Consider the following 53,651-nt stretch of genomic DNA (forward strand, 5'->3'; position numbering starts at 1 on the left):
GTGACGGTCACGCTCGCGTCGGGACGCACGCTCTCGGGCGCCTTGCTCGTGGGCTGCGACGGAATGGCGAGCGGGACCGCGACCCGGGCGGGGATCCGGCGCACCGGCTGGCGCTACGGCCAGACCGCGCTCGTCTGCGCAATCGCCCATGAACGCGACCACGGCGGCTGCGCGCACCAGTTCTTCATGCCCCCCGGGCCGCTCGCGATCCTTCCGCTGAAGGGGCGGCGTTCCTCGATCGTCTGGACGGAGGAGGACGCCACGGCGCGCGAGATCCAGTCGATGGACGACGAGGGATATCTTTCGGTCCTTCGCCCCCGCTTCGGGGATTTCCTGGGAGAGATCGCGCTGGCTGGGGATCGCTATACCTATCCCCTGACACTCAGCCTCGCGCAGAGTTTCGTGGCGGCGCGTGTGGCGCTTGCCGGCGACGCGGCGCACCGGGTGCATCCCATCGCGGGCCAGGGCCTCAACGCCGGGCTGCGCGACGTGGGCGCACTGGCCCATGTGCTGGCCGAGGCGCGGCGGCGCGGAGAGGACATCGGCAGCACCCAGGTTCTGCTGCGCTACCAGCGCTGGCGGCGCTGGGACACCGCGACCCTCGCACTGGCCACGGACGGCTTCAACCGGCTCTTCTCGAACGACAACCCGATCCTGCGGCTGGGCCGCGACCTCGGGCTGGGCGCGGTGAACGCGGTGCCGGGCCTGCGTCGGGCCTTCATCCGGGAGGCGGCCGGCCTGACCGGAGAGCTACCGGATCTCATGCGCTGAAAGGGGAAGGAGGGCCCGCGCTTCCGGCAGCACTGCCCCGGCCCGCTCAGTCGAGTTTGCGGGCCTCGTCCACCAGCATCACCGGGATGCCGTCGCGGATCGGGAAAGCCAGCCCGGCGGCCTCCGATACCAGCTCCTGTCGCGAGGCGTCGTAGGACAGGCGGCCATGGCTCACCGGGCAGATCAGCGCCTCCAGCATGTGGCGATCGAAATCCCGGCTGCGCTCGGTGGCGGGCGTCGGTTCGGTCATTGCATCAGCTCTCCGCCACCCTCGCCGCCACGCAGCGTGTACTCGATCAGCGTCACGAGCGTCTCGCGCCGGGTGCTGAGACTCGGCGCCTCCAGGAGCGCCTGCTTGTCCTCTGGCTCGAAGTCGAGAAGCATCGAAAGCGAGTTCACGAGCAACTCGTCCTCGGCTTCCTTGAGCGAGTCCCAATCGGTCGACAGGTTCCGCGCCGCGAAGTAGCGCCCCAGAAGGTCGAGAAAGCGACTGCGGTCGAAGTTCGGATCATGCTCCGTCTTGCCGAGATCGTTGTCGAACCCCGTCCAGCTGACGCGCGCGCGGCGGTAGGGGGTGAAGCCCTCCACCTCTTCCAGCACGCGGTAGCGGGACATTCCCGACAGCGTGATCATGTAGCGCCCGTCCTCGGTTTCGGAGAACTGGGTGAGGCGCCCGGCGCACCCGATCCTCTGCAGCGGCGCGGGGTCCTGCTTTCCCGGGCCCGGGCATGGTTGCACCATGCCGATCAGCCGCTCCGGCGTCTTGAGGCAGTCCTCCACCATCGCGAGGTAGCGCGGCTCGAATATGTGCAGCGGCAGGCGCGCGCGCGGCAAAAGCAGCGCGCCCGGCAATGGAAAGACCGGAATCGTATCCGGAAGATCGGCTGGCTTTGTCATGCGCATCGAGCTAGCCCGCCCCATGCCTCAGGCAAATATCATGGAGCTCAACCTGCGGCGGCCGTTCAGCACCACCGGATCGTTGGGCTTCAGGGCCTCGAAGATGGTGAAAAGCTGCGCCTTGGCGGCGCCGTCGTTCCACTCGCGATCGCGGCGGAAAAGCTCGAGCAGCTGGTCCACGGCGCCGGCCGCGTCGCCCTTGGCGTAGAGCGCCTGGGCCAGATCGAAGCGCGCCTGAAGATCGTCGGGATCGGCCTCGACCCTGGCATGTAGCTCCGCGACAGGGCCCGCCCCCTCGGCCTGGCGCGCCAGCTCGAGCTGCGCGGCGGCCGACTCGAGTTCGTGCGCCTTGGAGATGCTGGCGGGCGCGCCGTTCAGGATTGCCTCCGCCTGGTCGAGCTCGCCCAGGGCGATGTGCGCCCGCACCAGCCCGCCATAGGCGGCCGCGTTCTCCTCTTCCTCGCCGAGGATCGCCGCGAAGGTCTGGGCGGCGTCGGCGGCCGCGCCATCCGCGAGCATCTGCTCCGCCGCTTCCAGCGCCTCGCCGAGGCCACCCGAGGCGTCGCCGCCCGCCGCCTCGACCACGCGGTCGATGAATTGCTTGATCTCGGAGGCGGGCAAGGCGCCCTGGAACCCGTCGATCGGCTGGCCCTTCCAGAAGGCGTAGACCGTGGGGATCGACTGGATGCGCAGCTGGCCCGCGATCATCTGGTTCTCGTCCACGTTCACCTTGGCCATGCGCACCGCGCCGCGCGCCGCCGTGACCGCCGCCTCCAGCGCGGGGCCGAGCGTCTTGCAGGGGCCGCACCACGGCGCCCAGAAATCGACGATGACGGGCACCTCCTGGGAGGCGTCCACCACCTCCGCCATGAAGGTCTGCTCGTCCACGTCCTTGATAAGGTCCGTTGCCGGCGCCGCCGCGGCGCCTCCGCCCAGTTCGATCATTCTGTCACCCTCGAATTCGCTTTCGCCTGAATATGGACCCGCCGGGCCCGTCTTCCAAGATGTCGCGCCCGCCCGTCAGAAATCGAAGGAGGCGAACACCGGGGCGTGATCCGACGGCTTCTCCCAGCCACGGACATGGCGCAGGACCCGGCTGGAATGCGCGGCGCCCGCGATGTCGGACGTCGCCCAGACGTGATCGAGCCGCCGGCCCCTGTCGGACGCCTCCCAGTCGCGTGCCCGGTAGGACCACCAGGAATAGAGCCGGCCCTCGGGGATGTCGCGGCGGGTGACGTCGGTGAAGCGGCCCGCCTCCAGCACGCCGGCCAGATGCTCCACCTCCACGGGCGTGTGGCTGACGACCTTCAGAAGCTCCTTGTGCGACCAGACGTCGTCCTCGCGCGGGGCGATGTTGAGATCGCCGACGAGGATCGTCTTTCCCGGCTTCTCGGCATGCAGCCAGTCGCGCATGTCGGTGAGGTAGTCGAGCTTCTGGCCGAATTTCACGTTCACCTCGCGGTCGGGCACGTCCCCGCCGGCGGGAACGTAGAAATTATGGATCACCACACCGTTCTCCAGCCGGCCGGCGACATGCCGGGCGTGGCCGAGCCCCGCCATGTCGAGATCGCCCGCGTCCTCGATCGGCAGCTTCGACAGGATCGCCACGCCGTTGTAGCCCTTCTCGCCCCGCGCGACCATGTGCCGGTAGCCCAGCTCGGCGAAGGCGTCGCGCGGGATCTTGTCGACCGGGCTCTTGCATTCCTGAAGGCACAGGATGTCTGGCGCCTCCTCCGCCATCAGCCGCGCCACGAGGCCCGCCCGCAGGCGGACGGAGTTGATGTTCCATGTGGCAAGCGTGACAGACATGCGCAGCTCCTTCTTCACGGCGCGCGGACCCTAATCAGCCGGGCGGGGGAGGTCCAGCGTGGCGACGGGCCGGGCCGCGCGTGGCGCCGCCCATCCGCAGACCCGTCCTCCGGTGGGTAGAAAAAAGGCCGGGCGCGAGGCCCGGCCGAGTCCAACAGGGAGGTGCATGTCATGACCCGGACATGCGCGGGAGTCCTTGTTTGCCACCATAAAAGATGCACTCGTCGTGCCACATTGATCTGGCTCAAAAAAGCCGGCCGTCACGCCACCAGGCGGTAACCGCCGCTTTCGGTCACCAGCAGCCGCGCGTTGGAGGGGTCCGGTTCGATCTTCTGGCGCAGGCGATAGATATGCGTCTCCAGCGTGTGCGTGGTCACGCCCGCGTTGTAGCCCCAGACCTCGTGCAGCAGCACGTCGCGCGGCACCACGGCTTCCGGCGAGCGGTAGAGGAACTTGAGGATGTTCGTCTCCTTCTCGGTGAGACGGATCTTGCGGTCGTCCTCTGTGATCAGCATCTTCATCGCCGGCTTGAAGGTGTAGGGCCCGAGCGAGAAGATCGCGTCCTCGGACTGCTCGTGCTGGCGAAGCTGGGCGCGGATCCGTGCAAGGAGCACCGGGAACTTGAAGGGTTTCGAGACGTAATCGTTCGCCCCCGCGTCGAGGCCCAGGATGGTGTCGGCGTCGCTGTCGTGCCCTGTGAGCATGATGATCGGGCTTTTCACGCCCTGCTTGCGCATCCGCTTGCAAAGCTCGCGGCCATCGGTGTCGGGAAGACCGACATCGAGTATGACCAGATCGAAGATCTGTGCCTTCACACGCTCCATGGATTGCGTGCCGCTGTCCGCCTCGAAGACCTCGAAGTCCTCGGTCATGACCAGCTGTTCCGAAAGCGCCTCGCGAAGATCGTCGTCGTCGTCGACAAGAAGAATGTTCTTGAGCTGGGGCATCGGGATACGTCCTCCTCCTCTGCCTGACCGAGATGCGCAAGCCGGCAGGGGGTGACAAGATTTGCTGCAAACGTCTCACGCTGTCGTGTAACCGCATGAGGAATTGTTTCATGTCGCGGCAGACGTATCTAGAACGGGTGCCTCTGGACCGCGCGCCTCTGCGGGGGCACGTCACGAACCGAAGGATGCCATGAGCCTCGCGCCAGACCTTGTCGAACAGATCGCGCGTGCCCGCGCAGACCTGCGCATGGGCGTGGGCGTGGTGCTGACGGGCGCGGGGCGGGGGGCGCTGGTGCTGGCCGCCGAGACGCTGCGCCGTGAACGGCTGGAGGCCGTGACGGCGCTTGGCGCGGCCCCGAGCCTTGCGATCACGCGGCGCCGGGCCGAGACGCTCAAGGCGCGGGTCTATGACGAGGATCTCGCCCGCGTGCGCCTGCCCGCGGACGCCGATCTGGGCTGGATCCACGCCGTGGCGGATCCGGCCGACGATCTCGCCCGCCCGATGAAGGGCCCCCTCGTGTCCGAGCGGGGCGGCGACGCGGCGATGCACCGCACAGCGCTGCGGCTGGTGAAATCGGCCCATCTGCTTCCCGCCGCACTGGTGGCGGATCTCGCCGATCCGCAGGCGTTCGCCGCCGCGCACGGGCTGACGCTGCTGCCCGCCGGGCTCGCCGATCCGGTGCTCGCCGCGGTCAGCCCGCTTCACACGGTGGCGCAGGCGCGCCTGCCGGTGGAGGCCGCGGGTGCCGGGCGGCTCCACGTCTTCCGGCCCGAGGACGGCAGCGAGGAGCACTACGCCTTCGAGATCGGCAAGCCCCACCGCGATCGCCCCGTGCTCGCCCGGCTTCACTCGGCCTGTTTCACCGGCGACGTGCTGGGCAGCCTCAAATGCGATTGCGGCGCGCAGTTGCGCGGCGCGCTCGCCCAGATGGGCGCGGAGGGCGCGGGCGTGCTTCTCTACCTCAACCAGGAGGGGCGCGGCATCGGCCTGGCCAACAAGATGCGCGCCTATTCCCTGCAGGACCAGGGTTTCGACACGGTGGAGGCCAACCACCGGCTGGGCTTCGAGGACGACGAGCGCGACTTTCGCATCGGCTCGGACATCCTGCGGCGCATGGGTTTCACGGAGGTGCGGCTGATGACGAACAACCCCGCGAAACTGCACATGATGGAGGCCTGCGGCCTTACCGTTGCCGAGCGCGTGCCGCTCAGCGTCGGCCGCCGGGCCGAGAACGAGGGCTACCTCGCCACGAAGGCCGCGAAATCGGGGCACCTGCTGTGACGGGCAGCGCCGGGGACATGGTGCTGACACCGCGCGGGCTGCGCTTCCGCGGGCGGCTCTACCCCTGCGCGATCGGCCGGACCGGCGTCACGGGGGCCAAGCGCGAGGGGGACGGCGCCACCCCGCGCGGCACCCACCGGATCGTGGGGATGCTCTACCGCCCGGACCGGATGGCGCCGCCCGCCGACTGGGCGGTGCCGATCAGGCCGGGCGATCTGTGGTCCGACGACCCGCGCCACGAGGATTACAACCTCATGGTCCGCGCGCCCTATCCCTGGAGCCACGAGGCGCTCCGCCGGCCCGATCCGCTTTACGATCTGGTGCTGGTCACCGACTGGAACTGGCCGCGGGCCGAACGCGGCCGCGGATCATGCATCTTCATCCACCAGTGGCGGCGACCGGGCTATCCCACGGCGGGCTGCGTCGCGCTGCGGCGCGATCACCTGCGCGAGGTCGCGGCGCGGATCGGCCACGACACGCGGCTGATCGTGCCCTGACGCTCACGCCCCTTCGTCGCGCGCCCCGAAGATCGCGCTGCCCACGCGCACATGGGTCGCGCCGAAGGAAATCGCCTTCTCGAAATCGTCGCTCATCCCCATGGAGAGGCCCGCGAGGCCGTTGCGCTCCGCGATCTTGGCCAGAAGCGCGAAGTGCAGGCTCGGCTCCTCCTCGACCGGCGGGATGCACATCAGCCCCTCGACCGGCAGGTCGAGCCCGCGGCATTCGGCGATGAAACCGTCCGCCTCGGCGGGCGGGATGCCGGCCTTCTGCGGCTCTTCGCCGGTGTTGACCTGCACGAAAAGCTTCGGGCAGTGGCCGATCTCCTGCGCGAGGCGCGCGAGTGTCCGCGCGAGCTTCGGCCGGTCCACCGAGTGGATCGCCTGCACAAGCTCCATCGCCTGGCGCGCCTTGTTGGTCTGCAAGGGCCCGACCAGGTGCACCTCCACCCCGTCGTAGCGCTCGCGGAAGGCGGGCCACTTCTCCGCGGCCTCCTGCACGCGGTTCTCGCCGAAGACGCGGTGCCCGGCCTCCAGAACCGCCTCCACACGCTCCAGCGGCTGCTTCTTCGACACGGCGACCAGCGTGACGGAGCCGTCTTCGCGGCCCGCGGCGAATTCCGCGGCGGCGATTCGCTCCCGGATGTCCTGCAATCCGCTCATGCCGTCCTTTCCCATTCCTCGAGGAAGGGCGCGAGCTCCGCCTCGTAGCGCCGCCACGCCTCGGCGGAGCTCTTGTAGATCGGCTGGCGCACCTGATGAAGCGACAGCGTCTTCACCGAGCCGGCCGCCTTGTGGAAATCGAGACAGCCCGGCTCCCAGTCGAGGCCGGCCGCGGCGACGAGGGCGCGCGCCTGCGGCTCGGGATCGGAGACCAGATCCTCGTAGCCGACCTCGTGGATCACGCCGGGCAGGCGCGCCTTCCACGCCTCGAGGATGCGCCCGTAAAGACGCATGTAGCGGGCGATGTCGCGCAGATCGTTGGAATAGCGGTGGGTGCCGCCCTGGAAGTGATTCTTGTAGATCGAGAGCGCCACGTCGCGCGGATCGCGCCGCACTGCCACGAAGCGCGCGCCCGGAAGCACGCGCGCGAGATAGCCGACAAGCTGGAAGGTCTGGATCGACTTGTCGGTCACGCGCGCGTCGAATCGCACCTCCGCGCGCACCCGCGCCTCGTAGGCGGCGGCGAAATCGAGATGCGTGCGGGGATGGGCCTTCGACACGGGCGTGAAGGCGCGGCCGGCCTGGAAGCGGCGGTAGAATTCGTCGAGCGCGAGGCCCAGCTCGCCGCCGGCCTCCACGGTGGAATGGGCCGCCACGATCTGCTCGACCAGCGTGGTGCCCGAGCGCGGCAGCCCGATCACGAAGACGGGCCGGAAATCCTCTGCGGCGGCGGGCACCTTCGACAGATCGTCCATCGCGGCATGAAGCAGGTCGATCTCGACCGCGCGCTCGTCGAAATCGAAGGGAAACGCCCTGCGCTGCAACGCGTTGGCCGTGTCGAGATAGCCGAACACCCGGTCGTGGCGCTTGGTGTCCTCCATCGCCTTGGCCAGCGCGAAGGCCAGCTGGCAGCGCGCGCCCTCGGTCAGGTCGTCGCGGGCATAGACCTGCTCCATCTCGGCGATCAGCGGGTCGCCGGGCGCGAGTTTCCGTGTCGCGCCGACCATGCGGTAAAGCTCCCCCTGCGCGGGGTTGTGGCGGATGGCGGTCATGAACTCGGTCTCCGCCGCGTCGAAATCGCCCATCTGCTGAAGAAGAAGCGCCTTGTCGGCGCGCGGCTTGGGCGCCTTGGGGCGGGCGGCGATCAGCCGGTCATAGGTCTTCAGCGCGGCCTCGGGGCGGCCGGCCGCCTCCTCGATCTGCGCCTGAAGGGCGAGAAGCGCGGGCTCCCCGGGTTTCAGCCGCGCTGCGGTCTTCAGGTGTTTCGCGGCGGCGTCGAGGTCGCGCTCGGCCAGGGCGATGCGGGCAAGGTGGTAATGCGGCTCCGGCGCGCGGGGCGCGGCGCGGGTCAGGTCGGCGTAAAGGCGCCGCGCCTCGGCCAGCCGGCCCTTGGCGTGAAGCGCGCCGGCCTTCGCGAAAGCGGCCTTGATCTGCTGGGGCGTGGGCGGGGGCATGGCGGGCTCCGTGGGTCGCCGCCAAGTAACACCCCGAGCGCGCAAAAGAAAAGAGCGGGCCGCGAGGGCCCGCTCTTCGGTAGTCGGGGATCGTGACGCTTAGAAGCTCATCGAGAGGCCGAGCGACCAGGTCTCCACGTCGTCACCAACCGCGCTGGGCACGTTGGTGTTGCCGTAGCCGGCCTGGGCCTGAAGGCCGCCACCGAGGTCGTACTGGGCGGCGAGGCCGAAGCCGTCGATGTTATCAGCACTGTCAAAGTTGGTCTGGCCGTAGTTGGCCTCGACCGACAGGTTGTTGAAGTCGTAACCCGCACCGATGGTCCAGCGCTCAGCATCACCGGTGACCGTGGCCTGCTTCGCCTCGTCAATGCTAATGCTTTCGTAGTTTGCCGCCAACTTCAGACCGTTGTCAAAGCCGGCGCCGACGCTCAGGCCCCAGGCGGATTCAATGCCGAGAAAGGGCTGCGCCCCTGCAACAACCCGACCATTATTTTCGTCATGTGACATGAAGCCGGCGCCGAAGTCGAGGTCCACGCCCGTCAGTTCCAGGCCGTAGGAAACGCCGATGCCCCAGATCGGGTTGAGATCGTTCGCGCTGTCGTCCTGCTCGACCGAGATCGACGCGCCGAAGGCGCCCATGTCGTAGTCGAGGCGGGCGATCTGGCCGTCGTAGGCTCCATCGGCCCCGTTCGTGGTGTTGAAGCCGCCATGCGCGGTGTGATCGTCCGTCAGCGAGCCGCCCCAGGAGGCCTCGTCCACGCGCTGGTCGTAGGCGCCGTTGATCTCACCCATGGTGAAGGTGACGGGGCCCGAGGAGACGAACGCGAACTCGTTGTCGAAGCCCGGCGTGCCGTTGACACGGTCGTTGCCGTTGCTGTCGTCGATCTCGAACGACATGCCGAAGGAGATGCCGTTGTCGGTCTCGCCCACGGCGTCGATCTGGATGCCGATGTCGTTGTGCAGACGCGTCTTGTTCCGGTCGACAGGGTCAGTGATGGGACCCGAGCCGGTCGCGACATCGGGGAACCCGCTGCCGCCGGCGATACCGATTTCGGCGAAGCCCGAGATGGAGATGCCCAGGTCCTGGGCGGATGCCACGCCGGCCGAGGCGACCAGGGCGGTGGTGGCGAAGAGAACTTTCTTCATTTTTTCCCTCATGTGTTCAAGGATCGTCCCAATCCGGTGCCCCGGATGCGATGAGGGGTGAATGCACCCTGGGGGGGTCCGTTGGCAAGCGGTGGCGCCGGGCGCGGACCAACACGTCCCCAAGTGATGCGCGTTTGCCACAAGGCGTGTGCGTGACGCTGCGGCACCCGCGGGCCGCCCCGCCGCCCCCGCATCCGGCCCGCCGGAACGCTGCCGCCTTGTCGCGGCGCGGACGGGCGGTTAAGGAGACAAACGAGAGTTGTCAGGAGCGGCCCATGGCTATCTTCACCCCCCGGTTTCTGGTGCTCGCCGCGGCGGCGCTCGCCCTGACGGCCTGCGGGTCGCGGCAGGCGCCGGTGGAAACCCGCAGCCCGCAGGACATCATCGACGCGGAGCGGCAGCAGGGCGCGCGCCCCCGCTCCAGCATATGGGACGTGTTCCGGCGCAACAGCGACGAGCAGGTGACGCAGGTCAACCGCTATATCTGGCAGGCCTCCACCGACGTGCTGAACTTTCTTCCCGTGGACTCGGTCGATCCCTTCACCGGCGTGATCGTGACCGGATTCGGCACGCCGCCCGGCGGCGGTCGGGCCTATCGCGCGACGATCTACGTCTCGGACCCCGCGCTCGACGCGCGATCGCTGCGCGTGGCGCTTCAGACCCGCGACGGCCGGCCCGTCGCCACCAGCACGCAGCGCGCGGTGGAAGACGCGATTCTCGCCCGCGCACGCCAGCTTCGCCAGCGCGACGCGGGCTTCTGAGGCCCCTCAGGTCCCGGGCGCGCGGGGCGTGAGCCCGGCCAGCCCGTCCACCCAGGCGATCTGCCGCGGCAGGCACCGCGTGCGCAGGTCGTAGTCCTCGCGCACGGTGCGCCGCGCCGCCCGGCCCAGGCGCGCGCGCAGCGCCGCGTCGTCGAGCAGCGCGTCGATCCGGTCCACGAGCCCCGCGCCGTCGAAGAAATCCACCAGGAGCCCCGTCTCGCCGTCGCGGATGACCTCGCGCACCGGCGCGGTGTCGCTGGCCACGATCGCGGCCTCCGCGCTCATCGCCTCCAGAAGCGACCAGCTCAGCACGAAGGGATAGGTCAGGTAGACATGCGCGCGACTCACCCGCAGGAGCGACAGGAACTGCGCGTAGGGCACCCGGCCCAGGAAATGCACGCGCGCCCAGTCGGCGTCGGGGATCTGCCCGCGCACCTCGTCGATGAAGATGCGTTTCCAACTTTGCCCCTCGGGGGGGCGCGCCCCGTAACTCACGCCGTCGCCGCCGAGAATCGCCACATGCGCCCGCGGGCGGCGGCGCAGGAGTTCCGGCAGCGCGCGCATGAAGACGTGGTAGCCGCGATAGGGTTCGAGGTTGCGGTTGACGAAGGTCACGACCTCGTCCTCGCAGGTGAGCGCCCGGCCCTCGCCCTGATCCAGCCGCGCGGCGGGGTCGGGGGTCACCGCCTCGGTGTCGATCCCGTCATGGATCACCGTGATTCGGTCGCGGAACGTGTCCGGGAAGGTGTCGGCCTGAAAGCGCGTGGGGCTGACGCCCGCCTCCGCGATCTCGAAATGCAGGCGATTGTTGAGGTTCTTCATGCGCAGCCGCAGCGGGCCGCGGGCGCCCTCGGGGCTGGGAAACTCCGGGTCGAAATCGACATGCGGATAGTCCGAGCGGTGATAGAGCTCGCAAAAGAGGCCGAGCCGCGCATCCGGCCACACGTCCTTGAGGAAAAGGCTCTCGCCCCAGCCCGGATGGGCGAGGATCACGTCGGGCGCGAAGCCCTGCTCGCGCAGCGCCACCGCGCCGGCATGGCAGCCCTCGGCGCGGATGAGCTTGGTCTCGAAATCGGTGAGCCACGGATGCAGTCCCGGCGCGTTGCCGCGCTCGAGGCGATAGGGCAGCACGCGCACCCCGTGGAAGGTCGTGGGCGCCTTCACCTTCAGCGTCAGTGCCACCACCTCGTGCCCCGCCGCGACGAGCGCCGGGGCGAGGTGCTTGTACTGCCCCGGAAAGTTCTGGTGGATCACGAGTATCCGCAACGACCGCTCCGCACGCCTGCCTCCGGCACCCCTCATAGCGGCGCGAGGCCCGCGCGCCAATGGCACGCGCAGCACTGGACGCCCGCCGCCCGCTCGCCTATCACCCGGCGCAATCCACACGCACAACGCCCGAGGACCGCGCCATGGCCCGCTACGCCCCCGCCGAGATCGAGCCGAAATGGCAGGCCGCCTGGGACGAGGCCGGCGCTTTCGCCGCCACGGCCGATCCCGCGCGGCCGAAATACTACGTGCTCGAGATGTTCCCCTATCCGTCGGGGCGCATCCATATCGGGCATGTGCGCAACTACACGATGGGCGACGTGGTGGCGCGCTACAAGCGCGCGCAGGGCTTCAACGTGCTGCATCCGATGGGATGGGACGCCTTCGGCATGCCCGCAGAGAACGCGGCGATGGCGTCGGGCGGCCACCCGAAGGACTGGACCTACGGCAACATCGCCGACATGCGCGGGCAGATGAAGCCCCTGGGCCTTTCCATCGACTGGAGCCGGGAATTCGCCACCTGCGACCCGGAGTATTACGGCCAGCAGCAGGCGCTTTTCCTCGACTTCCTGGAAAAGGGCCTCGTCTACCGCAAGGCGGCGGTGGTGAACTGGGATCCCGTCGACATGACCGTGCTCGCCAACGAGCAGGTGATCGACGGCAAGGGCTGGCGCTCGGGCGCGGCGGTCGAGCGGCGCGAGCTGGTGCAGTGGTTCTTCCGTATCTCGGACTATTCCGAGGAACTGCTGGAGGCGCTCGACACGCTCGACGACTGGCCCGCCAAGGTGAAGACCATGCAGGCCAACTGGATCGGCAAGAGCCGCGGCCTGCAGTTCTCCTTCTCGCTCGTCGACGGGATCGAGGGGCACGACCGGGTGGAGGTCTATACCACCCGGCCCGACACGCTTCTCGGCGCGAGCTTCGTCGCCGTCTCGCCCGATCATCCGCTGGCGAGATCGCTCGAACGCCACGACGACGGCATCGCCGCCTTCAACGCCGAGTGCCGGCGGATGGGCACCTCGGAGGAGGAGCTGGAGACCGCCGAGAAGAAGGGCCACGACACCGGCTTGCGGGTGCGGCACCCCTTCGACACCAGCTGGGAGCTGCCGGTCTGGATCGCCAACTTCATCCTGATAGACTACGGCACCGGCGCGATCTTCGGCTGCCCGGCGCATGACCAGCGCGACCTCGATTTCGCGCGGAAATACGACCTGCCGGTGATTTCCACCTTCGCGCCGTTGGAGGATGACGGCCAGCCGCTCGCAGAGGATGGCGGGCCCGCCTTCGTGCCGCCCAAGTCCGAGCGCGTGATCTACATCCGCGGCTTCGCCGGCGAGACCGAGCAGACCGGCGAGGAGGCCGTGGAGGCCGCCATCCGCTTCTGCGAAGAGAACGGCGTGGGCCAGGGCGTGACGAAGTACCGTCTGCGCGACTGGGGCCTCTCGCGCCAGCGCTACTGGGGCTGCCCGATCCCGGTGGTGCACTGCGAGAGCTGCGGCGTGGTCCCGGAGAAGAAGGAAAACCTGCCGGTCCTGCTGCCCGACGACGTGAGCTTCGACCAGCCCGGCAATCCGCTGGAGCGGCACCCGAACTGGGCGCGCACCGACTGCCCCGCCTGCGGCAAGCCCGCCCGGCGCGAGACCGACACGATGGACACCTTCGTGGACAGCTCCTGGTATTACGCGCGCTTCACGGCGCCGCGGGCCGAGACGCCCACGGACCCCGAGGAAACCGCCTACTGGATGAATGTCGACCAGTACATCGGCGGCATCGAGCACGCGATCCTGCACCTGCTCTACTCGCGCTTCTTCGCCCGCGCGATGCACATCTGCGGCCACCTGCCCGAGAAATCGAAGGAGCCCTTCGAGGCGCTCTTCACCCAAGGGATGGTCACCCACGCGATCTACCAGACCCGCGACGCCGAGGGGCGGCCCGTCTATCACTTCCCCGAGGAGGTCGAGACGCGCGACGGGTCTACCGTGCTGAGGGAGACAAGCGCGCCGGTCGAGGTGATCGCTTCGGCCAAGATGTCGAAATCCAAGAAGAATGTGGTCGACCCAGTTGCGATCGTCGAGGCTTTCGGCGCCGACACCGTGCGCTGGTTCGTGCTCTCCGACAGCCCGCCGGAGCGCGACGTCGAGTGGACGGCCGCGGGCGCGGAGGCCGCGCACCGCCACCTCTCCCGCGTCCACCGGATCGTCGCCGAGATCGCCGCCCTGCCGGACGAGGCCGGCCAGCCGGAAGAGGACGAGGCGCTCCTGCGCGAGATGCACAAGACCATCCACGACGTCACGCAAGGGACGGAAAGCTTCGGCTTCAACGCCGCGATCGCGCGGCTCTACGCCTTCACTGCGACGCTCTCGAAATCGGCCGCGGGGGGCGGCGCGAAACGGCAGGCCGCCGCGGCGCTCGCGCAGCTCATGTCGCCGATGACCCCGCACCTCTCGGAAGAGCTCTGGGCGCTTCTGGGCCGCGAGGGCCTCGTCATCGACGCGCCCTGGCCCGAGGCCGACGAAACCATGCTGGTGGAGGACACCGTCACCCTGCCGGTGCAGGTCAACGGCAAGCGCCGGGCCGAGATCACCGTGCCGCGCGACCTCGGCAAGGAAGACGTCGAAAAGGCGGCCCTCGCCACCGATGCGGTGGCGAGGGCGCTCGAGGGCGCCGCGCCGCGCAAGGTCATCGTCGTGCCGGGGCGGATCGTGAATGTCGTGGTCTGATCGCCGCAGCTTCGTTCTGGCGGCCTGCGCGGCGGCGCTGGCGGGCTGCGGCTTCGCGCCGGTCTACGCCCCGGGCGGGGGCGCATCGCGGCTTCAGGGGCAGGTCGCCTTCTCCGCCCCCGGAACACGGGCGGGATTCGACCTGCGCGCGCGGCTCGAAGAGCGCCTCGGGGTCGCGACGGCGGGCCGCTACGCGCTCGATGTCGTGCCCTCCGTCAGATCCGAGGGGCTCGGCTCCACGCGCGACGGGCGCACCTCGCGTTTCCAGCTCGTGGGCAGCGCGGCCTTCACGCTCTCCGACGCGGAGGGGGGCACGGTGCTGGCCGAGGGCGAGGTCGACGGCTTCACCGGCTACTCCACCACCGGAAGCATCGTGGCCACCGAGGCCGCACGACGCGACGCGGAAACGCGGCTGATGAGGCTGCTCGCCGACCGGATCGTGGACCGGCTGCTTCTGGCGGCGCCGGATCTTTCCTGAGCCCGCGATGAAGCTTTCGCCCCGCGACGCGACGCGCTACTTCGCCCGGCCCGACCCGAACGCCGCGGGGCTTCTGATCCACGGGACGGACACCATGCGCATCGCGCTTCGCCGGCAGGAGGTGATCGCGGCGCTCGTCGGACCCCAGGGCGAGATCGAGATGCGGCTGACGCGCATCGCCGCCGCGGACCTGCGCCGCGACCCGGCGCGTCTGCTCGACGCGGTGAAGGCGCAGGGCTTCTTTCCCGGCCCGCGCGTCGCCTTCGTGGAAGAGGCGGGCGACGGCCTCGCCGACACGATCGCCACCGCCCTCGGCGAATGGCGGCCGGGCGACGCGCAGATCGTCGTCACCGCCGGCTCGCTCAACGCGCGGTCGAAGCTCCGCAAGCTGTTCGAAGGTCACGGGTCGGCCTACGCAGCCGGCGTCTACGACGAGCCCATGGACCGCGCCGAGATCGAGGCGGAACTGGCCCGCGCCGGGCTTTCGGACATCCCGCGCGACGCCGGCGAGGCGCTCGCCGCGCTCGCCCGCCAGATCGAGCCGGGCGACTTTCGCCAGACGCTGGAAAAGCTCGTGCTCTACAAGATGTCCGACGACACGCCGCTCGGCCCCGCCGACGTCGCGGCCCTGGCACCCGCCTCCACCGAGGCGGACATGGACGACGCCGTGCATGCCGCGGCCGAGGGGCGCGACGGCGAGATCGGCCCGATCATGCAGCGCCTCGCGGCGCAGGGCGCGACGCCCGTTGGCCTGGTGATCGCGGCGGCGCGCCATTTCCGGGCGCTCTATGCCATCGCCTCCGCCCCGGGCGGACCGTCCGAAGGGGCGGCGCGGCTGCGGCCGCCGGTCTTCGGCCCGCGCCGCGACCGCATGGTCCGGCAGGCCCAGCGATGGGGCGCGCCGCGGCTCGACGAGGGGCTCGGCATGATCGTGGACACCGACCTCGCGCTGCGCTCGGCGGGGCAGACCGCCCCCGCCATGGCGCTGGTGGAACGTCTCCTGATTCGTCTCGCCCGGCTGGGGGCGCGCTAGGGCGTGGCGCGCGCCGCCGCCGCCGCCGCGCGCCCGGCCCAGCGGCCCGTGGAAAGGCAGGCGGTCAGCAGGTAGCCGCCCGTGGGCGCCTCCCAGTCGAGCATCTCGCCCGCGCACCAGACCCCGGGCACATCGCGCAGCTGAAGCCCCGAATCGAGCCCCTCCCAGCGCACGCCGCCCGCGGTCGAGATCGCCTCGTCGAGGGCCGCGAGCCCGGCATGGGCCACGGGCAGCGCCTTGACGAGCGGCGCAAGCGCCCCGGGCGCGGCCGGCAGCGGCCGCGCGAACTCCATCAGTAGCGCCTGGCGCACGGGATCCAGCCGCAGCGCGCGGCGGAGATGGTTGGAGAGACTTGCCTTGCCCCGCGGGCGGGCGAGTCGCCGGGCCACCTCGGCCTCGGTGAGGTCGGGCGCGAGATCCAGGAAGAGCGGCGCGCCCGCGCGAAGTTCCGGTGTCAGCGGATAGAGCCCGCCGCCCTCGAGCCCGCGCGCGGAGATCACCGCCTCGCCGCGCACCCGCCGGCCGCCCGCAAGAAGCGCGAGCGGCTTCGCGGGCTGGCCGAAATGCCGCGCCATGTGCGCCGACCACGCCACCCGAAGCGCGGCGTTCGATGGCGCGAAGGGCGCGATCGGCACGCCCCGCGCGGCGAGCCACGGGGCCCAGGCCCCGTCCGAGCCGAGCCGCGCCCAGCTCGCCCCGCCCAGCGCCAGAACCGTGCGACCGGCCTCGATCAGGCGCGGCCCGTCGGGCGTCTCGAACCGCAGCGCCGCCTCCTCCCAGCCCCTCCAGCGCCAGCGCACGCGGCGCGCGACACCGAGCCCTTCGAGCCGGGCGAGCCAGGCGCGCAGGAGCGGCGAGGCCTTCATCGCCTCCGGAAAGACGCGCCCGGAGGAGCCGGTGAAGAGCGGCTGGCCGAGCCCCTCGGCCCAGCGCATGACCTCCTCGGGGCCGAAGGCCTCCAGCATCGGGCGCAGCGGGTCCGCCGCGGCGCCGTAGGCGGCTAGGACGCGCGGGAAGGGTTCGGCCTTGGTGAGATTGAGGCCGGACTTGCCGGCCATCAGGAACTTCCGGGCGACCGAGGGCTTCGCCTCGACGACCAGCACGGCGCGGCCCGCGCGGGCGAGTTCCTCGGCCGCCATCAGCCCCGCCGGCCCCGCACCCACCACCAGCGCCTCGATCCGCTCCATCGCGTCCTTGCCCTTCCCGCGGCGCGGACCATGCTCTGCGCCGATGACCGACACCGCGCCCGATCCCGTCTGCCCGCTCTGCGGCCGCCCGATCCCGCCGGGCGCGCGGCAAAGCCTGCACCACCTCGTGCCGAAGCTGAAGGGCGGCAAGGGTGGGCCCACGGTGCTTCTGCACCAGATCTGCCACAACGAGATCCACGCCACGCTGACCGAGGCCGAGTTGGCGCGGGACTTTCACACCGTCGAGGCGCTGCGCGCGCATCCCCGTCTGGCGCGATTCATCGGCTGGGTGTCGAAGCGCCCGCCGGACTTCCACTCGCGCTCGCCGGGGGCGCGGCGTCTGCGACGGCGGCGCTAGCGGCAGAGCTCCTTGATGGCGCGGGCATGCTCGGGCGCGGCGGCGCGCGTGTCCGCGGCGAGGGCGTGCGCCGCGTCCATGAGGTCATCGGCGGGCAGGACACGATCGACGAGGCCGAAGGCCAGCGCCTCGTCCGCCCCGATCTTCGCGCCGCCCATGAGCAGCAGCTTCGCCCGCGCCGGCCCCACCAGCGCGGCGAGCCGCCCGGGATCGGAGGGCTGGGGCAGGAAGCCGAGCTTCATCACCGGGTAGAAGAATTTCGCCTCGGGCGCGGCGAGGCGCAGGTCGCAGGCCAGCGCCATGCCGAAGGCGCCGCCCGCAAGCGTGCCGTTGAGCGCCGCGATCGACAGGCCCGGAAAGCCCGCAATGGCGGCCGAAAGCCGCTCCCACACCGGGGAGGTGGCAAGCCCCGCGCGCGCCTCCTCGAGGTCCGCCCCCGCCGAAAAGACGCCGCCTGCGCCGGTCAGGACGAGCGCCCGCGCGCCTTCCGCGCTCGCGCTCTCGGCGAATTCGGCGAGATCCTGGAGCATTTCCAGGGTCAGCGAATTGGCCTTTTCCGGCCGGTCGATCACGGCGGTCCAGAGCCCGCCCTCGCGCGTCACCCGGATCATGAAAGACCCACCTTCGCGCGGATGTCGGGATCGCGCAGGCTGATCTCCTCGCCGATCCAGGGGTCGGCCTCGGCCCCGCACATCCACACCAGCGCGCGGGCGGGCCATTCGGGGGGGATGTGCTCGGACCAGTCGAGCGCGCTCACCGGGTTGATCCCGCTCGCCTTGATCTCGCGCTGCATCTCGGTCGCCACCGTGCCGGGGCTGAGGCCCATGGCGCGGATGCCGTGGGCGCGGCCCTCGGTGTCGGCGCAGCGGGTCAGCATCGCGGCGCCCGCCTTCGAGGCGCAATAATGGCTCCAGCCTTCCAGCGGGCTGTGCGCCGCGCCCGAGCTGACCGTCAGGATCGTGCCACCGCCCGCCTCGATCATCACCGGCATCGCGGCGCGCATCCCATGGAAGACGCCGTTGAGGTTGATGGCGACGGCCTGCGCCCAGGCGTCCGGGTCGGCATCGGCCAGGGGCGAGATGGGCTCGATCACCCCGGCGTTGTTCACCAGCACGTCGAGCCGCCCGAAGGCCTGCAGGCACGCGCCCACCGCGGCCTCCACCTCGAGGTAGCGCGCGACGTTGCAGGGCACCGCGATGGCATCGGGGCCGATCTCTCCGGCCAGTTCGGCGATGTCCCGCTCGCTCCGCGCGAGAAGTGCCACCTTCGCGCCCTCGGCAGCGAAGGCGCGCGCCGCGGCCGCGCCGATGCCCCGGCTCGCCCCGGTGACCATGACCACCTTTCCGTCCAGTCCGCCCATGCCTCGCCTCCCTGCCGCGATGTCGCGCTTCCGTCGTACCGGGGTGATACGGCTGCCCCCGGCAGACGTCCACCCCGAGGCTTCGGGCTTGACCTGCCGCCCGCGCGGGAGGACGCTCGGGCCGAACGATACGCATGAAAGGCCGAACCATGAGCTGGAACACCTTGCGCGGCGGCCTCGCCGCCGTCATCGCCCTCGCCGCCGGCGGCGCGAGCGCCGACGTCACCGCCCGGCAGGTCTGGGACGACATGCGCGGCTACCTGGAGGGTATGGGATACAGCGTCACGGCGAGCGATTCGGCGGCCGGCGACACGCTGACGGTGCGCGACATCTCGCTTGCCCGCACCCTGCCGGACGACGAAGGCTCGGTGGATGTGACGGTGCCCGAGATCCGCTTCACCGAGAACGGTGACGGCACGGTCAGCATCCGCTACCCCGAGACCCTGCCCGTCGCGATCTCGGCCCGGCCCGAGGACGAGCCGCCCGCCGACTTCCGCCTCGACCTGACCCAGTCGGGCCTCGAGATCGTCGTCTCGGGCGATCCGGAGGACAGCCTGCGCTACGACTACGGCGCCGCGCAGCTGGGCATCGCGCTCGCCGATCTTGTGGTGGACGGACAGCCCGTTCCGCCCGGGGACGCCCGCGCGGCGCTGACGGTCGCCGGGCTTGACGGAACGGCCACGGTGGGCAGCGGGCCGCTGCGTGCCATCGAGCAGAGCGCCTCGATGGAGCGGCTCGACTACGACGTCGATTTCGTCGACCCCGAGGGCGACGACGGGCGCGTGACGCTCAAGGGCAGCATGAACGCCGTGGAGTCGCGGACCTCCGCGCGCATCCCCGAACGCGCGGGTCTCGACGACATGGCCGCGGCGCTCGACGAGGGGTATGCCCTGGAAAGCAGCCTCTCCTACTCGGGCGGACAGGCCGACTTCTCCGCCGAGGAGGACGGGCAGACCCTCACCGGCTCCACCCGGGCGACGCAAGGCGGCGTCGCGTTGGCCATCGACGCCGAACGGCTGTCCTACGAGCTGACGGGCGAGGGCACCGATGTGACGCTCGAGGGCGACGAACTGCCCTTCCCGGTGTCCTTCCAGATGGCCCGGACCGTCATGTCCTTCGTCGTGCCGCTCACCCCGTCCGACGAGCCGCGCGCCTTCTCGCTCGGTCTCACGCTCGGCGATTTCACGATGTCCGACAATCTCTGGAACATCTTCGACCCGGGCGCGATGCTGCCCCGCGATCCGGCCACGCTCTCGCTCGACGTGGACGGGCTCGCCCGCGTCCTGGTGAGCGTCTTCGACCCCGACGTCATGGAAAGCGCGGACGAGCCCGCGCAGCTGGAGGCGCTGACGCTGAACAGCCTTGAACTGCGCGCGGCAGGCGCCGAACTGACGGGCGAGGGCGCCTTCACCTTCGACAACAGCGACACGGCCACCTTCAACGGCATGCCGCACCCCACCGGGTCGATCGACCTGCGCCTCGCGGGCGCCAACGCGCTGCTCGACACGCTGGTGAGCATGGGCCTGCTGCCGGAGGAACAGGCGATGGGCGCGCGGATGATGATGAGCATGTTCGCGGTGCCGGCGGGCGACGACGTCCTGCGCTCGAACATCGCCATCAACGGCGAGGGGCAGATCCTCGCCAACGGCCAGCGTATCCAGTAGCGCCGGCGCACGGGGCCGTGCCGCGCCGGCCGGGGGTCCGGTCGGCGCGGACGGTTTCGCGACCCCGGCGGGCACGCCCCGCTTGCGAAGCGGCGGGCCGAGGTCTACCTCACGGGCTCACAGCCGAGGAGACCGCCCATGCCCACTCCGAGCCCCGACACGCTCTCCGCCCAGCTTCTCGACGCCGCGCGCAGGGCGGGCGCCGAAAGCGCGGACGCGATGGTGCTGGCCGACCGCTCGGTGACCGTCGAGGTGCGCGGCGGCGCGCTGGAACAGGCGGAGCGGGCGGAAGGGATCGACCTCGGCCTGAGGGTCATGCTGGGCCGCCGCCAGGCCTGCGTGTCCGCCTCCGATCCCCGCGCGGAAACCATCGCCGAGATGGCGGAACGCGCCGTGGCGATGGCGCGCGAGGCGCCGGAGGATCCGCATGCCGGCCTCGCCGATGTGGCGCAGCTTGCCGAGGATCGCTCGGCTGCGGCGCTCGACCTGGCCGATCCCGCCCCCGAACCCGCGCCCGACGCGCTGCAGCAGGACGCGGCCCGCGCCGAGGCCGCCGCCCTGGCGGTCGAGGGCGTGAGCCAGGTGCAGGCCGCCTCGGCCTCCTGGGGCGCGCGCGAGATGCATCTCGCGGCCAGCAACGGATTTTCCGGCGGCTACCGGCGCACCAGCCGGTCGCTGTCCTGCGTGGCGATCGCCGGCGAGGGGCTCGGCATGGAACGCGACTACGACGGCGACGGCCGGGTCTACCAGTCGGACCTGCGCGACGCAGACGAGATCGGCCGCACCGCCGGCGAACGCGCGGTGGAGCGGCTGGGCGCGCGCCGCCCGCGCACCGGCGCCTACCCGGTGGTCTTCGACGAGCGGATCGCCGCCTCGCTGGTCGGGCACCTTCTGTCGGCGGTCAACGGCACCGCGGTGGCGCGCGGCGCGTCGTGGCTGCGCGACGCGCTGGGCGAGCAGGTCCTGCCCGAGGCCCTGTCGCTGATCGAGGATCCGCATCGCCCCCGCGTGCCCGGCTCGCGGCCCTTCGACGCCGAGGGGCTGCCGACCCGCCGCCGCGCCATCGTCGAGAACGGAAGGCTGACGGGCTGGACGCTCGACCTGGCCACCGCGCGAAAGCTCGGCATGGCCTCGACCGGGAACGCCGCGCGCGGCGTGTCCTCGCCGCCCTCGCCGACCAACTGGAACGTGGCCCTCACCCAGGGCACGCGAAGCCGCGCGGAGCTTCTTGCCGAGATGGGGACGGGGCTCCTGGTGACCTCGATGATCGGCTCCACGATCAACCCGAACACCGGCGACTACTCGCGCGGGGCGTCCGGTTTCTGGGTGGAGAACGGCGAGATCGCCTGGCCGGTCAACGAATGCACGGTGGCGGGCAACCTGCGCGAGATGCTTCTGACCCTCGTGCCCGCCAACGACGCGCGGCCGTGGCTGTCGCGCGTCGTGCCCTCGCTTCTGGTCGAGGGGCTGACGCTTGCAGGAGAGTGACCTCGCCCTGCTCGTCCGCGCCGCCCGAACGGCCGGCGCGGTCGCGCTGCGCTTCCACGGCCCGACCGCGAAACGCTGGGACAAGCCGGAAAACGCGGGCCCCGTGACCGAGGCCGACATCGCCGTGAACGCCGCGCTCGCCGAGATCCTTCGGCCGGCGCGGCCCGACTATGGCTGGCTGAGCGAGGAGGACGAGGACGCCCCCGAGCGCCTCGCGGCCGAGCGATGCTTCGTCCTCGACCCCATCGACGGAACCACCGGCTTCATCGAGGGATCGTCGAGCTGGTCGCTCTCGCTCGCGGTGGCGGCGGGGGGCGCGATCGGCGCAGCCGTGGTCTATCTTCCTGCCCATGACCTGCTCTACAGCGCCGAGGCGGGCGGCGGCGCCTGGCTGAACGGCGCACGGCTCTCGGCCTCCGCCCGGCAGGAGATCGACGGCGCGAACGTGCTGGCGACCCGGTACGCGCTCGATGACCGGAACTGGCCGGGGGGGCGCCCGGACTTCGAGCGCCATCACCGGCCCTCGCTCGCCTACCGCCTCGCGCTGGTGGCGGAGGGGCGGTTCGACGCCATGCTGACGCTGCGCGAAAGCTGGGACTGGGACATCGCCGCCGGGCTGCTGCTTTGCGTCGAAGCCGGGGCGGTCGTGACCGACCGGCACGGCGGCACCCCGCGCTTCAACACCGATCCGCCGCGCACCGCCGGCGTGGTGGCCGCCCCGCCGCAGCTTCACGCGCCGCTGATCGAGGCGCTTCGGGGCGGCGGGGGCTGACCGGCCCGCGCGGCGCGCTGAAGGGCCGAAAGCGCCTCCATCGCCTCGTCCGCATGGATCTCCGGCACGAAAAGATGATCGTGGTGGAAGGCCGCGACCACGTTGCAGGCGATGCCGCGCGCGGCGAGCGCCTCTGACACGGCAGCAGTGAGGCCCACGCCGTCGAGCGCGGAGTGCACGGTAAGCGTGATCCGCCGCATCGCGGGACCGTCGGGAAAGCCCATGTCCCGCGCCTCGGCCACCGCAAGCACGAGCGAAAGCCCCTCATCCTCCCGAAAGGTCGCGAGCGCCCGCGCCGCGGCCTCGGCGGCGCGGGCGGGATCCGCGCAGGTGCAGAAGCGATAGGTCGCGGGATCGAGCGCGGGCTCCATCGCCGCGATCATCGCGCGCGCGTCGCGCACGGGTTGACCCGGGGCGCTCATGCCCGACCCGCCTTGACCGGGCGCCCCCATCGCGTAGGGTCGCGCCGATCCGGCCCACAGCGAAAGGGAACAGCCATGGCGCAGCGACTGCATCTGGTCTTCGGCGGCGAGCTGGTCGATCCCACCAGCACGAAGTTCAAGAACGTCGACGACATCCACATGGTCGGCATCTTTCCCGATTACCAGAGCGCCTACAACGCCTGGAAGGCCGAGGCGCAGCGCACGGTGGACAACGCCCACACCCGCTACTTCATCGCCCACCTGCACCGCCTGCGCGACGAGGCCGCGGAGGCCTCGCCCACCGAGGAACTCGACAGCTGAGACCCGCCCCCGGCCTCGCCGCCTACCTGGCGCTGACCCGCAAGCCGCTGCGCGGGGCGGCCGCGGAGACCGAAGCGCGACCCGGGGAGGAAATTGTCTGGCTGCACCTGGGACGCCATGCGCGGCCGCGCGGGCTGGTCCAGCTCGGGCAGCGGATCGCGGCGCAGCGGCCAGGTCTCGCGCTGCTCTTCACCAGTGCGGACGACGCCCGGCCGGACACGCTGCCCGGCGAGGCCATCTGGCGACGCGTGCCGGACGAGAACAGCGCCGCGGCCGAGGCCTTCCTCGCCCACTGGCGTCCCGATTGCGGCATCTGGGGCGGGGGCGCCGTCCGGCCCGCGCTTCTGGCCTGCGCGGCACGGGCGGGCGTGCCCCTTCTGATGGTGGACGCCGAAGAGACGGGCCTTTCCCGGCGGCCGGTCCGGTTCCTGCCGCGCGTGGTGCCGGCGACCCTCGCCTTTTTCACCGCCTGCTTCGCGCGCACCGGTGCCGCCGGGCGGCGGCTGGAGCGTCTCGGCGTTCCCGAAAGCGAGATCACGGTGACGGGCCCGCTGCAGGAGGCCGGCGCGGCGCTGCCCTGCGACCTTCGCATGCTCGAGCGCCTCGGCGAGGCGCTGGCGGGGCGGCCGGTCTGGCTCGCCGCCCATGTCCAGCCCACCGAAATGCGAACCGTGCTGCGCGCCCATCGTGCGGCGGCACGCCTGTCGCACAGGCTTCTGCTCGTGCTGGCGCCGGCGGAGCGGACCGTCACCCCCGAGGTCGCAGCCGCGATGGCGACGGCGGCGGGGCTTTCCGTGGCACGGATGCGGGACGGGCCGCCCCAGGACCGAACTCAGGTGCTCGTGTCGGAGGGCCCGGGCGATCTCGGCTTGCTCTACCGCCTCGCCCCGGTCACCTTCATGGGAAGCTCCATCGAAACGGAGCGCGGCGGCGAGGATCCCTTCGCGCCGGCCGCGCTTGGCTCTGCGGTGATTCACGGGCCGAACGTGCGCCGCCACATCGACGCCTACGCGCGGCTCGACGCGGCGGCGGCGGCGCTTCGGATCGCGGATGCCGACGGCCTCGCCGCGGCGCTGGCGCAGCTTCTGGCGCCGGACCGCGCCGCGGCGATGGCCGAGGCCGCCTGGAGCGTCGCCTCCGAAGGGGCAGAGGCCACGGACCGTATCGTGGACCTCGTGCTCGACACGCTCGACCTGGGAAGGCTCACCTGATGCGCGCCCCTGCCTTCTGGTTCACCCCGCCCGACCGCCCGGACTGGCGCGCGCGCCTGCTCGCGCCTCTCGGGGCGCTGACGGCGCGGGCCACGGCGCGGCGCGTGGCCCGGGGGCCCGGCGCGCGGCCCGGCGCGCCGGTGATCTGCGTGGGCAACCTCAATGCCGGCGGCACGGGCAAGACGCCCACCGTCATGGCGCTCGTGCAGCGCCTCGCGGCGCAGGGCGTTGCGGCGCATGTCGTCTCGCGCGGTCACGGCGGGCGGCTGGAAGGCCCCGTGCGGGTGGACCCGCGCCGCCACGACGCCGCGGATGTGGGCGACGAGCCGCTGCTGCTGTCGGCCTTCGGCCCGGTCTGGGTGGCGCGGGACCGCGCCGCCGGCGCGCGCGCCGCCGCCGCGGCGGGCGCCGAGGCGATCCTTCTGGACGACGGGTTCCAGAACCCGGCGCTGGCCAAGGACCTCTCGATCGTGGTGGTGGACGCCGCGCTCGGCTTCGGCAACGGGCGCTGCCTTCCCGCCGGACCGCTGCGCGAGCCGGTGGAGGCGGGGCTGGCGCGCGCCGACATGCTGCTGTCCATCGGGGCGCCGCCCGCCCAGCGCGCCTTCGACGCGACATGGGGCGGGGCGATCCGCGTGCCGCATCTTCGCGGCCATCTCGCCACGCTCCAGACCGGCATGGACTGGGCCGGCGCGCGGCTTCTCGCCTTCGCGGGGATCGGCCATCCCGAGAAGTTCTTCGCGACGCTTCAGGGTCTCGGCGCGGAGCTCACCCGCGCCGAGGCGCTCCAGGATCACCAGCCGCTGACGCCCGCGCTGCTGGCCCGGCTGGAGCGGGAGGCGGCGGCCCGCGGCGCGCAACTCGTCACCACCGAGAAGGACGCTGTGCGCCTTCCGGCCGCCTTCCGGCCGAAGGTCCTGACCCTGCCGGTGCGCCTCGAACTGGTGGACTGGTCGCCGCTCGACGCCGCGCTCGCGGGCGTGGTGGAGACCGCGGAAGGCTAGGCCGCGCCGTCGTCCTCGCCGAGCTTCGGGGACGGGCGGCGCAGCGTGAGATCCGCATCCGAGAAGGCGAAGGGCGAGCGCACGCCGGGCACCCCGTCGAGGGTCACCTGCATGCCCCGGTGCCGCACCTGCGGGTCGGCGAAGACCTCGGCCATGTCGTTGATCGGTCCCGCCGGCACGCCCTCGGCCTCGCAGGCGGACAGAAGCGCGGCCTTGGACCAGCCCCGCGTCTGCGCCTCGAGCCGCGCGGAAAGCAGGTCGCGGCGTTGCACCCGGTCGGCGTTGGTCGCGAACTCCGCCGCCTCGCCGAGGTCGTCAGCGCCCAGAAGCCCGCAGAGCCGGCGATACTGCGCGTCGTTGCCGGTGGCGATGATGATGTGGCCGTCCGCGCAGGCGAAAACCTGGTAGGGCGCGAGATTCGGGTGGAAATTGCCCGTGCGCGCGGGCGGCGTTCCGGTAGCCAGATAGTTCATCGCCTGGTTCGCCGTGACCGCCACGGCGACGTCGAGGAGCGCCATGTCGACGTGCTGGCCCCGCCCCGTGCGCGCGCGCTGATGCAGGGCGGCGAGGATCGCGGTCGCGGCATAGACGCCCGTGAAGATGTCGGTGACCGCAACGCCCGCGCGCTGCGGCGGGCCGTCCGGATCGCCGGTGATCGACATGAACCCCGACATGCCCTGGATGATGTAGTCGTAGCCCGCCCGGTGGGCGTAGGGGCCGTCCTGCCCGAACCCGGTGACCGAACAATAGACCAGCCCGGGATGATCGGGCGCGAGGCTCGCGTAATCCAGCCCGTACTTGGCGAGCCCGCCCACCTTGAAGTTCTCGATCACCACGTCCGCCCCGGCCACCAGCTCCAGAACCCTGGCACGGCCCGCCTCGGTGCGGAAATCGGCGGTCACGCTCGCCTTGCCCCGATTGCAGGAATGGTAATAGGCGGCTTCGCGCGCGCCGTCACGCTCCACGAAGGGCGGCCCCCAGCGGCGCGTATCGTCCCCCTCGGGGCTTTCGACCTTCACCACCTCCGCTCCGAGGTCGGCGAGGACCTGGCCGGCCCAGGGACCGGCCAGGATGCGCGCCAGCTCGACGACACGGACCCCTTCGAGCGGGGCGGTCATTGCCCGGCGAGCTTTTCGTCCAGGATGCGGGCGAAATCGGAATAGCCCATGTTGGAGTATTTCTCGCCGTCTATGACGAAGCTCGGCGTGGCCTCGATGTCATGCTCGGTGGCGTTTTCCTGGTACCATGCGACGAGGGTCCGAAGCTTGTCCGCGTCGGTCAGGCAGGCCTCGATCCGGTCGTTGTCCATCCCCGCCATGCGCCCGATCTTGCGCAGTTCGTTGGCGATGGCGAGGTCGGAGCCCGCGCGCGACCATTCGCTCTGACCGTCGTAGATCAGGTCGACGATGCCGAAGTAGCGATCCGGCCCGGCGCAGCGCGCGATCAGCGAGGCCCACATGCCGTACTTGTCGAAATAGACCTCCCGGTGGATGAAACGGACCTTGCCGGTATCCACGTAGTTCTCCTTGATCTGCTCGAACGGCCCGGTGTGGAAGCTCGCGCAGTGCGGGCAGGTGAAAGAGGCGTATTCGATCACCGTCACCGGCGCGTCGGGATCGCCGAGCGCCATCTCGGTGACCGAGGAGGTGTCCACCTCCGCGCCCTGCGCCTCGGCCGCCATCGGCAGCCCTTCCGGAGCGCTTGGCGCGCGGGTGAGCCAGAAGGCGCCCCCCACAACGAGAACGAGCGCGAGCGCGGCGGGAACGATGTATCGTGTCATGGAATGTCTCTCCGTCAGGTGCTGCGGCCGGCGCGCTCGCGGGAGAGCACGTTCCGGGCCAGTGTCTCGAGCGCCTCGCGCAGGCCCTCGTCGGCCACGGGCGCGGCGAGGCTTTGGGCCTCGCGCTCGGTCCGGGGGTCGGGTGCGGGCGCGCGCCGCGCAGGCGCGGTGTAACCCGCCTGCGCTTCCGCGAAACCCTCGGGCGCGGTCTGGGTGATGCGCAGCCGGGCGATGGCGTTGTAGCCGTAGGCGGCGTTCACGCGGGCGCGCAGGCGTTCCTTCTGCATCTCCAGAACCGGAGCGTGGGCGCCCGTCGTCAGCAGCGTCAGCGTCGCGCCGAAGCCGCCCTGCGCGTAGCTGACCTTCACCGGGCGCGCCACGGCGGCCATGTCGGCGCCGGCGATCTCTTCCCACCTTGTGAGCAGACGGGACACGGCGAAGCCGCGCGCCTCGCCGGCGCGGCGGATGCGGGATTGCAGAAGAGTCGCGGCGCGGGCGAAACCGCGCGTGGTCGCGGGTCTGTCGATCACGGGTTGAATCCTTACCTCACCCCCTATTCTAAGGGACCAAGCGCCGCGCGCCAGCCCCTTCCGCCGCGAGGTCAGCCAACTCCATGTCACGCTTGCGTGAATCGCCTTCCGCCGATGAGCTTCTCGCCTGGTATGACCGCCATGCGCGGGCGCTTCCGTGGCGCGTGGGGCCGGCAGAGCGCGCGGAAGGGCGCCGGCCCGATCCCTACCGCGTCTGGCTGAGCGAGGTGATGCTTCAGCAGACCACCGTGGCCGCGGTACGCGGGTACTTTCACCGCTTCACCGAACGCTGGCCCACGGTAGAGGCGCTCGCCGCCGCCGAGGACGGCGCAGTGATGGGCGAGTGGGCCGGGCTCGGCTACTACGCGCGCGCCCGCAACCTGCTGAAATGCGCCCGCGTGGTGGCATCCGATCATGGTGGACGGTTCCCCGACAGCGCGGACGCGCTGCGGGCGCTGCCGGGCATCGGCCCCTATACCGCCGCGGCGATCGCCGCGATCGCGTTCGACCGGTCCGAGACCGTGGTGGACGGCAACGTGGAGCGGGTGATGGCGCGGCTGCACGATATCCGCACGCCCCTGCCCGCCGCGAAGCCCGAACTGACCGAGGCCGCGGCCCGCCTGACGCCCGATGCGCGGCCGGGCTGCTACGCCCAGGCGGTGATGGACCTCGGCGCCACGATCTGCACGCCGCGCAATCCCGCCTGCGGCATCTGCCCGTGGCGCGCGCCCTGCGCCGCGCGGGCCGAGGGCACGGCGGCCGGGCTGCCGCGCAAGACCCCGAAGAAACCGAAGCCGGTGCGCCACGGCATCGCCTACCTCGCCCGGCGGGTGGACGGGGCCTGGCTCTTGGAGCGGCGGCCCGACAGCGGCCTTCTGGGCGGGATGCTGGGCTGGCCCGGCACCGACTGGGCCGAGGGCGCACCCGATCCCGCGCCGCCGATCCGCGCGGAATGGCGCGACGCGGGCGCCGAGGCGCGGCACACCTTCACCCACTTTCACCTGCGCCTTGCGATTCGCACCGCGCTCGTCCCGATGGACCGTGCGCCCGAACGCGGGACGTTCCTGGACCCCGAGGTGTTCCGCCCGTCGGAACTGCCCACGGTCATGCGCAAGGCCTTCGACATCGCGCGAAAGTTGTAGCGCACCGCGATTTCGCCACAGTCTCTCCGCAAGCCTGCCACGGCTGCGCGCGACACCGCCCCAAAGTCACCAGGACGGATCAGGGCGATGTCGAATCACTCGGATTTCCAGGCGCGTCTTGCGCGGATCGAAGCGCGCCACGGGGCCGGCGCGCCGCTTGCCTCGACCGACGGTGGGGCGATCGGCGAGGACGAGGCGCAGGCCCGCCCGACGATGCGGTTCGGCGTGATCGTCGTCGGGCTCGTCACGGGACTCGGTCTCGGGCTCGCGGGGATGCTTTTTCTGATCTGAGCGCGGCCGCGGGCGCCGCACGGCGAAGGCCGGGGCACTTGGTGACGTTAGGTCGCCTCGCGGCCGGTGCGCCCGCCCGTCGCCACGCGGCCGTCCCGGTGCTAGTCTCGACGCCAGACATCACCAAGCGGTCGCACGCGCCATGCAGCAGCTTCACACGATCCCCGCCACGCAGCTGAGCCGCTGGCAGTCGGCCATGCCGTTCTGGCTGTCGCTGGCGCTGCCGCCGCTCGCGGCGTACGGTGCATGGGCCGGGGGCTGGAACGTGCTGCTGCTGCCGCTCGTGACCTGGTATCTCTTCGCCGCGGCCGACGCCGCGCTCGGGCGCGACAGCGGTAATGCCGACCCGGACACGCCCGACGAGGCGCTGCGCTGGTACAGCCTCGTCACCCGGGTCTGGGCGCCGGTGCAGTTCGTCACGCTTTTCGGTCTTCTCTGGTACGTCCCTCGGGCGGATCATCTGGGCACGCCCGAAACGGTGGCGCTGTTCTTCGGCGTGGGCGTCATCACCGGCACCATCGGGATCAATTACAGCCATGAGCTGATGCACCAGCGGAACCGGTGGGAACGCTGGCTGGGCGACGTCCTTCTCGCCATGGTGCTCTACTCCCATTTCCGCTCGGAACACCTGCTGGTGCACCATCGCTATGTCGGAACCCCCCGCGATCCGGTGACGGCGCGCTACAACGAGGGGTTCCACCGCTTCTTTCCAAGGGTGCTGCGCCAGTCCCTCGCCTCGGCCTTGCGGGCCGAGGCGCGAATGCTGGCGCGCAAGGGCCGGCCCTGGTGGGCGCGCGAAAACCCGTTCTGGCGCTACTGGGCGCTGCAAGGTTCGATGCTGGCGCTGGCCTTCGCCCTGTCGGGCTGGGCGGGCCTCGCGCTCTTTCTGTGGCAAGCCGTGATCGCGGTCTGGCAGCTCGAACTCGTCAATTACGTCGAGCATTACGGGCTGACGCGGAAGCATCTGGGCGACGGACGATACGAGCATGTGCAGCCGCACCATAGCTGGAACGCGTCGCACCGGGCGTCGAACTGGCTACTGATCAACCTGCAACGCCACTCGGATCATCATTACAAGCCGGATCGCCGGTTCCCGCTCTTGCAGACCTACACCGACCGGGAGGCGCCGCAGCTGCCCTACGGCTATCCGGTGATGACGATGGCGGCGATGGTTCCGCCGCTCTGGCGGCGGATCATGAACCCGCGCGTGCGCGCCTGGCGACGCCAGCACTACCCCGAGATCGCGGACTGGCACCCCTACAACAAGGCGCGCAACCCGCTGCCGCGCTAGCGTTCTGCACCTGATACAAGATGCCCTTGCGAAGGCAGGCGCCAAATCAGGACGCAGGTACCGCGGCTGGGAATGTCAGATGACGGCAGTCAGCCCCGGAGCGGAGCCAAAGCCCTTGGCTCGAATCTATCCTAGCTGACCTTCGCCGAGCAGGTCGCTAACGGGTACTATGCGGACTAAGCTGCGGGTCAATGCGACAGACCTAAATGACCGCTCCCAGCCCAAAGCGGCCGAAAACGCTTCGGGTCGAGGTTGCGATAGCTAACCTTCTCCGTCCAGTTGGCAAAATGGTAAGAGGCGGACAAAAACAACGTAAACGGATCGATTCAGACCCGAAGCCCTCCTTCACGCAATGTCGCTCGGAACGGTCACGCCGCTCGGAGCCTTGACATCAAAGACTGCGCCTCCTCATGCAGCATCGTAACGCGTGAAGACCTCTGTCGAGCCGTCCGGCAGGAGGAGATGGACGTCGTAGGCGTCGCGCCGGCTTTCGGGGCCCATGCCGGGGGACCCATAGGGCATGCCGGGGACGGCGAGGCCGACGGCCCTTGGCCGATCATCAAGTAGCCGCCGGATGTCGGCGACAGGAACATGGCCCTCGATCATGTAGCCCTCTATCGTGCCGGTGTGGCAGGACATCATCCTGATCGGAATGCCCTTGCCGATCTTGTAACGGGTCAGCGCCGTGCCGCGCGCGGCCTCCACGGTCACCGCGAAGCCTTCGGCTTCTAGAATCTCGATCCAGGCAGAGCAGCAGCCGCAGTTGGGGTCCTTCAGGACATGCATCGTCGGGCCGGCGGCACGGCCACGGCGCGGCAGGAGCGCCGTGGCTCCGAGAGTGGCGCTCCCGAAGAGAACGGCGCGGCGGGAGGCAAGTGTCTTTGTCATGGCGTGTTTCCTCGTGTCGGGCACGAGCGGTCCAAACGCCCGGCCCTTGAATGGTTTCACTTGACGGTGATCGGGCCGTGCATGCCGGCCTCCATGTGCCCCGGGATCAGACAGGCGAACTGGAAAGTGCCGGCATTGGAGAAGGTCCAGATGAGCTCGCCGCGCTTGCCGGGGCCAAGGCGCAGGGCGTTAGGATCGTCGTGATCCATCTGCCCCATCTCGGCCATCTCAACCATCTCCTCCATGTGGGCGAGGTTGTTCTCTTCCGTGCCAAGCACGATCTCGTGCTCGAGATCGCCGATGTTGGTCACCGCGAAGCGAATGGTCTCGCCTTCCTCGACCGGGAGCGCGGCAGGATCGAACCCCATACCCGTGTCGGTCTCCAGCATCCGGATCTCGACGGTGCGGTCGACCTCGGCGGCTGCGCCAGGCTGGCCCACGGGAAGGCTGTCATCATGGGAATGATCGCCTGATCCAGCGGCGAACGCCGCACCGGCGGAAAGGATCAAGGCGGATGCGAGTGTGAAATTCTTCATTTTGGTCTCCTGAAGAGATGCGCCCCGGCAGGGCGAGGAACTACGATTGCCAAAAAGCGCCCGGCGCCGCTGCGCAGGCCCCTTGGTTTCCGGTAAGTATTGGAGGTTCAGAGGAGAGCGGCCGGGGGCCGGTAGAGGCTTTCCAGAGGTGAGGCGGGGCGACTCCTTCCAGCCGAGGGCGCATAAAGCGCCCAAGTGAGCCCGTTGGGGCGTCCCGCGATCAGCTCGGCCTCCTCGATCCAGTTGCAGGCGTGGATACCGCATGAGACGTGAAGTGGCTCTTGGGCCCGGTCGCCATGGTCACCCCATGCCGGCTCGGAAGTCTCCAGGGTAGCATCCGCATGATGAGAGGCCGGCGCAGCGCCCTCGCAATAGTCATGCCGGGTGGGGACGTGTTCCATCTGAGCCGCGGCCAACACCGTAGCGGGCAGCAAGAGCGCAACGCAGAGCACTCGCAGGAGCTGAACCAGAAATATCACAGGGCTAAATATACCCGCGCAGATGCCACGGTAGCAACCCGCCCCAAATTATGTCCGCGCTTCCGCTTTGATACACATTAGGCATGAGCACGAGGTGTGGTCCATCGCCGCCTCTCAGCGGGTGCAGCTTCCACGGCTTGCGCCGCACGCTTCACGAAAGGCCGCTATCAGGAAATCGCCCAAACTTTGCAATTGTCACTATCTGCGCATAGCTGTCATTGATGCGCCGCGCAGCATCGGTCAATCCGGGCTCTAAACGTGCCTTAGCTGCACGCAGCTTGAAGGTCCGCTTTCGGGAAGCTGCCCAACCTTTGCAAACTACGACCCCGCGCAAAGCCGTCGCTCTCACCTTTGCCGAGCGGCGGAGGTTCACCGGAGGCGATCCGGGGAACTCACGTCAGGCGCAGAACGCTAGATCAGCGACGCCCCCGGCATCAGCGCACCAGCACCGGCGCCGCGCCGACGTGGCTGTCGGCCTCCAGCGCGTTCAGCAGGAAATCCGCCACGTCCGCGCGGCTGATGATCCCGTTGCGCCAGTCCGCCTTCTCGGTCAGCACCTTGTAGCGCCCGGTATGCGGCCCGTTGGTCAGGATGCCCGGGCGCACGATCGTCCAGTCGAGATCGCTTGCCTTGATGAGCTCTTCCTGACGCGTCTTGTCGTCGTAGGCGCGCCCCATCACGGCGCGGAACGGCAATCTTTCCGCAAGGCTCAGCCGTTCGGAGCTTTCGCCCGCGCCGAAGCCCGTGACGGCCAGCAGGCGCCGCACCCCCGCGGCCGACATCAGCGGCAGGAGCGCCTGGGTGGCCGTCGAGAAGAGCGCCACCGGCTTCGTGATGAAATCGAGGTTCTTCGGCACGCCGAGCGCGAGGATCACGGCGTCCACCCCCTCCAGCGCGGGCCGGAGGTCGGCTGGATCCGTGGCGTCGCCCGGCACCGGTTCCAGCCGCTCGCTGTCGAGCGCGATCTTGTCGGCGCTGCGGGCCATGGCGCGCACCGTGAAACCGCGTTCCAGCGCCTGGCGCGTCACTTCAAGGCCGATGCCGCGGCTCGCGCCGATCACGAGTATCCGTTTCATTGCGGGCTCCCCTTGCCGTCCCGCCCGAACAGATAGCACGAACGGCGCATAAAAAAGGGCCCCGCCGGAAGGGCGGGGCCAGGTCGGCGCGCTGTCAGGCGACAGGCACCGGCGGTGTTCGGAGACTCAGTTGGGCCGTGCGGCCATCTCGGCGCGCAGCTGCTGGCGCAGCACGTCGATCGGCACCGTCTTGCCGTCGCGCCGGAAACACCAGTAGGTCCACCCGTTGCAGGAGGGCGCACCCTCCAGCGCCGCGCCCACCTGGTGGATCGATCCCTTCACCTGGTCGGCCACCAGCGTGCCGTCCGCGCGGACCTTGGCGCTCTTGCCGCTGAGAGAGGTCAGCACCTCGCCCGGCCGCAGCATCCCGCGCTCCACGAGCTGGCCGAAGGGCACCCGCGGCTCCGCGCGCCGCGACGGGCTCACCTCCAGCGCAGAGCGATCGTAGGGCCGCACGGCGCGCAGCCGCTTCGCGGCGAGCTCGCGGTAGCCCGCGTCCCGCTCGATGCCGATGAAGTCGCGCCCGAGCATCCGGGCGACCGCGCCGGTGGTGCCGGTGCCGAAGAACGGATCGAGCACCAGATCCCCGGGATTTGTGCAGCCGACGAGAACACGATGCAGCAGCGCCTCGGGCTTCTGGGTCGGATGCGCCTTGCCGCCGGCCTCGTCCTTAAGGCGCTCATGTCCGGTGCAAAGCGGGATCACCCAGTCCGAGCGCATCTGGATGCCCTCGTTCAACGCCTTGAGCGCCTCGTAGTTGAAGGTGTATTTCGCGCCTTCCTCACGGCTTGCCCAGATCAGCGTCTCGTGGGCGTTGGTGAAGCGCTTGCCCCGGAAGTTCGGCATCGGGTTCGACTTGCGCCAGACAACGTCGTTGAGGATCCAGAAGCCCGCGTCCTGCAAGGCCGCGCCCAGGCGGAAGATGTTGTGGTAGGAGCCGATCACCCAGATCGCGCCCCCGGGCCTCAGGACGCGCCGCGCCTCGGCGAGCCAGGCACGCGAGAAGGCGTCGTAGGCCGCGAAGCTGTCGAAGCGGTCCCAGTCGTCGTCCACCGCGTCCACCCGGCTGTTGTCCGGGCGGTGCAGGTCCCCGCGAAGCTGCAGGTTGTAGGGCGGATCGGCGAAGACGAGGTCCACCGACGCCTCCGGAAGCGTCTTCATGGCCTCGATGCAGTCGCCGGCAAGGATCTCGTTGCGCGGCACGGCGGCCGCGGTCTCGCGCGTTGTCATCGTGTTTTCTCTGCCTCTGTCCCCGGCGCGGTTCGGTCCGCGCTCGTCTGGTGAGACCGAAGATGAGTCAAAGGCGATTCGCGGTCAATTTCTTTTTCGAATCAGGGACTTATCGTTTTCGCTTGATACAATATCTTGTGCACCGGCGCGAAGGACCGCCTATGGTGTGGGGAGGGTCCGAGATCTTGAAGCGCCGCGATGTGGCTTTTCGACCCGTATCCCATGTTCGTCTCCCAGCCATAACCCGGGAACTGTTGCGCAAGCTCCAGCATCAGCGCGTCGCGCGCCACCTTGGCCATGATGCCCGCCGCCGCGATCGAACAGCACACCCCGTCGCCGCCGACGATCGCGTCCGCGCCGCAGGGCAACGCGGCGGGCAGGCGGTTGCCGTCCACGAGAAGGTGCTGGGGCGGGCGGGACAGGCCGGCCACGGCGCGCGACATGGCCAGATGCGCGGCGTGCAGGATGTTGAGTTCGTCGATCTCCTCGACGCTGGCATGGGCGACGCAGACCTCGCCCGCGGCGGTGATCTCGGCGGCAAGTTCGACGCGGCGCGCCGGCGGCAGCCGCTTGGAATCGTCCAGCCCTTCGGGGACCCGCGCCGGATCGAAGATGACGGCCGCCGCCGTCACCGGCCCGGCGAGCGGACCCCGCCCGGCCTCGTCCAGCCCGGCCACGCGAAGCAGCCCACGGCCATGCAGCGCGCGCTCGAGGGTGAAGTCGGGACGGTCCATGCATCACGGGATGCCGCCCGAAACGGGCCGAAGGCAAGTCGAAAATGGGGGCGCGCCCTGCCAGCCGCGCGCCCCCGGTCGCCGGCACCGCCCGGCGGCGCCGGCCTGCTCACCCCCGATCGAGGCGCCAGCCTTCGGCGCGCATGCAGCGTGCGGCGTAGCCCAGCGTACGGCCGTGGAAGGTGCGATAGCGCTGAAGACAGGCCCCCGGCAGCCGGTCCGACCGCGGCACCGCGCGCACGGCGCAGTCGCGGTCGATGTAGCGGCGCACGCCGTTGCGGCCCTCGATCGTGCGCAGGCAGCGCGGCGGAACGGTCTTGGCAAGCTGCGGGCGCGCGGGCGCCGCGCGGCGCCGCTCGTCCTTGCGATTCTCCTGGATCGCCTTTCCGATGATGGCGATCGCCGCCACGCCCAGAAGAACGCGGGCGAGGTCGTCCTGGTCGGCCGCCCGGGCGGGCTGTGCGGCCAGGGAGGTGATCGTCAGGCTGGCCGCCAGAACGGCGGCGACGAAACGTCGGGACATGAGAGGACTCCTTTTCTGCGTCCGGTGCCACGGCCGCGTCCGGCGGCGCGGGGCCTGTGCGATCCCTCTTCCGCCCGGTCCGGCGCGGCAGGCAATAACCGGCCCCCGCTATCCGATAGCGCCCCCGCCCAGGCGCCGCGTTATTGAAAAGCCGCGGGCTTGGGCGCAGTGTCTGGCGCATGAAAAGACATGCCATCCTCCCCGCACTCCTCTTGATCGCGACGGCGCTCGCGGCAACGCCCGCCGCGGCGCAGTGCTTCGCCGATTACAAGGCAAAGCAGGACGCGCCCCTGCGCCTGCATTACGGAACCGCCGAGATCGCGGGGCAGTGCACGCCCGCCGCCGCGGCCGAGGCGCTCGCGCCGCGCCTCGCGGCGGCGGGCTGGACGCTGCTCAACGTGGTCTCGGTCTTCGGCCCCGAGGGCCTCGCGGAAAGGAAAGAAAGTGCCGGCGCCTTCCACCTCCGGTTCTGAGGCGCGCCGCCCCGGCGCGCGCCTCGTCGGCGCGGGCATCGCCGCGATCCTCGCGCTGCTCGCGGGGGCGGCGGCGCTGCTGCTCGTCACGCTGCCCGACGGGGACGCCTTCAACGCGCGCGTCGAACGCATCTTCGTGGAGAACGACGACCTCACCAGCCAGGCCGAGATCAAGCTTCTCGAGATCCTCGCGCAATCCGGCACGGCGTTCTCGGACACGCTGGCGGGCTATCGCGTGGTGATCGTGGTGCTGCTGGTCTTCGCCGCCGCGATGCTGGTGGCCGCGCTCGTTTTCCTGGTGATGCTCGTGGCGCTCAACCGACGCATGGCGCAGATCGAACGCGCGGGCATCCAGGTGAACTCGCTCCTCATCAGCCGCGAGGAGAATACCGTCTATCTCAACAATCTCGGGCTCACCCTCACCCCCGCCGCGATGGAGACGCTGAGCGCGCTGGCCGAGGCGCGCATGGACGACGAGGTCCTGACCGGGGCCGAGATCGAGGCGGTGATCTCCGGGCGGCACGCCTCGGACTGCGACGAAGCCGCGGGCGCGACGCGCATCAAGCGGCTGCGCGACGGGCTGGGCAACCAGCTGGTGAGCGCGCTTCTGGTGCGCAACATCGCCCGGCGCGGCTACATGCTGGCCGTGGACAAGGACGCGATCCGGGTGATCTGAGCGCCGCCCGCCTCAGCTCTCGGTCAGTTTCAGCTCGATCCGGCGGTTCTGCGCCCGCGCCTCCGGCGTGTCGGCCGGGTTGATCGGCTGGTATTCCCCGAAACCGTTGGCCGAAAGCCGCTCGGGCGGCATGCCGTGGGTCTCGATCAGGTCGCGCACAACCGAAAGCGCCCGCGCCTGGCTGAGTTCCCAGTTGTCCTCGAACTCCGCGTCCGCGCGCACGGGCACCGTGTCGGTGTGCCCGTCCACGCGCAGGATCCAGTCGATCCCCGGCGGGATGTCGTCCATCACGTTCTTCAGGATATCCGCCACCTGGGCGACCTCGGCGCGCCCCTCCTCCGACAGTTCCGCCGCGCCCGGCGCGAAAAGCACCTCGGAGGCGAAGACGAACCGGTCGCCCTCGATCCGCACGCCCTCCTGCGCGCCCAGAAGCTCCCGCAGGCGGCCGAAGAACTCCGAGCGGTAGAGCTCAAGGTCTTCCTTCTCCGCCTCGAGGCGGGCGGCGCGCTCCTCCTCCAGCTGGCGGCGGCGGCGCTCCTCGGCGGCGGCACGGGCCAGCGCGGCGTTGAGTTCTGCGCCCAGGTTCTCGATTTGCACCTCCTGCGCGGCGTCCGCGGCGCGGGACGCCGCGAGAAGCTCCTGCAGCCGCTCGATCTGGCGGTTGAGTTCGCGGACCTGGCTGTTGAGCAGCGCCGTCCGTTCCTGCGCCTCGGTCGCCGCGCTCTGCTGGCGCGCGAGTTCGCGGTTCGCGGTGGCCAGAAGCGCATCGCGCCGGTCGCGCGCCTCGGCCAGCCGATCGGCCTCTTCCTCGGCGGCGAGCCGCGCGGCAGCGGCGGCGCGCAACTCCTCCGCGAGATCGGCGCGCCGCGCCTCCGCGTCCTCGCGCGCGGCGATGGCCGCGGCGAGCCGCTGGCCCAGATCCTCGCGCGCCGTTTCCGCCGCGAGCGAGGCGGCGAGCGCCTCGGCGAGCCGGCGCTCGAGGTCGCTCCGGCGGTCCTCGGCGCGGGCCGCCTGGGCGTCGCGGGCGTCTTCGGCCTCGGCAAGCGCCTGCTCGAGTTCGCCCACACGTGTCTTGAGCGTCTCGGCGCGGGCCTCCGCCCCGCCGGCGTCCCGCCGCGCGGCCTCCAGCGCCTCGATACGGGCGCGCGCGGTTTCGAGTTCCCTGCGAAGCGTCGCGGCCTCGCCCTCCCGGGCGGCGATCCGTTCGAGCGCGCTGGCCAGCCGGGCCTCGAGATCCGCCGCCTCGGCGCGGAGCGTTTCGGCGGCCGCCTCGGCCTCCTCCCCAGCCTCGGCGCGCAGCAGCGCGGCGGCCAGCGCCGCCTCCGCCTCGCTGAGCTCCGATTGCGCGGCCGCGGCGTCGGAGCGGGCCTCGGCCAGCGCGCTCTCGCGGCTCTCCAGCCGGGCGAGCGCCAGCGCGAGACGCTCTTCGAGGTCCGCGACCTCGCCCGCCCGCGCGCGGGCCCGGGTTTCCGCCGCCTCGGCCTCCTCCCGCGCGGCGGCGAGATCGGCCTCGAGCCCCTCCTGGGCAAGGAGCGCGGCGGCGAGCTTCGTGTCGAGATCCTCCTGCGCGGCCTCGGCGGCGGCCAGAAGCGCGAGCGTCTCCTCCGCGCGGCGGCGCTCCTCCCCGAGGCGGAGGGTCATGGCCGTGAGTTCCGCCTCCGAGTTCTCCAGCCGTTCGCGCAACCGTTCGGCCGCCGCGGCCTCCGCGAGCCGCGCGGCCTCCTCCTCGCTGAGGGCCTCCTGCAGGTCGCTCACCCGGCTTTCCAGCGCGGCCTGCATCTCCGCGCCCTCGGCCGTCTCGGCGCGCAGATCGGCCACCAGCGCCTCCAGCGCCTCGCGGCGGGCTGCGGCGAGGCGGGCGGCCTCGGCGGCGGCGTCGATCTCGTCGCGGGCGGTGGCCAGCGCGGTTTCCAGCGCGTCACGCTCGGAACTCAGCGCCGCGCGCTCCTCCTCGAGCCCGGCGATCGCCGCGCGATCCGCCTCGCGCTCGGCCAGGAGGCTCGCCACCTGCTCCTCGAAGCTCGCGATTTCCGCGCGCGCATCGCCCAGCGCCTCGGCCTGCGCATCGCGCTCGGCCCTGAGGCTGTCGATGAGCGCGGCCTGCCGTTCCGATTCCCGCTCTCTCGCCGCCAGCGTGGCCGAGATCTCGCCCAGATCGTCCTCGAGCTCGGCATTGCGGCGCTGCGCGAGCCCGAGCGCCCGGGCAAGCTGCGTGACCTCCGCCGACAGCGTGTCGAGCTCGCTCTCCTGCCCCGAGATTTCCTCGGTCAGCACGAACTGCACCACCATGAAGATCGTGAGCACGAAGATGAGCACGAGCAGCAGGCCGGTCATCGCATCGACGAAACCGGGCCAGATCGAGGCCTGGAACCTGTTGCCGGGGCGCCGCGAGAGCGCCATGGCTCAGCCCTCCCCGCCCTTGGCCTCGCGCGGGGCGTCCGCGCTGCGCGGGCGCAGCGCCGCGGCGCGGTTGCCTGCGGCGATCTGGCCGACGGCGCGGGTCAGCGCCGCGAGGTCGGTGCGAAGCTCGGCCATGCTTTCCTGGCGGCCGGCCGACATCTCCTCCAGCAGTCGCAGAAGCTGCACGTCGATCGAGCGCAGGCGCATCCGGCTTTCCGCGTCGATGCCCGTCTCGGCCCGGTCCTGGTTCTCCAGCACCTCGGCAAGCCGCTCGTGGCCCTCGGCCACCCGCACCAGCGCCGAAGTGGACGGCGTCATCGCCTCGATCCGCTCGGTCATGCGCTCGACCGAGTCGGCGAGCTGGGCCAGCTTCTCGTCCACCAGCGCGCGGCTTTCGTCGGACTGGGCGAACACCTGCCGAAGCTGTTCCATCTGATCGGCCATCTGGTCGATCACGGCGACGACCGCGGCGGTCTCGCCCTGGTCCTCGCTTTCGCTGGCAAAGCCCAGCCGCGTGATCGAGGAAAGCCATTCCTCCAGCTCCCGGTAGAAGCGGTTCTGCCCGTGGCTTGCAAAGAGCTCGAGCAGGCCGACGACGAGCGAGCCGGTCAGGCCCAGGAGCGAGGACGCGAAGGCGATCCCCATGCCGCCCAGCTGCGCCTCGAGGCCGGTCATCAGGCGGTTGAAGACCTGCACGCCTTCCTCGCCCTCCTGCGGCGCGAGGCCGCGGATCGTGTCCACCACCGCCGGGACGGTGGTCGCGAGGCCATAGAAGGTGCCGAGCAGGCCGAGAAAGATGAGCGTGTTGACGATGTAGCGGGTGATCTCGCGCGCCTCCTCGATCCGCGTGGCGACGGAGTCGAGGATCGAGCGCGTGGAGGTGGCGGAGATCTGCATCCGCTTTGCCCGCGACCGCAGCAGCGTGCCGAGCGGCGCCAGAAGCTGCGGTGCGCGGGTGTCCGCCGCGCCCGGCCGCCCCTCGGCGAAGGCCTCGATCCAGCGCACGGAGGCGATGAGCTGGAAGACCTGCCAGAAACAGGCGAAGACGCCGATCACGAACACGATGAAGATGAAGCCGTTGAGCCACGGATTGGCCTGGAACACCGGCAGCACGCGCGGCAGCGCCACGAAGGCGCCGAACGCCGTCAGCCCGAGCGCGACCAGCATCAGGACGATCTGGCGGACGGGTTGGGAGAAGTGCGGCGCCGCCTCTAGGTCGGGCTGGTGCATCAGGGACAGGCTCCTGAAGCTTGGCTGTCGGCGCGCACCCTACGGGCTAAAGCGAGGCAAGCCAAGGCACTAAGCCCCATCGGCGCCCTTGATCGCGCGCACCCGCTCCGACAGCCATTCCAGATCGGCATCGCGGATGCCGAGATCGGCCAGATGGGAGGCGGTGTTGTGCAGATACTCGTCATTGGGCCCGCGCCCGCCATGGGCCGCGGCGATGATGTGCGCCTGCTCTTCCATCTCCAGGTGCACATATTGTTCATGCCCGGGATCGATCACGTAGGTCACCGCCTCGACGCGGCGCCCGTCGTCGAGATCGAGGGACAGCCGCGTCTCCAGGTAGGCGGACGACACCAGTTCGCGCCCCCGCAGGTAGTCGAGCGTCGCCACCTCGGTGCCGGGCTCGGGCGCGAGCGCCACGCCGTTGCACGCCGCACCCGCCATCGCGTCGAGCGCCAGCACCAGCCCCGGCGTCTCGGGCGTGCCGCGGTGATGGATCGAACGCATGCAGAAGCTCCGGTGCCAGCCCCGCAACGTGGCCAGCCGGCGCTCCGCCACCGCGAAGCCGGGATTCCACAGCAGCGAGCCGTAACCGAACACCCACATCGTCATGCGTCTGGCCCTTCCATCGACGCAGGGTTAAACACGGGGCCGAAGACTCCGCCAGAGGGGGCGCGACGTGAAACGGATTCTGATCGTGGTGCTGATCGTCGCGCTGGCCGTTCCGGGCTGGTGGTTCGTGGCCGCCGCATCGCTGGAACGGTCCCAGGAAAGCTGGCTGGCCGAGCGCCGGGAGGACGGCTGGCAGGCCGACGCCGAGGTCGAGGTCAGCGGGTTCCCTTCGGGCTACAAGATCACCTACCGCGACATCGTGCTCGCCGATCCCGAGACGGGGCTTTCCTGGCAGGCGCCCCTTTTCACGATCGAGCGCCCGCTCGACACCGGCCGCCGCCTCACCGCGGTCTGGCCCGAGACGCAGCGCTTCGCCACCCCCGAGGGGGGCGTGGCGATGGAAAGCGACGGGATGCGCGCCGAGCTGGCGCTCGGCCCCGCGCCGGAAGAGGTGCTGGACCGCCTCGCGCTCTCGGCCGAGACGCTCCGCGTGGACCCCCGCGGCACGGGCGCCTGGGCGGTGGCCCGGCTCGACGCCTCGGCGGAACGCAGCGAGGCCCCGGCCGAAGCCTACGCCGTGGACATCCGCGCAGCCGGCATCGCCCCGCCGCGTCCGATCCGGGGCCTGCCGGAAACGCTGGAGGCCGTCTCGATGACGGCGGATCTGACCTTCGACCGTCCGTGGAGCATGGCGGCGATCGAGGAGGCGCGCCCGCAGCCGCGGCGCATCGACATCACCCGCGCCGAGGCGCGCTGGGGGGAGCTCGAGCTTCTTGCCGCCGGCCGTCTTGCCGTGGACGCCGACGGCGTGCCCTCGGGCCGGCTGGAAGTGAAGGCGCGCAACTGGCGCGAGATCCTGGCCATGGGCCGGCAGAGCGGCGCGCTGCCCGACGGTCTTTCGCGGCGGATCGAGGACGGGCTCGGCCTGCTGGCGCAGATCTCGGGCAACCGCGAGACGCTCGACGTGCCGCTCAACTTCGAGAACGGGCGCGTCGCGCTGGGTCCTATCCCGCTTGGCCCCGCGCCGCGCCTCGTGTTGCGCTGACGCCGCGCCGGTCCGCGGGCTGGACAAGCACGCGGCGGCCGGCGCAAGGTTTTCACCGAACACCCGGCAGAGCCCGGGGCCGCTCAGCCAGGGAGAGCTTCCATGATCCGCACACGCCCAGCGCTCGCTGCCGCGCTCGCGCTCGCCGCGGCGCCCGCCTTCGCCCAGCGCGCCGACATCACCGTGGCGATGCAGCTCGAGCCGCCGCATCTCGATCCGACCTCGGCGGCGGCCGGCGCGATCGACAACGTGACCTACGCCAACATCTTCGAGGGCCTCACCCGGTTCCGGGAGGATGGCTCGGTGGTGCCGGGCCTCGCGGAGAGCTGGGAGATCTCGGATGACGGGCTCACCTACACCTTCACGCTGCGCGAGGGGGTAAGCTTCCACGACGGCACGGCGATGGACGCCGAGGACGTGAAATTTACGCTGGAGCGCCTTCTCGCGGACGAGTCCACCAACGCGCAGAAGGCCCTCTACGAGGCGATCGACACCGTCGAGGTTCTCGACGCGCTCACCGTGCGGCTGACGCTCTCGCGTCCCGAGGGCAGCCTGCTGTTCAACCTCGCCTGGGGCGACGCGGTGATCGTGGCCCCCGAAAGCGTGGCCGACATAAAAACGAACCCGGTGGGCACCGGCCCCTTCCGCTTCGTGGACTGGGTGCAGGGCGACCGGGTGGAGATCGCCCGCCACGACGGCTACTGGGGCGAGGCGCCCGCGCTGGAGCGCGCCACCTTCAAGTTCATCTCCGACCCGACCGCGGCCTTCGCGGCGATGATGGCCGGCGACATCGACGCCTTCCAGGCCTTCCCAGCGCCCGAGAACCTGCCGCAGTTCGAGGCGGACCCCCGCTTCGAGGTGCTGATCGGCTCCACCGAGGGGGAGACGATCCTGTCCACCAACAACGGCCAGCCGCCCTTCGACGACCTGCGCGTGCGCCGGGCGCTCGCCCACGCCATCGACCGGCAGGAGATCATCGACGGGGCGATGTTCGGCTACGGCACGCCGATAGGCACGCATTTCGCGCCGCACCATCCGGCCTATCTCGATCTCACCGACAACTCGGCCCACGATCCCGGGCGCGCGCGCGCGCTTCTGGCCGAGGCGGGCTACCCGGACGGCTTCACCACCACGCTCAAGCTGCCGCCGCCCTCCTACGCGCGCCGCGGCGGCGAGATCGTGGCGGCGCAGCTGCGCGAGGTGGGCATCGAGACCGAGATCACCAATCTGGAATGGGCCCAGTGGCTCGAGGAGGTTTTCCGCGGCAAGGATTACGGCCTCACCATCGTGAGCCACACCGAGCCCATGGACATCGGCATCTACGCCCGGCCCGACTACTATTTCCAGTACGACAACCCCGACTTCCAGGCGCTCATGGAAGAGCTCAACGCGACGACCGAGCCCGCGCTGCGGGCCGCGCTTCTGAAGGACGCGCAACGGGTCATCGCCGAGGATTTCGTGAACGGCTACCTCTTCCAGCTCGCCTCCACCTCGGTCGTGAAGGCGGGCATCGAGGGGTTCTGGGCGAACGCACCCACCCAGGCGATCGACCTCACCGGCGTCAGCTGGGCCGAGTGACGGCGCCGCCGCCCGCCGCCACGTCTTCCCGGCGGCGGCGGGCGCGCAGGTAGAACTCCACGAGCACGAGGTAGGGCAGGAAGAAGGCCCAGAGCTGCACCCGGTCGAAAAGCCCGGTGAACTGCTCGTTGGAGGCGATCCCGCCGGTCGCCATGTACCAGAGCCCGTAATGCACGCGGTAGATCCACGACCCGATCGCCAGCACGAAGAGGCGGAGCGCCCAGTCCCGGTGCAGATCGAAGCGCCGGGCGCGGGCGTGGCGCGCGGTCTGCACGGCGGCCAGCAGCATGAGCGCGCCATAGGTGGCGAAGGCCGCGTCCATCATCGGCCCGCCCACCGTGCCGCGCGCGGCGATGTAGAAAAGCCCCGCGAGCGCCGCCGCGCCGGCGGCCACGGCCAGCACGCGCCCCGACCAGCGGTGCAGCGCGGGCCAGCGCCGGCGGACCGGCCCGACAAGCTGAAGCGGCGCCAGCACCGTGATCGCGGCGCCCGTCACCATGTGAAGCGCGATCGCCGCCGACGCCGCGCCGCCCGCGGGCGGAAAGAGATGCGAGGGCTCGTCGAGCATGCCCGCCATCCCACGCCCGGCGAGATCGACCGAGTGCAGCACGAAGGGCAGCGCGAAAAGCGCGAGCAGCCCCAGAAGCCCGATCTGCACGGGTTCGATCCGTCTGCGGTGCGCGCTCATCGCCGGCCTCCACCCTTGCCCTGCCTTTCAAAGGATATCGCGCCTGCCGCGCGCTTCCAGCCCGCGCGCCGCGGATCCGCTCTGGACCGGCCCCGCCGGCGACCCTAACGTCCGGCCATGCTGCGCTACACGCTTCGAAGGCTCGTCTCGCTCCTCGTCTCGCTCGTCGTGGCGAGTCTCGTGATCTTCGTGGTGGTGGAGGTCGCGCCGGGCGATCCCGCGAGCTTCATGCTGGGGATCAATGCAGCCCCCGAGACGGTGGCCGCGCTGCGCTCCGAACTCGGGCTCGACCAGCCGAAATGGCAGAGATACCTCGGCTGGGTGGGCGGCATGCTAACCGGGGATTTCGGTACCTCCTACACCTACCGCGCGCCCGTGGGCGAGATGATCGCCGACCGGCTCTGGGTGTCGCTGCCGCTCGCGCTCTACGCGCTCGCACTCTCGACCCTCATTGCCTTCCCAGCCGGGATCTACGCCGCCGCGCGGCGCGGCCGGCCGGGCGATCTGGCCGTGATGGGGCTCACCCAGCTCGGCGTGGCGGTGCCGAACTTCTGGTTCGCGATGATGCTGGTCCTCCTCTTCGCGATCACGCTGGGCTGGGTCGGCGCGGGCGGCTTCCCGGGATGGGAGGCCGGCGTCTGGGCCGGGATGAAGGCGCTGACGCTGCCCGCGATCAGCCTGGCGTTGCCGCAGGCGGCGATCCTCGCCCGGGTGATGCGCTCCTCCCTGCTCGACATCCTGGGCGAGGACTTCATCCGCACCGCCCGCGCCAAGGGGCTCAGCCGCGGCCAGGCGCTCTGGCGGCACGGGCTGCGCAACGCGCTCATCCCCGTGCTCACGATCCTGGGGCTGCAATTCGCCTTCCTGCTCGCCGGCGGGATCATCATCGAGCAGGTCTTCTACCTGCCCGGGCTCGGGCGGCTCATCTTCCAGGCGATCTCCGCGCGCGACCTCATCGTGGTGGAATCGGTGGTGATGCTGCTCGTCTTCGCCGTGATCCTGGTGAACTTCCTCGTGGACCTCGCCTATGCCGCGGTGGACCCGCGCCTCCGGAGGCGGGCATGACCGGGGCGGACCGCAAGCTTTTCCTGGGCGGAGCGCTCACGCTGCTCTTCGTGGCCGCGGCGCTTCTCTCCTTCGTCTGGACGCCCGAGGACGTGACGCGGATGAACATCGCCGGGCGGCTCCGGCCGCCCTCGGCCGCGAACTGGCTCGGCACCGATCATTTCGGCCGCGACATGCTCTCGATGATCATGGTGGGCGCGCGCACCTCGCTCGCCGTGGCGCTTCTTGCCGTGGGCATCGGCATGGGGATCGGCGTGCCGCTCGGCCTCGCCGCGGCGGCGCGCCGGGGCGGCTGGCTCGACGAGATCATCATGCGCGCCAACGACCTCGTCTTCGCCTTCCCGAGCCTCGTGATCGCGATCCTCATCACCGCGGTCTTCGGCCCCTCGGCGGTCAACGCCATCGTCGCCATCGGCATCTTCAACATCCCCGTCTTCGCGCGCCTCACCCGCGGCGCGGCGCTCTCGCTCTGGCAGCGCGAGTTCGTCATGGCCGCCCGCGTGGCCGGCAAGTCGACCGCCCGGATCAGCGCCGAGCACATCCTGCCCAACGTCACGAACCTTCTCATCGTGCAGGGCACGATCCAGTTCTCGCTCGGCATCCTCGCCGAGGCGGGGCTCTCCTATGTCGGGCTCGGCGCGCAGCCGCCCACGCCCTCCTGGGGGCGGATGCTCGCCGACGCCCAGACCATGGTGAGCCTCGCGCCCCATGTCGCGCTGATCCCCGGCCTCGCAATCGTGTTCACCGTGCTCGGCCTCAACCTCATGGGCGACGGGCTGCGCGACCGGCTCGACCCGCGGCTCCGGGTGGCGCGCGCATGACGCTGCTGCAGATCGAAGGGCTGAACCTGTCCGTGGGCGGCGCGCCGATCCTGCGCGAAGTCTCGCTCTCCATCGCGGCGGGCGAGATCCTCGCCGTCACCGGCGAAAGCGGATCGGGCAAGTCGCTCACCGCGCTCTCGGTGATGGGTCTCTTGCCGGGCAACGCCAGCGTCGCGGGGGCGATCCGCCTGGAGGGGCGCGACCTTCTCGGCCTTTCCGAGCGCGAGATGTGCGCCGTGCGCGGCCGCGACGTGGGCATGGTGTTCCAGGAACCGATGACGGCGCTCAACCCGGTGCAGAGCATCGGGGACCAGGTGGCCGAAACGATCCTCGTTCACGAGCGCGCGCCTCGGGCCGAGGCCATGGCGCGCGCCCGCGCCATGCTCGACCGAGTGGGCCTGCCGGCCGGGCGCTTCCCGCTCTCGCGCTACCCGCACGAGCTTTCGGGCGGGCAGCGCCAGCGCGTCGGCATCGCAATGGCCATCGCGCTCCGGCCGCGGTTGCTGATCGCGGACGAGCCCACCACCGCGCTCGACGTCACCACCCAGGCGCAGATCCTCGCGCTTCTGAAGGAACTCGCCCGGGATTTCGGCATGGGGCTCATGATGATCACCCACGACCTCGCCGTGGTGAGCGACATGGCCGACCGCATCGCCGTGATGCGCGACGGCGAGGTGGTGGAGACGGGTGAGACGCGCCGGCTCTTCGCCGCCATGCGCCACCCCTACACCCGCGCGCTCTTCGAGGCCTCGGGCCACAGGGTGACCCTCCCGCCGCGCCACGTCACGGGCGGGACGCTTCTGGAGGTGCGGGGGGTCAGCCGCGACTACCCGCTCCCGCGCGAGGGCCTGTTCGCGCCGCGCCGGCACCACCGCGCGGTGAACCGCGTGAGCCTGTCCATCGGCCGGGGAGAGCGCGTGGGCCTCGTGGGCGAGTCGGGTTGCGGCAAGTCCACCCTCACCCGCGCGATCCTCGGCCTCGAGGAGGTGCAGGAAGGCGAGATCCGCATGGAGGGCGCCCCGGTCTTCACCGGCCACCGCCCCAACCCGGAGGTCCGCCGGAAGATGCAGGTGGTCTTCCAGGACCCCTATGGCAGCTTCAACCCCCGTCATCGCGTGGCGCGGCTCGTCACCGAACCCTTCCACCTGCTCGACGCCCCGCCCCGCGGCGCGGCGCGGAACCGCGCGGTGGCCGAGGCGCTCGAGGCGGTGGGCCTCTCGGCCCGGGACGCGACCAAGTTCATCCACGAGTTCTCGGGCGGCCAGCGCCAGCGCATCGCCATAGCGCGCGCCCTCGTCATCCGCCCCGAGCTCATCGTCTTCGACGAGGCGGTCTCAGCGCTCGACGTCTCGGTGCGCGCCCAGATCCTGGACCTCATCGCGCGGCTCTCGGGCGAGTTGAGCCTCTCCTATCTCTTCATCAGCCACGACCTGACTGTTGTGCGCCGCATCACCGAGCGGGTCCTCGTCATGCGCGCGGGCGAGATCGTCGAGGAGGGCGAGACCGAGAAGGTCTTCTCCCAGCCCCGCCACCCCTATACGCAGGAGCTGATCGCCGCCGCGCCGCGCCTGCCCGCGCCGCCATCCGCCACGGAGACGCCCGATGCCGCTTCCTGAGCTGCCCTTCGATCCCGCCCGCTGCCTCGTGGGGGGCGCCTGGATCGCGCCCGAGAGCGGCGCGCGGCTGCTGCTGGAAAACCCCTCCGACGGCGGCGCGCTTGCCGAGATCGCCGGCGGCGGCCCGGCCGAGGTGGACGCCGCCGTCGCCGCCGCGCGCGCCGCGCTTGCCGGCGACTGGGGCGCGGCGGATGCGGCGGCGCGGGGCCGGGCGCTCTCGCGCCTCGGGCGGCTCGTCGAGGAGCATGTAAAGACGCTCGCCCGGCTGGAAGCGCTCGACGTGGGCAAGCCGCTCTCCCAGGCGCGCGCCGACGCCGCCGCGCTCGCGCGCTACATGGAGTTCTACGGCGGCGCGGCCGACAAGCTCATGGGGGCGACGATCCCCTTCCGAGAGGGCTACACCGTCTACACGCTCCGCGAGCCGCATGGCGTCATCGGCCATATAGTGCCCTGGAACTACCCGATGCAGATCATCGGGCGCTCCGTGGGCGCGGCGCTCGCCGCCGGCAACGCCTGCGTTCTGAAACCCGCCGAGGAAGCCTGTATCACCGCGCTCTTCTTCGCCCATCTGGCCGAGCGCGCGGGCCTGCCCGCGGGCGCACTGAACGTGGTGCCCGGCACCGGAGAGGCCGCCGGCGCCGCGCTCGCGGGCCATCCGGGCATCGATCACCTTAGCTTCACCGGCTCGGTGGCAACCGGGCGGAAGGTGCAGGCGGCCGCGGCGGAGAACGTCGTGCCGGTGACGCTGGAGCTTGGCGGGAAATCCCCCCAGATCGTCTTCGCCGACGCGGATGTGGAAGCCGCGCTGCCCTTCCTCGTCGGCGCGGGGATCCAGAACGCGGGGCAGACCTGCTCTGCGGCCTCCCGGATCCTCGTGGAGCGCCCCCGCTATGCCGAGATCGCCGCGCGGATGGCCGAACGCTACGCCGCGCTCGAGGCCGGCCCCGCGCTCGAGGACCGCGCCCTAGGCCCGCTCATCTCGGCCCGGCAGAAGGCGGTCGTGGAGGGCTACCTTGCCGAGGGCGCGGATCTGGCGCGCGCGGGCGAGGGGCGCATCGCCCCGAACGCGCCCGCGGGCGGGCATTACGTGGCGCCCGTCCTCTTCGGCGACGTGCCGCCCGACCACCCCCTCGCGCAGGAGGAGATCTTCGGCCCCGTCCAGTGCCTCATCCCCTTCGACGGCGAGGAGGAGGCCGCCGCCATCGCCAACACCACGGGCTACGGCCTCGTCGCCGGGGTCTGGACCGCGGACGGCGGCCGGCAGATGCGCCTCGCGCGGCGGCTGCGCGCGGGCCAGGTCTTCCTGAACGACTACGGCGCGGGCGGCGGGGTGGAACTGCCCTTCGGCGGCACGGGGCTCTCGGGCCACGGCCGCGAGAAGGGCTTCGAGGCGCTCTTCGGCTTCACCGCGCTCAAGACGGTGGCCGCCCGGCACGGCTAGACCACCGAGACGCGTCCCTCACGCCCAGGACAGCGCGTCCTCCAGCCGGTCGTCGCCCCGGAAAAGCACGTCGCCCACGGTAATGCTCGGCACGCCGAAAAGCCCCCCCGCTCGCTCGGACAGGCCCCCGATCCGAGTGACTTTGAGACGGGAGGCATCGCTCCCCGGGAAGACCCGGAAATCGACCTTGCGCATCGCCCCTCCTTGCGCGTCGCCCGGTTTCCTGCACTCTGTGTTGCAAGGGAGGGACGACCTTGAGACTGGCAGGCAAGACCGCCATCGTCACCGGGGCCGCCTCGGGCTTCGGCGCGGGGATCGCGCGGCGCTTCGCGGCCGAGGGCGCGCGCGTGCTCGTGGCCGATCTCGACGGCGCGGGCGCAAAGGCGATGGCGGCGGAGATCGGGGACGCGGCGCTGCCCTGCCGGGTGGACGTCTCGGACGGCAAGAGCGTGGCCGCGATGGCGAACGCAGCGCAGGCCGCCTTAGGGCGCATCGACATCCTGGTGAACAACGCGGGCGTCACCCATCTGCCCGCGCCCATGGAAGAGGTGAGCGAGGCCGATTTCGACCGCGTCTTCGCCGTGAACTGCAAGTCGGTCTACCTGACCGCGCGCGCGCTCGTCCCGGCGATGAAGGCCCAGGGCGCGGGCGCGATCCTCAACATCGCCTCCACCGCGGGCGTCTCGCCGCGCCCCCGTCTCAACTGGTACAACGCCTCCAAAGGCTGGATGATGACCGCCACGAAGGCCATGGCGATCGAGCTTGCGCCCCACGGCGTCCGCGTGAACGCGCTCAACCCCGTGGCCGGCGAGACGCCGCTTCTCAGGTCCTTCATGGGCGAGGACACGCCGGAGATGCGCGCGCGCTTCCTCGCCACCATCCCGATGGGGCGCTTCTCCACGCCCGGGGACATGGGGGCGGCCGCCGCTTTCCTGTGCTCGGACGAGGCGTCGATGATCACCGGCGTGGCGATGGAGGTGGACGGCGGGCGGTGCATCTGAGCCACGGCCCTTGCGCCCGCGTCTTCTTGGCGGAAATACTCCCGCCGGAGGCCCGCGCGCGCCCGCGGCGCGCGCCACTGAAGGCGCGCGGGCGCAGCCCGCACATTTCGGAGATACGATGGAACCCGGCGCGCGCAACCTGATCACCGACGTCCCCGGTCTCCGGGTGGGCAACGCGCAGGATACCGCGCTGCGGTCAGGCGTGACGGTGCTGACCGCCGACGCGCCGCTCACCGCCTCGGTCGCGGTGATGGGCGGCGCGCCCGGCACGCGCGAGACGGATCTCCTCGCGCCCGACCGCACGGTGCAGGCGGTGGACGCGCTGGTGCTCGCGGGCGGCTCTGCCTTCGGGCTCGCCGCGGCGGACGGAGTCGTGGACGGGCTCCGCGCCGCGGGGCGCGGCTTCGCCGTGGGGCCCGTGCGCGTGCCCATCGTGCCTGCCGCCATCCTTTTCGACCTGCTGAACGGGGGCGACACGGCGTGGGAGGAGAACCCCTACCCGGCGCTCGGGCGCGCCGCCCTCGAGGCCGCCTCGGCCGACTTCGCGCTCGGCACCGCGGGGGCGGGGACCGGCGCGCTCACGGGCATGCTGAAGGGCGGGCTCGGCTCCGCCTCGCTCATGCTCACAAATGGCGTGACCGTGGGCGCACTGGTAGCCGCCAATCCCATCGGCAGCGCCACGACGCCGGGCGAGCGGCATTTCTGGGCCGCGCCCTTCGAGATCGGCGAGGAGTTCGGCGGGCTCGGCCCCGACCCGCGGGCCGGGCTCGGGCGCAGCCTCGAAAGCCGAAAGCACACCGCCTTCGCGGCGCAGGCCGGGGCCAACACCACCATCGCGGTCGTCGCCACCGACGCCGCGCTCACCAAGCCAGAGGCGCATCGCGTGGCGGTGGCCGCCCATGACGGCATCGCCCGCGCCGTGGTGCCCGCGCACACGCCCAACGATGGCGATCTCGTCTTCGCCGTCGCCACGGGCGCGCGCACGCTCAGCGGCCACGGGCCGGGGCTCGCCGAGATCGGCCACGCCGCCGCGCTCTGCCTCGCCCGGGCGATCGCCCGGGCGGTTTACGAGGCGCGGCCCGAGCCGGGCGACCTTCTGCCCGCCTGGCGCGCCGGGAACGCGGCGGGCTGACGTCCGGCCGCGCGCCGCGTCAGCGCCGGGGCCGCCAGTGCGTCGGCACGATGACGAGGGCGCCCACGGAACTCAGGATCGCGTCAACGCCCGGCGGGCCGAAGCTCACGCCGAACATGATCCGCACGAAATAGAACAGGAACGCCCCGCCCACGCAGATGATCACGCTCGGCAGGATGCCGTTCCGGGTAAAGCCCGTCCGCTCGGACAGGTAGCCCACGAGCCCCGCTATGACGACGGTGCCGATCAGTGCCGGGAACATGGCCTAGCCTCCAAGTTGCGTGCCCGCGGGCACCGGCATGCCGCGCAGGAAGGCGTCCGCCTCCTGCGGGCCCCGGCCCTCGCGCTGAAGCCGGGTGATCCGCACGGCGCCGTCGCCGCAGGCCACGGCGAGGCGATCGTCGAGCGCGCGGCCCGGGGCGCCGGCGCCCGCCTCCACACGCGCGCCGAGCAGTTTCACCCGCTCGCCGGCGATCCGCGTCCAGGCGCCCGGGAAGGGCGAAAGGCCGCGGATGCGCCGCGCGACCTCCTCGGCCGGGCGCGTCCAGTCCACCACGGCCTCGGCCTTGTCGATCTTCGACGCGTAGGTAACCCCCGCCTCGGGCTGCGGCTCCGGGGTCAGGGTGTCGAGGCGGTCGAGCGCCTCCACGATCGCCTCCGCGCCGAGCCGGGCGAGACGGTCGTGCAGCGCGCCGGCGGTCTCCTCCGGCCCGATGGGCGTCGCGCGGCGAAGGAGCACCGGCCCGGTGTCGAGCCCCGCCTCCATCTGCATGATGCAGATGCCCGTCTCCTTGTCGCCCTCCATGATCGCGCGCTGGATCGGCGCGGCCCCCCGCCAGCGCGGCAGAAGCGAGGCGTGGATGTTGAGGCATCCCCGCGCGGGGGCCTCCAGGATCGGCCGGGGCAGGATCAGGCCGTAGGCGGCGACGACCGCGACCTCCGGCGCGAGCGCGGCGAAGGCGGCCTGCGCCTCGGCGCTCCGCAGGCTCTCGGGATGGCGGACGGGCAGGCCGAGGCGCTCGGCCAGCGCCTGCACGGGCGAGGGGCGCGGCTTCTTTCCCCGTCCCGCGGGGCGCGGCGGCTGGGTGTAGACGGCGGCGATCTCGTGGCCCGCATCGGCGAGCGCCGAAAGCGCCTCGGCCGCGAAATCCGGCGTGCCCATGAAGACGATCCGCACCGCCCTACCCCGCCTTTTTCGCGCGGCGGAGCAGCATGTCGCGCTTCACGCGGCTCAGCCGGTCGAAATACATGCGCCCGTCGAGATGGTCGATCTGGTGCTGGACCGAGACCGCCCAGAGCCCTTCGAGGTCGCGCCGGTCGATCTGCCCGTGCTCGTTCAGGAAGCGCACGGTGACCGTCGCGGGACGCGTCACCCGCGCCGAGACGCCGGGCAGGCAGGGGCTCGCCTCCTCGTGCTCGGCCAGCTCCGCGGAGGCCTCGAGGATCTCGGGGTTGGCGAGGCGGAGGGCGCGGCCGCGTTCGCGGCTCGCATCCACCACGGCGAGGCGCAGATCGACCCCAAGTTGCGGCGCCGCGAGGCCCACACCCGGCATGGCGTCCATCACCCGGATCATCTCATCCCAGAGGGCAAGGGTCTCGTCGGTCACCGCCTCCACCGCCGGGGCCGGGCGGCGGAGCCGCGGGTCGGGCCAGCGCAGGATCGTCCGCACGCTCACGCGCGGGCCTGCTCGCGCTTCAGCTTGACCATCCTGCGGGTGATCATCTGCCGCTTCATCGGACCGAGATAGTCGATGAAGAGCTTCCCGTTCAGATGGTCGATCTCGTGCTGGAGGCATGTGGCCCAGAGCCCGCCGAAGCCTTCCTCGCGAAGCGCGCCGTCCACGTCCATCCAGCGCACCTGCACC

58 protein-coding genes (2 of these 58 cut by a window edge) are annotated in these 53,651 nt (G+C 71.0%); 27 read left to right on the plus strand and 31 right to left on the minus strand.

Annotation, left to right across the window (positions count from 1 at the left end):
• On the plus strand, positions 1–771 hold the 3' portion of the coding sequence (locus AB6A69_RS12570) for an FAD-dependent monooxygenase (RefSeq protein WP_371061027.1). The gene continues 480 nt to the left of window position 1, outside the view; only the last 771 of its 1,251 coding nucleotides appear in the window; its start codon lies off the left edge, out of view; its stop codon occupies positions 769–771.
• 46 nt (positions 772–817) lie between these two features.
• Here the strand turns inward: AB6A69_RS12570 and AB6A69_RS12575 are convergent, their stop codons facing one another.
• From AB6A69_RS12575 to AB6A69_RS12595, 5 genes are all read right to left on the minus strand, one after another.
• Entirely contained in the window at positions 818–1,021 is a 204-nt protein-coding gene (locus tag AB6A69_RS12575) for a Trm112 family protein (protein ID WP_371055177.1), read from the minus strand.
• Positions 1,018–1,668: an LON peptidase substrate-binding domain-containing protein gene (locus AB6A69_RS12580; RefSeq protein WP_371055178.1), complete on the minus strand. Its 651-nt coding sequence runs from the start codon at positions 1,666–1,668 to the stop codon at positions 1,018–1,020. The genes AB6A69_RS12575 and AB6A69_RS12580 overlap by 4 nt, the downstream gene beginning before the upstream one ends.
• A 27-nt stretch (positions 1,669–1,695) precedes the next feature.
• Positions 1,696–2,613: a tetratricopeptide repeat protein gene (locus AB6A69_RS12585; protein ID WP_371061028.1), complete on the minus strand. Its 918-nt coding sequence runs from the start codon at positions 2,611–2,613 to the stop codon at positions 1,696–1,698.
• Between the two features lie 75 nt (positions 2,614–2,688).
• Positions 2,689–3,477: an exodeoxyribonuclease III gene (locus AB6A69_RS12590; RefSeq protein ID WP_371061029.1), complete on the minus strand. Its 789-nt coding sequence runs from the start codon at positions 3,475–3,477 to the stop codon at positions 2,689–2,691.
• 260 nt (positions 3,478–3,737) lie between these two features.
• Positions 3,738–4,424, minus strand: coding sequence for a response regulator transcription factor (locus AB6A69_RS12595; RefSeq protein ID WP_371038245.1), 687 nt, complete (start codon positions 4,422–4,424; stop codon positions 3,738–3,740).
• A 190-nt stretch (positions 4,425–4,614) separates the two neighbouring features.
• On the opposite strand from AB6A69_RS12595, the gene ribA reads away from it, so the two are divergent.
• The gene (ribA, locus tag AB6A69_RS12600) at positions 4,615–5,706 is read left to right on the plus strand and encodes a GTP cyclohydrolase II (RefSeq protein ID WP_371055180.1); all 1,092 of its coding nucleotides are present in this window, start codon (positions 4,615–4,617) and stop codon (positions 5,704–5,706) included.
• A 17-nt stretch (positions 5,707–5,723) separates the two neighbouring features.
• Positions 5,724–6,203 (plus strand): L,D-transpeptidase, encoded by a 480-nt coding sequence (locus tag AB6A69_RS12605; RefSeq protein ID WP_371055181.1) that lies wholly within the window; start codon positions 5,724–5,726, stop codon positions 6,201–6,203.
• 3 nt (positions 6,204–6,206) lie between these two features.
• Here the strand turns inward: AB6A69_RS12605 and AB6A69_RS12610 are convergent, their stop codons facing one another.
• The 3 genes from AB6A69_RS12610 to AB6A69_RS12620 all read right to left on the minus strand — a co-directional run bounded on the left by AB6A69_RS12610 (position 6,207) and on the right by AB6A69_RS12620 (position 9,466).
• A complete protein-coding gene (locus AB6A69_RS12610) occupies positions 6,207–6,866 on the minus strand; it encodes a YggS family pyridoxal phosphate-dependent enzyme (protein ID WP_371061030.1) in 660 nt (219 codons plus the stop codon).
• Positions 6,863–8,320, minus strand: coding sequence for a tetratricopeptide repeat protein (locus AB6A69_RS12615; protein WP_371061031.1), 1,458 nt, complete (start codon positions 8,318–8,320; stop codon positions 6,863–6,865). The genes AB6A69_RS12610 and AB6A69_RS12615 overlap by 4 nt, the downstream gene beginning before the upstream one ends.
• A 99-nt stretch (positions 8,321–8,419) precedes the next feature.
• Positions 8,420–9,466, minus strand: a complete 1,047-nt coding sequence (locus AB6A69_RS12620; protein ID WP_371061032.1) for a porin — start codon at positions 9,464–9,466, stop codon at positions 8,420–8,422.
• A gap of 275 nt (positions 9,467–9,741) precedes the next feature.
• Between AB6A69_RS12620 and AB6A69_RS12625 the strand changes: the two genes are divergently transcribed.
• Entirely contained in the window at positions 9,742–10,227 is a 486-nt protein-coding gene (locus AB6A69_RS12625) for a DUF3576 domain-containing protein (protein WP_371061033.1), read from the plus strand.
• A 6-nt stretch (positions 10,228–10,233) separates the two neighbouring features.
• Here AB6A69_RS12625 and AB6A69_RS12630 read toward each other — a convergent pair whose 3' ends face one another.
• Positions 10,234–11,493, minus strand: coding sequence for a glycosyltransferase (locus tag AB6A69_RS12630; protein WP_371061034.1), 1,260 nt, complete (start codon positions 11,491–11,493; stop codon positions 10,234–10,236).
• 143 nt (positions 11,494–11,636) lie between these two features.
• Between AB6A69_RS12630 and leuS the strand changes: the two genes are divergently transcribed.
• From leuS to holA, 3 genes are read left to right on the plus strand one after another with little or no spacing between them, the layout of a single operon-like run.
• Entirely contained in the window at positions 11,637–14,213 is a 2,577-nt protein-coding gene (gene leuS / locus AB6A69_RS12635; protein ID WP_371061144.1) for a leucine--tRNA ligase, read from the plus strand.
• On the plus strand, positions 14,200–14,691 hold the full coding sequence (lptE, locus tag AB6A69_RS12640; RefSeq protein ID WP_371061035.1) for an LPS assembly lipoprotein LptE: 492 nt from the start codon (positions 14,200–14,202) through the stop codon (positions 14,689–14,691). Before leuS ends, lptE begins: the two co-directional genes overlap by 14 nt.
• Positions 14,692–14,698: 7 nt before the next feature.
• Positions 14,699–15,724, plus strand: a complete 1,026-nt coding sequence (gene holA / locus AB6A69_RS12645; RefSeq protein WP_371061036.1) for a DNA polymerase III subunit delta — start codon at positions 14,699–14,701, stop codon at positions 15,722–15,724.
• Here the strand turns inward: holA and AB6A69_RS12650 are convergent.
• On the minus strand, positions 15,721–16,911 hold the full coding sequence (locus AB6A69_RS12650) for a TIGR03862 family flavoprotein (protein WP_371061145.1): 1,191 nt from the start codon (positions 16,909–16,911) through the stop codon (positions 15,721–15,723). The two genes, holA and AB6A69_RS12650, sit on opposite strands and share 4 nt — an antisense overlap.
• Before the next feature lie 43 nt (positions 16,912–16,954).
• Between AB6A69_RS12650 and AB6A69_RS12655 the strand changes: the two genes are divergently transcribed.
• Positions 16,955–17,269 carry an HNH endonuclease gene (locus AB6A69_RS12655; RefSeq protein WP_371055188.1) on the plus strand — a complete coding sequence of 105 codons (315 nt, stop codon included), beginning with the start codon at positions 16,955–16,957 and terminating at the stop codon, positions 17,267–17,269.
• Here the strand turns inward: AB6A69_RS12655 and AB6A69_RS12660 are convergent.
• Positions 17,266–17,880: an enoyl-CoA hydratase/isomerase family protein gene (locus tag AB6A69_RS12660; protein ID WP_371061037.1), complete on the minus strand. Its 615-nt coding sequence runs from the start codon at positions 17,878–17,880 to the stop codon at positions 17,266–17,268. The genes AB6A69_RS12655 and AB6A69_RS12660 overlap by 4 nt on opposite strands.
• The gene (locus tag AB6A69_RS12665) at positions 17,877–18,629 is read right to left on the minus strand and encodes an SDR family oxidoreductase (protein WP_371061038.1); all 753 of its coding nucleotides are present in this window, start codon (positions 18,627–18,629) and stop codon (positions 17,877–17,879) included. The genes AB6A69_RS12660 and AB6A69_RS12665 overlap by 4 nt, the downstream gene beginning before the upstream one ends.
• Positions 18,630–18,778: 149 nt before the next feature.
• Here AB6A69_RS12665 and AB6A69_RS12670 point away from each other — a divergent pair, with 149 nt between their 5' ends.
• The 3 genes from AB6A69_RS12670 (at position 18,779) to AB6A69_RS12680 (ending at position 22,553) form a co-directional block, all read left to right on the plus strand.
• Entirely contained in the window at positions 18,779–20,293 is a 1,515-nt protein-coding gene (locus AB6A69_RS12670; protein WP_371061039.1) for a DUF2125 domain-containing protein, read from the plus strand.
• A gap of 138 nt (positions 20,294–20,431) precedes the next feature.
• Positions 20,432–21,781, plus strand: a complete 1,350-nt coding sequence (locus AB6A69_RS12675; protein WP_371061040.1) for a TldD/PmbA family protein — start codon at positions 20,432–20,434, stop codon at positions 21,779–21,781.
• Positions 21,768–22,553, plus strand: coding sequence for an inositol monophosphatase (locus AB6A69_RS12680; protein ID WP_371061041.1), 786 nt, complete (start codon positions 21,768–21,770; stop codon positions 22,551–22,553). Before AB6A69_RS12675 ends, AB6A69_RS12680 begins: the two co-directional genes overlap by 14 nt.
• Here the strand turns inward: AB6A69_RS12680 and AB6A69_RS12685 are convergent.
• Positions 22,511–22,975 carry an ACT domain-containing protein gene (locus tag AB6A69_RS12685; protein ID WP_371061042.1) on the minus strand — a complete coding sequence of 155 codons (465 nt, stop codon included), beginning with the start codon at positions 22,973–22,975 and terminating at the stop codon, positions 22,511–22,513. The genes AB6A69_RS12680 and AB6A69_RS12685 overlap by 43 nt on opposite strands.
• A gap of 75 nt (positions 22,976–23,050) precedes the next feature.
• Between AB6A69_RS12685 and AB6A69_RS12690 the strand changes: the two genes are divergently transcribed.
• From AB6A69_RS12690 to lpxK, 3 genes are all read left to right on the plus strand, one after another.
• Complete coding sequence (locus AB6A69_RS12690) at positions 23,051–23,296, plus strand: DUF4170 domain-containing protein (RefSeq protein ID WP_371038226.1); 246 nt, start codon at positions 23,051–23,053, stop codon at positions 23,294–23,296.
• A gap of 92 nt (positions 23,297–23,388) precedes the next feature.
• On the plus strand, positions 23,389–24,507 hold the full coding sequence (locus AB6A69_RS12695; protein ID WP_371061146.1) for a 3-deoxy-D-manno-octulosonic acid transferase: 1,119 nt from the start codon (positions 23,389–23,391) through the stop codon (positions 24,505–24,507).
• Positions 24,507–25,511 carry a tetraacyldisaccharide 4'-kinase gene (gene lpxK, locus AB6A69_RS12700; protein ID WP_371061043.1) on the plus strand — a complete coding sequence of 335 codons (1,005 nt, stop codon included), beginning with the start codon at positions 24,507–24,509 and terminating at the stop codon, positions 25,509–25,511. Before AB6A69_RS12695 ends, lpxK begins: the two co-directional genes overlap by 1 nt.
• Here the strand turns inward: lpxK and AB6A69_RS12705 are convergent.
• The 3 genes from AB6A69_RS12705 to AB6A69_RS12715 are packed head-to-tail and all read right to left on the minus strand — an operon-like array spanning position 25,508 to position 27,821.
• Positions 25,508–26,629, minus strand: a complete 1,122-nt coding sequence (locus AB6A69_RS12705; RefSeq protein ID WP_371061044.1) for a CaiB/BaiF CoA transferase family protein — start codon at positions 26,627–26,629, stop codon at positions 25,508–25,510. The genes lpxK and AB6A69_RS12705 overlap by 4 nt on opposite strands.
• Positions 26,626–27,291 (minus strand): DsbA family protein, encoded by a 666-nt coding sequence (locus AB6A69_RS12710; protein WP_371061045.1) that lies wholly within the window; start codon positions 27,289–27,291, stop codon positions 26,626–26,628. Before AB6A69_RS12710 ends, AB6A69_RS12705 begins: the two co-directional genes overlap by 4 nt.
• A gap of 14 nt (positions 27,292–27,305) precedes the next feature.
• The gene (locus AB6A69_RS12715) at positions 27,306–27,821 is read right to left on the minus strand and encodes a DUF721 domain-containing protein (RefSeq protein ID WP_371055198.1); all 516 of its coding nucleotides are present in this window, start codon (positions 27,819–27,821) and stop codon (positions 27,306–27,308) included.
• An 83-nt stretch (positions 27,822–27,904) separates the two neighbouring features.
• Between AB6A69_RS12715 and mutY the strand changes: the two genes are divergently transcribed.
• The 3 genes from mutY (at position 27,905) to AB6A69_RS12730 (ending at position 30,545) form a co-directional block, all read left to right on the plus strand.
• The gene (gene mutY / locus AB6A69_RS12720; protein WP_371061046.1) at positions 27,905–28,963 is read left to right on the plus strand and encodes an A/G-specific adenine glycosylase; all 1,059 of its coding nucleotides are present in this window, start codon (positions 27,905–27,907) and stop codon (positions 28,961–28,963) included.
• 87 nt (positions 28,964–29,050) lie between these two features.
• Complete coding sequence (locus AB6A69_RS12725) at positions 29,051–29,254, plus strand: hypothetical protein (RefSeq protein ID WP_371061047.1); 204 nt, start codon at positions 29,051–29,053, stop codon at positions 29,252–29,254.
• Positions 29,255–29,396: 142 nt separating this feature from the next.
• Positions 29,397–30,545: an alkane 1-monooxygenase gene (locus tag AB6A69_RS12730; RefSeq protein ID WP_371061048.1), complete on the plus strand. Its 1,149-nt coding sequence runs from the start codon at positions 29,397–29,399 to the stop codon at positions 30,543–30,545.
• A gap of 408 nt (positions 30,546–30,953) precedes the next feature.
• Here AB6A69_RS12730 and AB6A69_RS12735 read toward each other — a convergent pair whose 3' ends face one another.
• From AB6A69_RS12735 to AB6A69_RS12760, 6 genes are all read right to left on the minus strand, one after another.
• Positions 30,954–31,433 (minus strand): DUF411 domain-containing protein, encoded by a 480-nt coding sequence (locus AB6A69_RS12735; protein ID WP_371061049.1) that lies wholly within the window; start codon positions 31,431–31,433, stop codon positions 30,954–30,956.
• A 56-nt stretch (positions 31,434–31,489) separates the two neighbouring features.
• Positions 31,490–31,969 carry a plastocyanin/azurin family copper-binding protein gene (locus tag AB6A69_RS12740; protein ID WP_371061050.1) on the minus strand — a complete coding sequence of 160 codons (480 nt, stop codon included), beginning with the start codon at positions 31,967–31,969 and terminating at the stop codon, positions 31,490–31,492.
• Between the two features lie 913 nt (positions 31,970–32,882).
• Entirely contained in the window at positions 32,883–33,524 is a 642-nt protein-coding gene (locus tag AB6A69_RS12745; RefSeq protein WP_371061051.1) for an NAD(P)-dependent oxidoreductase, read from the minus strand.
• A gap of 126 nt (positions 33,525–33,650) precedes the next feature.
• Positions 33,651–34,754: a site-specific DNA-methyltransferase gene (locus AB6A69_RS12750; protein WP_371038216.1), complete on the minus strand. Its 1,104-nt coding sequence runs from the start codon at positions 34,752–34,754 to the stop codon at positions 33,651–33,653.
• A gap of 101 nt (positions 34,755–34,855) precedes the next feature.
• On the minus strand, positions 34,856–35,488 hold the full coding sequence (locus AB6A69_RS12755; RefSeq protein ID WP_371061052.1) for a ribonuclease HII: 633 nt from the start codon (positions 35,486–35,488) through the stop codon (positions 34,856–34,858).
• 109 nt (positions 35,489–35,597) lie between these two features.
• A complete protein-coding gene (locus tag AB6A69_RS12760; RefSeq protein ID WP_371061053.1) occupies positions 35,598–36,011 on the minus strand; it encodes a hypothetical protein in 414 nt (137 codons plus the stop codon).
• A gap of 179 nt (positions 36,012–36,190) precedes the next feature.
• On the opposite strand from AB6A69_RS12760, the gene AB6A69_RS12765 reads away from it, so the two are divergent.
• Both AB6A69_RS12765 and AB6A69_RS12770 read left to right on the plus strand, forming a co-directional pair.
• Positions 36,191–36,484, plus strand: a complete 294-nt coding sequence (locus AB6A69_RS12765; protein WP_371061054.1) for a hypothetical protein — start codon at positions 36,191–36,193, stop codon at positions 36,482–36,484.
• Positions 36,456–37,160: a transcriptional regulator gene (locus tag AB6A69_RS12770; protein WP_371038212.1), complete on the plus strand. Its 705-nt coding sequence runs from the start codon at positions 36,456–36,458 to the stop codon at positions 37,158–37,160. Before AB6A69_RS12765 ends, AB6A69_RS12770 begins: the two co-directional genes overlap by 29 nt.
• Positions 37,161–37,172: 12 nt before the next feature.
• On the opposite strand, the gene AB6A69_RS12775 is transcribed toward AB6A69_RS12770, so the two are convergent.
• The 3 genes from AB6A69_RS12775 to AB6A69_RS12785 form a co-directional block, all read right to left on the minus strand.
• Positions 37,173–39,560, minus strand: coding sequence for a peptidoglycan -binding protein (locus tag AB6A69_RS12775; RefSeq protein ID WP_371061055.1), 2,388 nt, complete (start codon positions 39,558–39,560; stop codon positions 37,173–37,175).
• Between the two features lie 3 nt (positions 39,561–39,563).
• On the minus strand, positions 39,564–40,790 hold the full coding sequence (locus tag AB6A69_RS12780; RefSeq protein ID WP_371055206.1) for a biopolymer transporter ExbB: 1,227 nt from the start codon (positions 40,788–40,790) through the stop codon (positions 39,564–39,566).
• 69 nt (positions 40,791–40,859) lie between these two features.
• Positions 40,860–41,399 (minus strand): gamma-glutamylcyclotransferase, encoded by a 540-nt coding sequence (locus AB6A69_RS12785; protein WP_371061056.1) that lies wholly within the window; start codon positions 41,397–41,399, stop codon positions 40,860–40,862.
• Positions 41,400–41,466: 67 nt separating this feature from the next.
• Here AB6A69_RS12785 and AB6A69_RS12790 point away from each other — a divergent pair, with 67 nt between their 5' ends.
• Both AB6A69_RS12790 and AB6A69_RS12795 read left to right on the plus strand, forming a co-directional pair.
• Positions 41,467–42,444, plus strand: a complete 978-nt coding sequence (locus AB6A69_RS12790) for a DUF2125 domain-containing protein (protein ID WP_371061057.1) — start codon at positions 41,467–41,469, stop codon at positions 42,442–42,444.
• 102 nt (positions 42,445–42,546) lie between these two features.
• Complete coding sequence (locus tag AB6A69_RS12795) at positions 42,547–44,022, plus strand: ABC transporter substrate-binding protein (protein WP_371061058.1); 1,476 nt, start codon at positions 42,547–42,549, stop codon at positions 44,020–44,022.
• Here the strand turns inward: AB6A69_RS12795 and AB6A69_RS12800 are convergent.
• A complete protein-coding gene (locus tag AB6A69_RS12800; protein ID WP_371061059.1) occupies positions 44,006–44,710 on the minus strand; it encodes a DUF2306 domain-containing protein in 705 nt (234 codons plus the stop codon). The genes AB6A69_RS12795 and AB6A69_RS12800 overlap by 17 nt on opposite strands.
• 117 nt (positions 44,711–44,827) lie before the next feature.
• Between AB6A69_RS12800 and AB6A69_RS12805 the strand changes: the two genes are divergently transcribed.
• From AB6A69_RS12805 to AB6A69_RS12820, 4 genes are read left to right on the plus strand one after another with little or no spacing between them, the layout of a single operon-like run.
• Positions 44,828–45,775 carry an ABC transporter permease gene (locus AB6A69_RS12805; RefSeq protein WP_371061060.1) on the plus strand — a complete coding sequence of 316 codons (948 nt, stop codon included), beginning with the start codon at positions 44,828–44,830 and terminating at the stop codon, positions 45,773–45,775.
• Entirely contained in the window at positions 45,772–46,596 is an 825-nt protein-coding gene (locus AB6A69_RS12810; RefSeq protein ID WP_371061061.1) for an ABC transporter permease, read from the plus strand. Before AB6A69_RS12805 ends, AB6A69_RS12810 begins: the two co-directional genes overlap by 4 nt.
• A complete protein-coding gene (locus AB6A69_RS12815; protein ID WP_371061062.1) occupies positions 46,593–48,212 on the plus strand; it encodes an ABC transporter ATP-binding protein in 1,620 nt (539 codons plus the stop codon). The genes AB6A69_RS12810 and AB6A69_RS12815 overlap by 4 nt, the downstream gene beginning before the upstream one ends.
• Positions 48,199–49,653: an aldehyde dehydrogenase family protein gene (locus AB6A69_RS12820; protein ID WP_371061063.1), complete on the plus strand. Its 1,455-nt coding sequence runs from the start codon at positions 48,199–48,201 to the stop codon at positions 49,651–49,653. Before AB6A69_RS12815 ends, AB6A69_RS12820 begins: the two co-directional genes overlap by 14 nt.
• Before the next feature lie 18 nt (positions 49,654–49,671).
• Here AB6A69_RS12820 and AB6A69_RS12825 read toward each other — a convergent pair whose 3' ends face one another.
• Entirely contained in the window at positions 49,672–49,848 is a 177-nt protein-coding gene (locus tag AB6A69_RS12825) for a hypothetical protein (protein ID WP_371061064.1), read from the minus strand.
• A gap of 59 nt (positions 49,849–49,907) precedes the next feature.
• Here AB6A69_RS12825 and AB6A69_RS12830 point away from each other — a divergent pair, with 59 nt between their 5' ends.
• Together AB6A69_RS12830 and AB6A69_RS12835 are read left to right on the plus strand one after the other, a co-directional pair.
• Positions 49,908–50,654 carry an SDR family oxidoreductase gene (locus AB6A69_RS12830; protein ID WP_371061065.1) on the plus strand — a complete coding sequence of 249 codons (747 nt, stop codon included), beginning with the start codon at positions 49,908–49,910 and terminating at the stop codon, positions 50,652–50,654.
• A 118-nt stretch (positions 50,655–50,772) separates the two neighbouring features.
• Entirely contained in the window at positions 50,773–51,786 is a 1,014-nt protein-coding gene (locus AB6A69_RS12835; RefSeq protein ID WP_371061066.1) for a P1 family peptidase, read from the plus strand.
• A 19-nt stretch (positions 51,787–51,805) separates the two neighbouring features.
• Here the strand turns inward: AB6A69_RS12835 and AB6A69_RS12840 are convergent, their stop codons facing one another.
• The 4 genes in view from AB6A69_RS12840 to def (AB6A69_RS12855) are tightly spaced (at most 4 nt apart) and all read right to left on the minus strand, a layout consistent with a single transcriptional unit that may run on beyond the window.
• The gene (locus AB6A69_RS12840) at positions 51,806–52,048 is read right to left on the minus strand and encodes a hypothetical protein (RefSeq protein WP_371038198.1); all 243 of its coding nucleotides are present in this window, start codon (positions 52,046–52,048) and stop codon (positions 51,806–51,808) included.
• Between the two features lie 3 nt (positions 52,049–52,051).
• Complete coding sequence (gene fmt, locus AB6A69_RS12845) at positions 52,052–52,963, minus strand: methionyl-tRNA formyltransferase (RefSeq protein ID WP_371061067.1); 912 nt, start codon at positions 52,961–52,963, stop codon at positions 52,052–52,054.
• A gap of 4 nt (positions 52,964–52,967) precedes the next feature.
• Complete coding sequence (gene def, locus AB6A69_RS12850; protein ID WP_371061068.1) at positions 52,968–53,462, minus strand: peptide deformylase; 495 nt, start codon at positions 53,460–53,462, stop codon at positions 52,968–52,970.
• Positions 53,459–53,651, minus strand: the 3' portion of a protein-coding gene (gene def, locus AB6A69_RS12855; RefSeq protein ID WP_371061069.1) for a peptide deformylase. Its footprint extends 326 nt past the window's final position; only the last 193 of its 519 coding nucleotides appear in the window; its start codon lies off the right edge, out of view; the stop codon is at positions 53,459–53,461. The genes def (AB6A69_RS12850) and def (AB6A69_RS12855) overlap by 4 nt, the downstream gene beginning before the upstream one ends.

This window comes from Rhodosalinus sp. 5P4 (genome assembly GCF_041365695.1).
Taxonomy (GTDB): Bacteria; Pseudomonadota; Alphaproteobacteria; order Rhodobacterales; family Rhodobacteraceae; genus Rhodosalinus.

Bases quoted from the DNA above. Each gene is read 5' to 3' on its own strand.
- AB6A69_RS12575 (WP_371055177.1), bottom strand. From the start codon at position 1,021: ATGACCGAACCGACGCCCGCCACCGAGCGCAGCCGGGATTTCGATCGC.
- AB6A69_RS12580 (WP_371055178.1), bottom strand. From the start codon at position 1,668: ATGACAAAGCCAGCCGATCTTCCGGATACGATTCCGGTCTTTCCATTG.
- AB6A69_RS12585 (WP_371061028.1), bottom strand. From the start codon at position 2,613: ATGATCGAACTGGGCGGAGGCGCCGCGGCGGCGCCGGCAACGGACCTT.
- AB6A69_RS12590 (WP_371061029.1), bottom strand. From the start codon at position 3,477: ATGTCTGTCACGCTTGCCACATGGAACATCAACTCCGTCCGCCTGCGG.
- AB6A69_RS12595 (WP_371038245.1), bottom strand. From the start codon at position 4,424: ATGCCCCAGCTCAAGAACATTCTTCTTGTCGACGACGACGACGATCTT.
- ribA (WP_371055180.1), top strand. From the start codon at position 4,615: ATGAGCCTCGCGCCAGACCTTGTCGAACAGATCGCGCGTGCCCGCGCA.
- AB6A69_RS12605 (WP_371055181.1), top strand. From the start codon at position 5,724: ATGGTGCTGACACCGCGCGGGCTGCGCTTCCGCGGGCGGCTCTACCCC.
- AB6A69_RS12610 (WP_371061030.1), bottom strand. From the start codon at position 6,866: ATGAGCGGATTGCAGGACATCCGGGAGCGAATCGCCGCCGCGGAATTC.
- AB6A69_RS12615 (WP_371061031.1), bottom strand. From the start codon at position 8,320: ATGCCCCCGCCCACGCCCCAGCAGATCAAGGCCGCTTTCGCGAAGGCC.
- AB6A69_RS12620 (WP_371061032.1), bottom strand. From the start codon at position 9,466: ATGAAGAAAGTTCTCTTCGCCACCACCGCCCTGGTCGCCTCGGCCGGC.
- AB6A69_RS12625 (WP_371061033.1), top strand. From the start codon at position 9,742: ATGGCTATCTTCACCCCCCGGTTTCTGGTGCTCGCCGCGGCGGCGCTC.
- leuS (WP_371061144.1), top strand. From the start codon at position 11,637: ATGGCCCGCTACGCCCCCGCCGAGATCGAGCCGAAATGGCAGGCCGCC.
- lptE (WP_371061035.1), top strand. From the start codon at position 14,200: ATGTCGTGGTCTGATCGCCGCAGCTTCGTTCTGGCGGCCTGCGCGGCG.
- holA (WP_371061036.1), top strand. From the start codon at position 14,699: ATGAAGCTTTCGCCCCGCGACGCGACGCGCTACTTCGCCCGGCCCGAC.
- AB6A69_RS12650 (WP_371061145.1), bottom strand. From the start codon at position 16,911: ATGGAGCGGATCGAGGCGCTGGTGGTGGGTGCGGGGCCGGCGGGGCTG.
- AB6A69_RS12655 (WP_371055188.1), top strand. From the start codon at position 16,955: ATGACCGACACCGCGCCCGATCCCGTCTGCCCGCTCTGCGGCCGCCCG.
- AB6A69_RS12660 (WP_371061037.1), bottom strand. From the start codon at position 17,880: ATGATCCGGGTGACGCGCGAGGGCGGGCTCTGGACCGCCGTGATCGAC.
- AB6A69_RS12665 (WP_371061038.1), bottom strand. From the start codon at position 18,629: ATGGGCGGACTGGACGGAAAGGTGGTCATGGTCACCGGGGCGAGCCGG.
- AB6A69_RS12670 (WP_371061039.1), top strand. From the start codon at position 18,779: ATGAGCTGGAACACCTTGCGCGGCGGCCTCGCCGCCGTCATCGCCCTC.
- AB6A69_RS12675 (WP_371061040.1), top strand. From the start codon at position 20,432: ATGCCCACTCCGAGCCCCGACACGCTCTCCGCCCAGCTTCTCGACGCC.
- AB6A69_RS12685 (WP_371061042.1), bottom strand. From the start codon at position 22,975: ATGAGCGCCCCGGGTCAACCCGTGCGCGACGCGCGCGCGATGATCGCG.
- AB6A69_RS12690 (WP_371038226.1), top strand. From the start codon at position 23,051: ATGGCGCAGCGACTGCATCTGGTCTTCGGCGGCGAGCTGGTCGATCCC.
- lpxK (WP_371061043.1), top strand. From the start codon at position 24,507: ATGCGCGCCCCTGCCTTCTGGTTCACCCCGCCCGACCGCCCGGACTGG.
- AB6A69_RS12705 (WP_371061044.1), bottom strand. From the start codon at position 26,629: ATGACCGCCCCGCTCGAAGGGGTCCGTGTCGTCGAGCTGGCGCGCATC.
- AB6A69_RS12710 (WP_371061045.1), bottom strand. From the start codon at position 27,291: ATGACACGATACATCGTTCCCGCCGCGCTCGCGCTCGTTCTCGTTGTG.
- mutY (WP_371061046.1), top strand. From the start codon at position 27,905: ATGTCACGCTTGCGTGAATCGCCTTCCGCCGATGAGCTTCTCGCCTGG.
- AB6A69_RS12725 (WP_371061047.1), top strand. From the start codon at position 29,051: ATGTCGAATCACTCGGATTTCCAGGCGCGTCTTGCGCGGATCGAAGCG.
- AB6A69_RS12730 (WP_371061048.1), top strand. From the start codon at position 29,397: ATGCAGCAGCTTCACACGATCCCCGCCACGCAGCTGAGCCGCTGGCAG.
- AB6A69_RS12735 (WP_371061049.1), bottom strand. From the start codon at position 31,433: ATGACAAAGACACTTGCCTCCCGCCGCGCCGTTCTCTTCGGGAGCGCC.
- AB6A69_RS12740 (WP_371061050.1), bottom strand. From the start codon at position 31,969: ATGAAGAATTTCACACTCGCATCCGCCTTGATCCTTTCCGCCGGTGCG.
- AB6A69_RS12745 (WP_371061051.1), bottom strand. From the start codon at position 33,524: ATGAAACGGATACTCGTGATCGGCGCGAGCCGCGGCATCGGCCTTGAA.
- AB6A69_RS12750 (WP_371038216.1), bottom strand. From the start codon at position 34,754: ATGACAACGCGCGAGACCGCGGCCGCCGTGCCGCGCAACGAGATCCTT.
- AB6A69_RS12755 (WP_371061052.1), bottom strand. From the start codon at position 35,488: ATGGACCGTCCCGACTTCACCCTCGAGCGCGCGCTGCATGGCCGTGGG.
- AB6A69_RS12760 (WP_371061053.1), bottom strand. From the start codon at position 36,011: ATGTCCCGACGTTTCGTCGCCGCCGTTCTGGCGGCCAGCCTGACGATC.
- AB6A69_RS12765 (WP_371061054.1), top strand. From the start codon at position 36,191: ATGAAAAGACATGCCATCCTCCCCGCACTCCTCTTGATCGCGACGGCG.
- AB6A69_RS12775 (WP_371061055.1), bottom strand. From the start codon at position 39,560: ATGGCGCTCTCGCGGCGCCCCGGCAACAGGTTCCAGGCCTCGATCTGG.
- AB6A69_RS12780 (WP_371055206.1), bottom strand. From the start codon at position 40,790: ATGCACCAGCCCGACCTAGAGGCGGCGCCGCACTTCTCCCAACCCGTC.
- AB6A69_RS12785 (WP_371061056.1), bottom strand. From the start codon at position 41,399: ATGACGATGTGGGTGTTCGGTTACGGCTCGCTGCTGTGGAATCCCGGC.
- AB6A69_RS12795 (WP_371061058.1), top strand. From the start codon at position 42,547: ATGATCCGCACACGCCCAGCGCTCGCTGCCGCGCTCGCGCTCGCCGCG.
- AB6A69_RS12800 (WP_371061059.1), bottom strand. From the start codon at position 44,710: ATGAGCGCGCACCGCAGACGGATCGAACCCGTGCAGATCGGGCTTCTG.
- AB6A69_RS12805 (WP_371061060.1), top strand. From the start codon at position 44,828: ATGCTGCGCTACACGCTTCGAAGGCTCGTCTCGCTCCTCGTCTCGCTC.
- AB6A69_RS12810 (WP_371061061.1), top strand. From the start codon at position 45,772: ATGACCGGGGCGGACCGCAAGCTTTTCCTGGGCGGAGCGCTCACGCTG.
- AB6A69_RS12815 (WP_371061062.1), top strand. From the start codon at position 46,593: ATGACGCTGCTGCAGATCGAAGGGCTGAACCTGTCCGTGGGCGGCGCG.
- AB6A69_RS12820 (WP_371061063.1), top strand. From the start codon at position 48,199: ATGCCGCTTCCTGAGCTGCCCTTCGATCCCGCCCGCTGCCTCGTGGGG.
- AB6A69_RS12825 (WP_371061064.1), bottom strand. From the start codon at position 49,848: ATGCGCAAGGTCGATTTCCGGGTCTTCCCGGGGAGCGATGCCTCCCGT.
- AB6A69_RS12835 (WP_371061066.1), top strand. From the start codon at position 50,773: ATGGAACCCGGCGCGCGCAACCTGATCACCGACGTCCCCGGTCTCCGG.
- AB6A69_RS12840 (WP_371038198.1), bottom strand. From the start codon at position 52,048: ATGTTCCCGGCACTGATCGGCACCGTCGTCATAGCGGGGCTCGTGGGC.